Raw genomic sequence first — 57,440 nt, forward strand, 5'->3', positions numbered from 1 at the left:
CATATTACCATCGATGATAGCAGAAAGTGAATTCTTTGTACCACGCTCGAGAGCACCGTCAAGAGTTCTGCCCTGCTTTAATTCTTCCTTAATACGCTCTGCTGTAATTACGTTACAGTCAACGCCCATACCGATTGAAAGAATAAGACCTGCAATACCAGGAAGTGTCATTGTGAATGACGAAATAGTTGTAAAGTAACCTGATACAGCCGCAATTGCAAGACCCATCTGACCTGCAAGAGAAATAACTGCGATAACACCTGTAAGTCTGTACATTGCAATCATAATAACAGCAATAACCACAAATGCAATAACACCTGCATAAGCCATAGCTGTAAGTGAATTCTCACCGAGTGTCGGGCTGATGTTGCTTGAACTTACAGTTTCAAGTTTAAACGGAAGAGCACCTGCGTTAATCTTGTTTGCAAGAGCAGTTGCAGATTCAGCGTCAAAGTCACCTGTAATCTGCGCTTTGCCGTCTGTGATTGCCGCATTTACAGTAGGTGCGGAAATCATAACATCATCCATCCAAATTGAGATTGTCTTATTAAGATACTTAGTTGTAATATCGCCAAAAAGCTGTTTACCTTCATCGTTAAACTCAATGCTTACAGCGTATGAGTTATCTTCCTGATTTACAACTGCCTGCGCCGACTTTATGTAAGAGCCGTTCATAAGAATTTCAGTTGTATCGTCTTTAGGAGTTTTGTAAACAGGGTTGCCGTCCGAACCTACTTCGGTAGTTTCATAGCTTTTACCCGGTCTGAAAGTAAGCTCTGCTGTTGATGATATTTCTTCAATAGCAGTTGCAGGGTCGAAATCTTTTTCGTCAGATTTCCACGGGAAACGAACAATAATTCTGTCGTTTGAAGAGTCAGCGTAAAGTTCATAGTCGGTAATACCGTCAGATACCATACGAAGCTCAATGATTGCTTTAGCAGATTCTAACTGCTCATCAGTAGCGTCAACATCGCCGGCAGGCTTAAATGTTGCTTCAACACCGCCCCTGATGTCTATTCCCCATCGTATATCGCTAATGCCTTTAACGACAGTGTTTTTGTTGTCACCTGTATAGTAGGATACTCCGAAAACTGCTGTAAATGTAAAAGCAAGCACCAGCAAGGCTACAATGAAGAATACAGGCTTTGGTATTCTTTTCATGCCTTAGGAACCTCCATTTTTTAATTGACTGTAGTTGCTTTCATAAAAATAACTCTGTTACGAAAGACACACATACAGACATAACAGAGTTATTATATAATTTTTTTGATAAAAAGTCAACGGATAAGGGAATTTTTGATAAAAAAATTCTTTTTAGTTGGAAATTTTACATTGCATTTAGATAAATAAGCAAATTAATGTTTAATATATTGCTTATTTGTTAAGAATTTTTGCACAAGCTGCAAGTTTAGCGCAAATGCAGAATACATCCATTGCTTCCTTAAGTTCATCGTTTGGCGGGAACGAAGGGGCAATTCTGATGTTGCTGTCCTTAGGGTCGTTGCCGTAAGGATAAGTAGCGCCTGCACCTGTAAGTACAACGCCTGCTTCTTTACAAAGACGAACAACCTCTTTTGCTGTACCCTCAAGTACATCTACACTTACAAAATAACCGCCGTTTGGATTTGTCCAATCAGCTGTACCTGTTTCCTTAAGCTGTGACTCAAGAGCATTCAAAACAATTTCAAATTTTGGCTTAAGAACAGCTTTATGCAGTTTCATATGCTCTTTAACACCGTTAAGGTCACCAAAGAAACGAGCGTGACGGAGCATATTCATCTTATCATAACTGATAACCTGATACTGGTATCTGTTCTTAATTACTTTCATATTGTTATCGGAAGCAGCCATTGCAGCTACACCTGAACCCGGGAAAGTAATCTTTGATGTTGATGTAAACATGATAGGAAGATCAACATTACCTGTTTTTCTGCATTCAGCCATAAGACTCAAAAGTTCATCGGGAGTATCTGTTACATCGTGAACACAGTAAGCGTTATCCCACATAATTCTGAAATCCTTTGCGGCAGGCTTTAAAGCGGCAAAACGCTTAACTGTTTCATCGCTGAAAGTAATGCCGAGCGGATTTGAATACTTAGGAACACACCAAATACCCTTGATTGAATCGTCATTCTCAACAAGTTTTTCAACAACATCCATATCAGGGCCATTCTCTGTCATCGGAACAGGAATCAGATCAAAATCAAAATATTCGGTAATAGCAAAGTGACGGTCATAACCCGGTGACGGGCAAAGGAATTTTCTGTTCTTTACCTCATACCAAGGCTTACAGCCCTCAACAACAGGCTTTGTCATAAAACCTGCAATTGTATCAAACATCATATTAAGGCTTGAGTTACCGCCAACCATTACATCTGACGGATCTACATCAAAAATCTCCGCAAAAAAGTTTTTGCACTCATCAATGCCTGCAAGCTCACCGTAGTTACGGCAATCTGCACCGTGTGCTGTAATACAGTCAGTGCTGCTGTTGATTACATCAAGCAACGGTCTTGAAAGGTTAAGCTGATCTTCACCCGGCTTACCTCTTGCCATATTAAGTTTTAAACCCTTACCTTTTACCTCTTCATATTCAGCAACAAGTGCCGCATATTCTTTTTCGAGGTCTTCTTTGTTACAATTCACATAATTCATTTTGCTTTCTCCTTAAATTCAAATTGCAAAAAATACAAAATATTACTGTTATATTGTAATCCAAAAGGAAGAAAAATGCAAGTGTTTTTTAAAAATCTTGCATTTTATTTTAAAAATCTAAATTTTATACCATAAAACAGCAGCTTACGAAAAACAATTGATATATTTTCGTAAGCTGTAAAATAATTAATAATAATTGTAATAGTATTTGTAGTAATACTTGCCTTTTCTTCTCTCGTTCTGCGAACAGCCTACCTTGACTATACCAAGGACTCTTGAATCGGCAAGCTTAATGCTTTCCGTAAGATTTCGTAAATCGCCGTGAGTTGTGGCTCTTTCTCTTACTACAACAATAAAGCCTGCAATTAATTCTTTTAGAAGAAGTGCATCGGCAACCACTCCGATAGGCGGAGTATCGAATATGATATAATCATACTCTTCCTTTAACTGCTCAACCAAAGAAATAAATGTTGAGGAACACATAAGTTCCGACGGGTTTGGCGGAATAGTACCCGAAACGAGAATATCAAGTCCGGGAAGAACATTTTTCTGAACCGCCTGATCAAAATTAATCATCTTACCGATTACATCCGCAAGACCTTTGGTATTATCAATTTTAAAAATATTATGAACATTAGGTCGGCGAAGGTCACAGTCAACAAGCAATACTTTACTTTCCATTTTTGAAAAAGAAATTGCAAGGTTAGACGCAACTGTACTTTTACCCTCACCCTTTGAATAACTTGTTACCGCAAAGGCTTTCTTTTCAGACGCAGAAAGAGAAAACATAATATTGGTTCTTGCAATTTTGTAAGACTCAACAATTGCAAATTTATTTTTATTGTTGACAGTTACTTGTGACTTGCTTTTTTTACTTAAATCCTTTTTAAAAGGTAATCTTAACTTCATACGCTATCCCTCCTTAATTACCAAAATCAGGTATTTCCGCAAATATAGGAATATCGTACATTTCCTGTAAATCGTCATCAGGCTTAACAGTAAGGTCAATAAGTTCAAGTAAAATTGAAATAAGCACAGATGCAACAAGACCGATTACCAAACCAATCAATGCGTTTTTAAGATTGTTTGGTTCATACGGTGCATTGGGAACTTGCGCAGATCTTACAATACCAATCTGTCCGTATGCAAAGCGATCGGCAAAAACATCGCCTGCAGTCTCGCAAATCTGATTTGCTACATTCGCACAAGTTTGCGGGTCTGAACCCGAAACCGTAACCGTAATAAAGAAAGAATCGTTTGTTATTGAAACATCGCAGTCGTTAAAAAGCGAAGTAATGCTGTCCGAATTATTAAGAAAAACTATGTATGCCTCGGCAAGAGAAGCAGAACCTGAAATATCGGAGCTAAAGATTTTTCCGTTTTCCTGATTGCTCTGGCTTTTAGCATTATAGTTCTGCACATAAAGCATAGCAGATGTACTGTACATAGGAGTTATAAAAAACTTAGAATAAAGAAAAAACGAAAGCATACATACAAGTGTCAAAAGAATAATAAATTTTATTCTCTGTAAAACAATGACTAAAATTCTCTGAATTGTTATATTAGTTGGCATTACTCGACCTCCCAAAATCAGCATAAAAATACAATAAAAATACAATAAAAATACAATACTATATATTATAATTCATTAAATGCACTAATTAATTCTAATAATGAATTATTAACAATAAAATTAAAGGAAGCCATAACGACTTCCTTTATTGAAATTATATATATTTGTTTTTAGCCAACTACATTGAGCAATACACCTGCTGCAACTGCTGAACCGATAACACCGGCAACATTAGGACCCATAGCGTGCATAAGGAGGAAGTTACCTGGATTCTCCTGCTGACCAACCTTCTGTGATACACGAGCAGCCATTGGAACGGCAGATACACCTGCTGAACCGATAAGTGGGTTTACCTTACCGCCTGTTGCAACATACATAATCTTACCAAAGAGTACACCGAATGCAGTACCCATACAGAATGCGATAAGACCAAGAACAATAATCTTGATTGTATCAATAGTAAGGAATGTCTGTCCCGATGCAGTTGCACCGACAGTAGTACCAAGGAAGATTGTAATAATGTTCATAAGTTCATTCTGAGCTGTCTTGTTAATTCTTTCAACAACGCCTGATTCCTTAAAGAGGTTACCAAGCATAAGCATACCAACGAGCGGAGCAGCGTCAGGAAGGAAGATTGCAATGATAATTACAACAATTACAGGGAACATAATCTTCTCAAGTTTAGATACAGGACGAAGCTGTTCCATAACTACAGCACGCTCTTTCTTTGTTGTAAGAGCTTTCATAATAGGCGGCTGAATAATAGGAACGAGCGCCATATATGAATATGCGGCAATCGCAATTGAACCTAAAAGGTGAGGTGCGAGCTTTGTTGTAACGAAAATAGCGGTAGGACCGTCTGCACCACCGATAATACCGATAGCGCCAGCCTCTTTAGCTGTAAAGCCGAGGAAGATAGCACCTGTAAATGTTACGAAAATACCAATCTGAGCGGCAGCACCGAGGATAAGGCTCTTTGGGTTTGAAATAAGCGGACCAAAGTCTGTCATACAACCAATACCAAGGAAGATAAGCGGTGGGTAAATACCAAGCTTAACGCCCTGATATAAATAATAAAGCAATCCGCCGTATGTTGGGTTTTCATAATAAGTTACGCCGTCAATAACCTGTGTGGCGTGACCCGATGTTGCAATATCTCGTGCCGCACACTGAGCCTCTGTAAGAAGTTCAGTTGACTGAGGAGCCATAATGCTCGGATAAAGGTTTACAAGAAGCATACCAAAAGCGATAGGAAGAAGCAAGAGCGGCTCATATTGCTTTTTGATAGCAAGATAAAGCAAAACGATTGAAACACCAATCATAACATAGTTCTGCCAGTTAAGAGTTGTAAGGCCTGAACTGTTAAAGATACCTACAACGGCATCTACAAAGCCTTGTAAAATTTCCATTAGATAACATCCTTTCCCTTAAAATATGCCTTAAAATGGGCGGGTATTATCAAGTACACCGGCTTTTGCCCAAGCTGAACGACCACCGTCAGATGACTTTTTAATACTCTTGATTCGTGCTTTTTCAGATGAACCGTACATTGTTGCCACGGCAGCTGAAATAACAGCTACAACTTCGTCTGAAATTCCGTCTGTTGCTGCGCTTGTGGTAACAACAGAAGCAGGTGCCGCAGCCGGCTTTTCAGCAGGTTTTTCATCTTTATTTTTCTTGCCTTTTTTGCTGTTGCTGCCGGCACTTTGAGCCTTCTGAACAATAGCACTGTAGATTTTAATAATAAAAATCAACAGAATAAGCATGGCAAATACAACAACAAAGCCTGTGAGAACAACCTTTGCGGATGTTATGCCTTTTTCAGCAAGCGTAAGACTTTCTTTCTGGGCTGTCTGAGCTGCTAAAGCTACATCGGAAAGATTCATAAAATAACCCCCATATTTATTATTTTCATACAGGATTATTATACTTTATTCCTGTAAAATTTTCAATAATAAATACGGGGGGGAATAATTTTTGGCGGTTTACCTAATCATATTAAATGTTTTAAAATATAATTTGTTTAATTTTAAAGCATTATATTTCAATTACAGAATTATACATATAAGACCGTTGCAACCGTCATTTATAATTTTTTCAATGGTTTCACCTATTTTTGCTCTTGCGTCGGACGGCATTCTGTACAATTTATTGTGCAGTCCCTCGTTGACAAGTTCATGCACGGATTTGCCGAAGATATTGCTTTCCCAAATTTTTTCCGGATTTTCCTCAAATTCTTTCAAAAGATAAGATACAAGCTCCTCGGACTGCTGTTCCGAGCCTACAATCGGAGTTACCTCTGTCTTTGTATAAATCTTCATCATATGAATACTCGGTGCGCTTGCTTTGAGCCTTATGCCGTACTTTCCGCTCTGTTTAATAATTTCAGGCTCTTCAAGCGATAACTCTTCAATAGTCGGCATAACAATTCCGTAACCGTTTTCCTGCACCTGTTCATAAGCCTGCGCAAGTTTATCAAAGTCTTTCTGCTTTTTGGAAAGTTCTTTTACACAACTGAACAGCGCACATTCGTCGGTAATGTCAATACCCGATTCTTCGGAAAGTACCTTATAAAACAATTTACTGTCAATATTAATTCCGATAGTCGCAAAGCCTCTGCCCAAATCAAGACTTTTTATTTCGGTAGAATTAATATATTCGCAGTTGTCAAGTTCCTGCATTATATCCTGAACCTGACGGATTTTTTCGATTTTTCCCGCACTCTTTTTGATTGCGTCAAAGATATTGGTTTTGAGCCAGTGATCTTTATCAAGCATTACGAGCCATTTAGGAATATCTACTTTGATTTCTTTTATGTGAAACTCAAACAAAAGCTGGGCAAGAATGCGCTTAATTTCAAATTCGTCAAGTTCCATACAGCTTACGGGAATTACAGGCACATTGTAAATTGACGCCATTTGAGCAGCGAGATTTTTTGCTCTTTCGCTTTCGGGTTCGGTTGAGTTGAGCAAAACAATAAAAGGTTTGTTAATCTCTTTCAGTTCGTTAATAACCCGCTGTTCGCTCTCAATGTAGTCTTCCCTGTCAATATCACTGATTGTACCGTCAGTTGTTATTACCAAGCCGATTGTCGAATGATCTGTAATAACCTTTTTTGTGCCGATTTCGGCAGCGTCATCAAAAGGAATTTCCTTATCGAACCAAGGCGTTTTAACCATTCTCGGCTGTTCGTCTTCACTGTAGCCAATTGCACTGTCAACTATATAACCTACGCAATCAATCATTCTTACCCTGAAAGAAGTGTTGTTTCCCAGATCAACTTCAACTGATTCTTCCGGTATGAATTTAGGTTCGGTTGTCATTATGGTTCTTCCCGACGCCGACTGCGGAAGTTCATCGAGAGTTCTGCGATATACCGCCTCATCCGTTATATTCGGCAATACCAGAGAGTCCATAAATTTTTTTATAAAAGTTGACTTACCTGTTCGCACAGGACCCACAACACCGATATACACATCTCCGTCTGTTCGGCGTGAAATGTCACGATACACATTTCTTTCTTCCATTTTTGTACCTCCTAAACTCTCGGAATAAGCAGCATTCGAGGAATATCCTCATTTTGTGCCGCTGCCGAATTTTCTTCAATCAGTTTATCAAGTGCCGTATTATGCGATTTGGCAATACTCCACAGACTCTCCCCCGCTTGCGCAAAGTACAAAGTCAGAGCACACTCTTCGGGCTTTACTGGTTTATCTTCAAATATCTCTACATCGGAAACCGCCCTTATATTTTCTTTTGCGGCAGCCGAAACGGCAAATTTAATTTCACACCTGATTTCAACTGTGCTGTCATCGGCAAGTCGATAGCTTATACTTGCTACACGAGGTTCAACATACAATGCACAGTTATACTCACTGCTTGATGTCATAAGATGAGAATAGTCTATATTGCGTTCAATAAACACAGGTATTTTATCTTCGTTTTCGGCAAGAATACAAATATTTACCTTACCCGAAACAGTTATACCCTTATCGTCGCAAGAATAATCAGCAGTAATTTGGTTTGATGATATGTTTATTACTTTGCTGATTTTTCCGTTATCGACAGCAACCGAAGATTTTTCAATATGAGAATCATTAAGTTTTGCAAGATCACTTACTATATTCAATTGTGTAAAAGCGGGTTGAGTTGCACATTTAACAGAATATGCGTCTGTAACTACATTTTCGTCAGCTATTACATAGCCTTCTTCTGTAAGACAAAGTTTTAAATCAAGCAGTAAAAGAGGTTTATCTGACATAACATCATTCTTAAGTCTGATGTCATAAGACATAATATCGCAGGAAACACAGTTAATTGTATTTTCGTCGATACCCTCGCAATCTATAATTTGATTAAAGGGCAATAAGTAATCAAGTTTTCCTGTTTCGCCGCTCTCAACATCAGTTATATATAATAGTTTTAAGTTGATTTCGCCGTTCGCCATAAGTTTACCTGTAACTGCTTTGGTATCGGTAATATTCACACTTATATCGGTACTCAAGATTGATTCAATTACAGGCTTATCTCCCACAGAAACTTCTTCTACCACGCTGAACTGTTCTTGGCAAAGAGAAGTCAGGCTTGCACATTTTATATTCATCAGCTGTGCTTCAAGACAATTTTCGGCAGGCGGTGAATAGATACTTGTTTTTGCCGAGGAAAGCACCTTTGCATATAACGAAAATGCACCGTGCATTACAAGTCTGCGAGGGCTTAATGCCCTACAGTTTATGTACTCGGGCTTTGTTCTTGTTAATATAACAGGATTATCAGGCGCTTCTTTAACAGAAAAGCTTTGAGAAAAATTAACCGACTGCTCACAGCAACGAATACTTTTTTTGATACTGTCAACATACAGCACATTAACAACACAGTTACCGTCAATTTGCAGTTGTCCGCCCGATAAGGTTCTTGTCTGAATTTTAGGGATAAGAGTACATTTCAAAATTTTTTCGATATCCGGACAATAATCGGGTAAAGTTAAATCGACATCAGCAAGCTGTTCGGCAACCGTGTCAAGCACCGCAACAGTTGTGCAAAACGATCGGTTATCCTGATTAAACTCCATATTTTATCTCTCCTTTTATATTTATACTCAAAATATATTAGAAGGGTAATGAAAATATTACAATAAAAAAGCATCGGACTGAAATTAATCAATCCGATGCTGTAAAAGCTGTTAAATTATATCAGGTATCAACCGAGGTTTGGAATATTACCAGCAACATAAAGCTGAATTTCTGTACAATCGAGAATGTCAATAATGCCATCTCTGTTTACATCAGCTTTGAGTTGAGCGTTAGCGTCAAGTGACTTGTCACCGGCAACGTAAAGCTGGAGTAGTGTTACGTCGTCTACAGTAACATTACCGTCAATAGTGATAATCTTCTGAATACCTACCTTGCCGTTAGGGTTTGTGGCATACTTACTGCAAAGCTGACCGCCTGTTGAGGCATTAGCTGTAAGTGCAGTAACTGTACAACCAACAAGCATCATTGAAGAAAGAAGGATGCTTGCGCTTTTCTTGATTAGTTTCATGTGTTAATTCAAAACTTCCATAATAAAATTTCAGTCCTATTATAATATTTTTTCCAAAAGAACTCAATAATAAATTAAGATGTGCATATCTTTTTGTTGATATGCACATCTTTTGTTTAATTATGTTATTAATAATTACCAATAAAATTTTATTTTACATATAAGAAAGTTTTATTGCGGATTTATTACCTTTTTAATTCCGTAAATCTTCCGTAAAATTGCCGATAAGAATTTTGGCCGTTCAATAAGTACAACTTTCATTGCAAATCTCCTCTCATATTATCTTCGTATGCAAGTCAGACTGACCACAATAAGTGCTGCAGCTGCAACCACAAGCACACATTCGGAAGGCAGTAAACTTGCAGTCAGAAGTCCAAGCCCGAAAAATACAGCCGACCTTAGCCTGTGTGAGTAGCAATTCACTTTATCACCCTGTATCAGTTTACACAGCTTTTTAAAAAGTGTGAAAAATCGGTTGAAAAAAATTTTATAATAATATAAAATTAAATTGATTAAGGTTAAGGAGAAAGCAATGAGAACTATTGATATAAAGAAAAACGATGCAAACCAAAGACTTGACAAGTTTCTTTCAAAAAGATTCAAAACTATGCCAAAGTCGCTTATGTATAAATATATCCGTACAAAGTACATTAAACTAAACGGCAAAAAGTGCGATATAAAAGATATGCTCAAAGAGGGCGATGTGCTTACTCTGTACATAAAAGATGAATTTTTTGAGGAAAGCGAGCAGGAAAACTACGAATTTTTAAAAGCGCCCGACAAACTTGATATAGTATATGAGGATGAGAACATAATTCTGATTGACAAAAAGCCCGGTATTATCGTACATCAGGACAAGAGTTACCATTTTGATTCGCTTGTGGCAAGAGTTCAGCACTATCTTTATAATAAGGGCGAATACAACCCAAAAGAAGAAAAAGCATTCGCTCCCGCTCTTGCAAACAGAATTGACAGAAACACGGGCGGTATAGTAATTGCGGCAAAAAATGCCGAAAGTTTGCGGGTTCTCAATGCCAAAATCAAAACAAGAGAACTTGAAAAATACTATCTTTGCCTGCTGCACGGCAAACCTAAAAAAGATTGCGATATTCTTCACGATTATCTTATTAAAAACGAAGCGCAAAATAAAGTTAAAGTTTTCAGTAAACAGGTTGACGGCTCAAAAGAAATTATAACAAAATATGAAATTCTTGATTTCAACGGCAAATACAGTCTTGCGGAAGTTGAACTTCTGACAGGCAGAACGCATCAGATAAGAGCGCATATGGCATATATCGGTCATCCGCTTGTGGGCGATACTAAATACGGAAAAAACAGAAAAGCACCTGATAACATTAAGTATCAGGCACTTTACAGCTATAAACTTAAATTTTCATTTGACACCGACGCAGGTATTCTTAATTATCTTAACGGCAAAGAATTTTCTGTAAAAGAAGTATGGTTTGCAAAGAATAAGCATATTTCTATTTAAGAATTATTTTATACACATAAACGCACACATTGTGCCTCTATGCCCTTTGGTTGCCCTGTGACTCCACAACAAATCGCTGTTACAGTTTGTACATACATCAGAAACCGTGATATTCTCTGGCTTTACACCTGCTGCCGTAAGAATTTGTCTGTTGGTTTCAAGCAAGTCAACCATATACTTGCCGTTTTCTTTAGGATGAACAAAATCTGACGGATTTACATTTTTAAGTGCAAGAAAATGGTCGGCACAAGGTTTGTCAACCTCATAACAGCACACGGAAATAGCAGGGCCAATCGCACATTTTAAATCAGACGGGTTTGTTCCGTAAAGCTCGGTCATTTTTTGCACAACCTTTTCGCCTATTCTGCCGACAGTACCTCTCCAGCCTGCGTGAGCAAGTCCTATTGCTTTTTTGTTTGTGTCAACAAAGAAAAGCGGTGTACAATCGGCATAATAAGTGACCAAAGTTACACCTTTCTGATTTGTTATCAAAGCGTCAACGCTTTCAATATCTCTCGGCTTATAAATACCTGTTCCAATATTTTCTGTTGTAACCGCACGAACATAAGTATTATGGTCTTGAGCAGAAGCCGTAAGCGTATTATAATCAAATCCCGCACTTTTGCAAAAGCGTTTATAGTTTTCAGTAACACTGTCGGGATTATCTCCCCTGTTAAACGCAAAGTTCATAGATGTAAACTCACCCGTCGACACACCGCCGAGTTTTGTGGAAAAAGCATGATTTATAAAATCAATTTCCGATAAAGAATTATATGTTAAATACGGCATACTGTCCGCATTATGGATAGTCATAGTTTTTGAATTAAATTTCATTATACTTCTCCTTATGCGTAGTTTCGCTTGAAAATGACAACTGTTAATGTTATAATAATTAAAGAATGAGGTGATATTATGTTGAAGAAAAAGCTTTTCGGCAAAAACATAAAACCAAGCTGTACATACTGCTTAAATTCGGTTTATGAAAACGATACCTGTCATTGCATAAAAAACAAAACAATTATTGATGACAAATGCAAAAGCTTTAAATATGACCCGCTTATGCGTGTTCCGCAGTCAGCGCCGACTCTTCACGAGTACACCTTAGATGACTTCAAACTATAATTATTTTAATATTTTTATAAAAAAATATCAAGGCTTTCTTAAAAACTCAAGAAAGCCTTTTGTTATGCATTAATATTTTTAGATATTCGGATCGTCTAAATCAAGCTTGTCAGCCTCGGTAATTTTTCTGATAGGTTTGCAAGGATTGCCAACCGCTACAACGCCTGACGGAATGTCTTTTACAACAACCGAGCCTGCACCGATTACAACATTATTTCCGATAGTAACACCGGGAAGTACGGTTACGCCGCCGCCAAACCAAACATCACTGCCGACTTTTATCGGTTTTGCAAGTTCAATTCCTGTATTCCTCTGATGAGCATCAATAGGATGAATTGCAGTATAAAATCCGCAGTTAGGACCAACAAAAACATTGTCGCCAAAAGTAACCTCTGCACAATCAAGTATAACAAGGTTATGGTTTGAATAGAAATTCTTACCCACTTTTACATTAAATCCGTAGTCACACCAAAACGGAGGAGTAAAAACACAATATCCATCGTTATGCTCTTCTTGTAAAAGTTCATCAATAATAACCTTACGAGCGGCAACATTTGAAAAATCAAGATTATTGTATTGACGGCAAAGCGACTTAGATTTATTCAAAGCAGCAACAAGCTCGCTGTCTTGAGAATTATATACCTTGCCGGCAATCATTTTTTCTTTTTCTGTCACTTTATACCTCTGTTTATGCCATCTGGAAATCTTTAATGTAGCTGTCGATTGACTTTTTAATAATATCCTTAGCCATCTCAACACCGTTGGTTTCAGTTACAGATGTAACCTTACCGCTTTCAAGGCTCTTATATACCTGGAAAAAGTGCTGAATTTCGTCAAAATAGTGACGAGGAAGGTCAGCAATGTCATTGTAACCGCAATAGTTAGGGTCATTAACAGGCACAGCAATGATTTTTTCGTCACAGCTGTCATTATCAATCATATTGAGTACACCGATAGGCTTGCACTCAACAAGTGTCATTGGCTGTATTGTTTCGGAACAAAGAACAAGCACATCAAGCGGATCTCCGTCATCTGCATAAGTTCTCGGAATAAAACCGTAGTTTGCGGGATAATGAGTTGAAGTAAAAAGCACACGGTCAAGTTTTAACATACCTGTTTCTTTATCAAGCTCATATTTATTTTTACCGCCCTTTGAAATCTCAATAACAGCGTAAAATTTTTCTGATGTAATCCTTTTTGGTGATATATCGTGCCAAATATTCATAATAAAGCCACCTCACAAATTTATTTAACTTAATTATAAATAAACCGCAGTTAGTTGTCAAGAATTTTAATAATATTTTAACAACAATACTGCGGTTTATAAAATTTATTTTATTAAAAGAGATATATCTTTGCTTGAGTTTGGCTGATTTTGCTTTTATTTACTTTTTTTGATGTTTTCAGCAATTACCTTAGCAATCTGAATAATTACAGTCGGAATAAAAGCAAGCAGAGCAATAAATCCGATTTGTGCGCCTGTAAGTTCCGCAATCTTAAACAGCGGATGCATAAACGGTACAAAAATTACAAAAGCAAGAAGTCCTACACCTGCCGCAAAAGCAAGCAGGCTATATACATTAGAGGTAAGACCGATTTTAAAAATCGAATGCTTACTACGACAGTTAAAGCCGTGGAACAAACGAGCAAGGGTAAGTGTTGCAAAAGCCATTGTACTTGCAGTTGCGGCATTAACCTGCAAACCTATATAGAAAGCAGTCATTACAACAACGGCAATCAGTGCACCCTGCAAAAGCATTAGTGCGGAAAATTCTTTAGTCAAAATACCCTGTTTAGGATCTCTCGGTTTTTGCGAGAGTAAATCTTTTTCGGGCTTCTCCATACCGATAGCAATAGCCGGAAGCGAGTCGGTTAAAAGATTTATAAAGAGAAGATGAACTGCCTCAAAAGGCACAGGCAAAGCAAGAAGTGATGCGTAAACTACCGCAAATATAGCTGCCATATTGCCCGAAAGCAGGAACAGAATTGCATTTTTAATATTCCTGTAAACATTTCTGCCGTTTGCAACAGCTTTAATAATTGTTGCAAAGTTATCATCCTGAAGTACCATAGACGCTGCATCCTTAGATACCTCTGTACCTGTAATGCCCATTGCAACACCGATGTCGGCTTTTTTGAGTGCAGGTGCGTCATTTACGCCGTCACCTGTCATAGAAACGATGTTGCCCTTTCTCTGCCAAGCCTCAACAATTCTGATTTTATTTTCGGGTGAAACACGAGCATAGACAGATATTTTTTCAATCTTTTGGTCAAGTTCACTGTCGCTCATTGCGTCAAGCTCCATACCTGTTACGGCAATATCTCCCTCTCTGAAAATACCAATCTGTCTTGCAATGGCAGTGGCGGTAATCTTATGGTCACCTGTTATCATAACAGGCTTAATACCTGCTCTGACAGCATCTGCAACCGCTGCTTTTGACTCCTCACGAGGCGGGTCAATCATAGAAACAAGTCCTAAGAAAGTATATCCGTACTCCGTATTTACATTGAGTTCTTCATCAGACTCCTTGTAAGCAAAAGTAAGCACACGCAAGCCGTTTTCGGAATACTCTGTATTCTGCTTGAGTATATCTGCCTTGTCGGCTTGAGTAATCGGACGAACACCGTCCTTTGCCGCAATACTGTCACATCTGTCAAGAATAGCGTCAATAGCACCTTTAGTCAATATATGATTCACACCGTGAAGTTTATACTTTGTGCTCATCATCTTACGGTCGGAATCAAACGGCACTTCCTCAAGTCTTTTAAGTCCCGAACGCAAATCATCTTCGTTGTATCCGAGTTTTCTTAGAGTTTCAAGCAACGCATACTCTGTAGGGTCGCCTATTCCCTTTCCGTCAACAATGCTTGAATCGTTATTAAGCACCATATCGTAAAGTAAATAGCGGTGGCTTTGATTATTAAGGTCAAGTTCTTCTTCAAAAATACTTTCACCGTTGATATATATTTTCTGAACAGTCATTTTATTTTGAGTAAGCGTACCTGTTTTGTCGGAACAAATTACAGATACACAACCGAGGCTTTCAACCGCTTTCAAATCTTTGATAACTGCATTTTCCTTAGCCATTTTTTGAGTACCAATTGCCTGTACAATAGTAACAATTGAACCCAAAGCCTCAGGAATAGCGGCAACGGCAAGGGCAACAGCAAACATAAGCGCATCAAGAATTGCCATATGATTTAAAAGGCTTAAACCGAATACGAGCGCAGAAATAATAAGAATAATAATCGCAAGTTTGCTTGAGAATTTATCAAGGCTCTCCTGCAAAGGAGTTTTCTTTTCTTTTGCCGCATTCATAAGGCTTGCAATCTTGCCTATTTCGGTATTCATACCTGTGCCTGTAACAGCTACAATAGCTCTGCCGTAGGTTACCAAACTGCCCGAATATACCATATTTGTTCTGTCTGCGAGCGGGACTTCCGCAGTAATGTTATCATCGTTTTTATCAACATTAGTTGATTCGCCCGTAAGTGAGCTTTCATTTACCTGTAAAGAATAATTATTTATAATTCTGCCGTCAGCTACTACAAGGTCACCCGCCTCAAGCACAACCATATCACCCTCAACCACTTCTTTTGACGGAATTTCAATTTTCTGTCCGTCACGAATTACTTTTGCATTCGGAGATGAAAGTGACTTTAAACTGTCAAGTGATTTTTCCGCATTAATATGCTGGACTGTACCGAGAATGGCATTAAGTGTAATTACCGCAAAAATTACTATAGTGCTTTCAATATTACCCGAAAACATTGAAATAATTGCAGCAATAATAAGAATAATTACAAGCAAATCCGCAAACTGACTGAGAAACACTTGCAAAGCGGTTTTTCGCTTTCCCTCCTGCAAAACATTTTCGCCGTTTTTTTGCAATAATTCTTCGGCTTTTTTTGAGCTCAGTCCGTCCTTTGTAACACCGAGCTTTTCAAGCACTTGTTCTTTGGTCAACTGATACCAGTTCATCATAATTCCTCCATATTTTTTCTTAATAAAAGAAAGTAAGCAAACAAAAAGACTTTTATTGTAAAATATTGCAAACGCAATTATCATACAATAAAAGTCTCGTTTTTTAAGATACAACCGATACCATAAGGTATGAGATTGACGAATTGTACCACAGATTATCTGCAAACTACTCCCCTTTACAGTGGTTTTATTCTATCAGATTATTCGGTTTTTGTCAACTGTTTTTCTTTATTTTCATCTTTTAACTTTACTTTCTTAGGTTTGCTTAACATTCCGAGAATTATTCCTACGGTTGCAAGCAAAACTCCGCTTGCGGAAGTGATTGCCGACCATTTTTCGCTGTCAAAAGCATAGGCAATAATAATTGATGCTAATATAAGCAATACGCATATTATAAGTAAAATAAACGCAATTTTAAAAAGAACATTCATTTTTTGCTTTTTCATTACATCATCTCCTGCAAATTGTTTGTAATATTCGCAAAGTCATCAAGAGTCAGCTTTTCCGCTCTTGCGTTTGTTTCTACTCCCGAATTAATCAAAAGCTCATTTATCTTGCCTTTTTCAACAGAAAGTCCCGAACTAAGCGAATTTGCAAGAGTTTTTCTTCTCTGTGAAAAAGCCGCTTTTATTACATTGAATAACAGTTTTTCACTCTCAACCTTTACAGGCGGCTCTTTTCTTACATTAAGTCTTATTACTGCCGAATCGACTTTCGGGGCAGGCATAAAAGAACCTGCGCTTACGCCAAACAGCATTTCAGGCTCGGCATAATAATTTACAGACACAGTAACCGCACCGCTCTGTCTTGTACCGACTTCCGCACAAATCCTCTGTGCCGCCTCTTTCTGAACCATTACGGTTATTGCCTCTATCGGCAGTCTGTCCTCAAGCAGTTTCATAATAACGGGAGATGTTATGTAATAAGGTAAGTTAGCACAGACAACAACCTTCATTCCCGCAAATTCTTCCGCAATCAGCTTGTGTAAATCAAGTTTAAGTACATCTTCGTTTACTACTTTTAAGTTATCGTATTCGCCAAGGGTTTCTTCAAGAACAGGCAGAAGTCTTTTATCAAGTTCTACTGCCACTACCTTATCGGCAAGCTGACAAAGCTCATTTGTAAGTACACCGATACCCGGACCGACTTCAATTACACCTACACCCTCGCCTGCACCGCTGTACTCTGCCATTCTCGGGCATACAGACGGATTAATCAGAAAGTTCTGACCAAGTGATTTTGAAAATGTAAAGCCGTGTTTTGAAAGTATCTCTTTAATTTTTCCTATATCAGATAAGTTATTCATTATAAAAGTCTAAGTCCTTTCGGATATTTATTTTTTAGTCTGCCATTTGAGCATTTGCCAAATCCCACAGTAATTCCGTTTACGCAGACAGCAGTGTATCCTTTAATATTATTGTCAACGGCAACTTCTTCACCGTGAAGAAACGCTTTAATTTCCGCAGAATTTACATCAAAATCCACTTTTGAAACACACTCATCTGCCTTTGCCGCCATAAATGCCGAATGATGCGGTTCGATTCTGTTTTTAACTATTTGTCCCAAAATTATTCCGCTGCGTAAAACGGGCAGCTTTTCATACGATACATATTCCTGCGGCAAAACAATAATTTTATCGCCTATCACTTCAATATTTTCACCAAACGGTCTGCCTATAAACAGGCTGTCGTAAAAATCAAAAATTTTACTGTCAATTTTCTTTTTACTGTTTTCCGTAAAAGAATTTTTATATAATTCGCCCGATTTTTTCAATCTTGCGGCAAAATGTCCCTCACCGCCGTCCATCGGAAAAATTCTTCGTGCATATTCAAGCGTCGGTCTGCCAAAATTTACATTTGCGTCTTCAAGTTTAAAATCAGGATTTTCCTCTAAAAACCTGCCGATAACACCCTCATTTTCTTCAACTGAAAAGGTACAGGTGGAATACACCATAACTCCGCCGTCTTTAAGCGCATTCTTAGCACTGTTCAAAATTTTTAACTGTCTCTCCGCACAGCTTTTTACATGCTCGTCACTCCACTCGCTTTCGGCAGTTGAGTCTTTTCTGAACATTCCCTCACCGCTGCAAGGAGCGTCAACAAGCACTTTGTCAAAACAGCCGGCAAGCCTGTCACAAAGCACCTCGGGATACGCATTTGAAACCGTGGCATTTCTTATACCCATTCTTTCAATATTAGAAAGCAGAATATTAGCTCTGTTTTTGACAATTTCATTGCTCCATAAAAAGCCTTTTGAATTGAGCTTAGCGGCAATTTGCGTACTCTTGCCGCCCGGTGCTGCGCAAAGGTCAAGTACATAGTCGCCCTCCTGCACATCAAGCATTGTTACTGCCGAAGAAGCAGACGGCTCTTGTATATAAAAAGCGCCTGCATGATGCAAAGGGTTATTACCGAGCGAAGTAATTTCATTCGGAATATAAAAGCTTTCACTGCAAAAAGGAGCGGATTTTAAATCAAAATTAAGTAATTTTTCAAGTTTTTCCACAGAACATTTCAGAGTATTTACTCTTAAGCCTCTGTAATGTTCTCCGCTTGAATTATAAAATTTTAAAAAATCGTCAAACTCGTCACCGAGCAGAGCTTTCATTTTATCTAAAAAAATATTCATTGTATAAATTCCTTAGAAACGATAATAATAAGCATATCGGAGGGAGGTGCTAATATGAACTTCAACCAGAATCAGAATAACAATCAGAACCAGAACAATAACCAGAATCAGAACAAAAATCAGAATAACAACCAGAATAAAAACCAGAAGAACAGCCAGAACAAGAATCAGAATAACAACTTTCACTAATCGGGTTCATAACTGTGCGGCAAGCCATATTTTTAGAAACAAAGGTATGGCTTGCCTTAAACAGTACATATTTTTTAAAATCAATAATTCACAAAAACAATTAATGGAATAATTCTATTGTTATTTAATTAAATTTTAATATATCAATATCCGTATTTTTCACCTATAATTATTACCTTAATTCTGTCCTTATGTCTTTGTTGAGCGCAAACTACATAGTTACAGCAAATTCTTCTGTCACTTTTGCAGCCCGAACAAAGTTCTGCGCCCTCTTTGTCTGCTGTAATACATTTACCTGTTTTGCCGCATGGAGTTTCAATATTTAATCTTATTGTATTGCTCGGTGCGGCAATTCTCTTTACTCTGTCAATTGCCTCATCAATGTTTTTTACAATTTTATTATAACCGCAAACAAGTATAACACTCTTAGGACCATATAAAATTGCCGCAACACGGTTAGAATTGCCGTCAACATTATACAGTTCTCCGTTTTCTGTAATCGCATTACTGCTCGCAAAGTAAACATCGGAAGAAAAAGTCTTATAATAAACCTCTTCCACCTCTTCGGGAGTAATTCCCTCTGCCGCTCTGTCAAGATACTTATAATCGGAAGAAGTAATAATATCATACACTCCTGTTTCTTTAAGAGTAACAGAACCGCCGCTTGATATTACATCGCCCTTTTTAATCAGAGTTTTTACAAGATTGCAGGCGTCTTCTTTGTTATCACAATAATAAGCATCCATCTTGTTTGCTTTCAAATTTTTTATTGTTTTTTCAATTTTAAGTTTAGTTTCGTTGCTCAAAGCGTTCATACTTACACTTCCGTTAGCTTTTTGTTAAATTATACACTATATAGCCGTCTATTTCAAGCCTCTACAAACGGTACTCCAAAATACTCCGCAATCGACTGTGCAAGATTTTTTCCGATTGCTCCGACATTTTCTCTTATCCACTGTGCCTCTTCGGGATTATCGTGGTACGCTACTTCTATCAATGCCGACGGTGCTTTTGTTCTGCGGACTTCCGCAAGGCTTGTGGTCGGAATAATATCTACATCATCAGGATACGGATAGATGTTTTCATAATTTCGTTGTAAGATTTCAGCGAACCTTTTTCCGTTAAGGCTTGACGGATAATAATATATATCAGCACCGGTATATCTGCCTGCCGAGCCCTCCGGTGCAGCATTACTGTGTACTGCAAGATGTAAATCATTTGCCGAATTATTAGAGTCCTTTATCGCCTGTGACAAAGTCATTTCGGGACTGTTTCTGTCAAATTCTATTCCGCTTGCAAGCAAATACGGCTCAATAGCGTTGGCAACAAGATTCATATAATATTCTTCATTTCCGCCGTCAACATAAGGATTATACTCCTGAAGTGACGGACTTAAATATACCTTTGGCATAATAATTCTCCTTTTATAAAAATAATGCTCACGCACCATACAATATATTATTCCGCAATTTATTTTTTGCTTATTTTTTCCATAAGTTGTACGGTTGATTCCGCATTATCTCTGCGAAATCTTCCGAGTTCATAAAGACTTTCGGGATTTTTAGTTACATAATTAAGTTTTTCGGTACAATTTAAAGTAGACAAAAAGCCTGCCTCTTTAAGAATTTCAAGACTTGAGCCGCTTTCTTCACCGAAGGGATAAATAAATGCGGTAGGTGCGTTGCCCGTAATAGATTTTATATATTCCTGAGCCTTATTTATATCATTTGTAATTGCAGTTTTATATTCATCATCACTTTCCTTATATTTTTTACCTATTCCCTTTCTTGGCGTCAAAGTGTGCATATTGTATGAATGATTCTGAAATTCCACAAGCCCGGAATCATACATTTCTTTAATATTCTTTTTCAAAAGATGACCGTAGTTTGCATTTTCTTCACCTGTTGCCGTAAAGTTCTCACTGAACTTTGCAACGGGTGAAATTACAGCTTTTGCGTTGTATTTTTTTAACAACGGAAAAACATATTTATAGTTATTGTAGTATCCGTCATCAAATGTCAGCATCACACATTTGTCAGGTAAGGCTTTATCGGAATAAACATAGTCAATTAAATCATTTACCGTTACGGTTGTATAACCGTTTTCCTGAAAATATTTTAAATCGCTTTCAAATAAATCAGGTGAAATCACATAATCATTTTGGCTTGATTTATCCTTTAATACCGAATGATACATTATAATCGGCATTTTTATAGCATTTTCCGAAATTTCGCTTGCACCGCTAAGAGATGCAAGTATAAAAATTGACAGAATTACTGTGGTAAGACACATTAAAAGCAGTTTTAATCTGTTTTTGTATATTTTACCCATAAATACCTCCAAAATTTTTTATAAAAATAATTCTTATTATTCTTTTATGTAAATATAATAATTTAAAGTTATGATAATATATTTGCAATCAGTAATCATTATCAATTTTTTGGAGAAAATGTTGCAATGAAAAGAAATTTCAGCTCAAAAAGAAACGCTATATACAACACAATTCTCAGTACAACGACACACCCAAGTGCCCGTTGGATATACGAACAGCTTAAGCCCGATTATCCGGACCTCAGCCTTGGCACAGTTTACCGTAACATTTCATTATTTAAAAATGAAGGCAAGGTAAGCGTTGTGTGTAATGTAAACGGTGAAGAACGCATTGACGGTAACACTTCCCCACATACACATTTTGTGTGCAATTGTTGCGGTAGGGTAATTGATGTAGCAGATGACGGCAGCAAATCGTCGGAAAGCCTTGCACTTTTAAATAAAGGCTTTACTATTGATAGCAAACTTGTTATCTACTACGGCAAATGTTCAGATTGCTGTAATAACTAATACCGAACAGCGGTATTTAATTAACAATATATATTTATTATAAAGGAGAAAAAATTATGAAATGGTATTGTACAGTATGCGGATATGTTTATGAAGGACCTACAGCTCCGGAGTTTTGCCCACAGTGTAAAGCTCCTGCAAGCAAATTCAAAGAGGTTGTAGAGGGCGCGTCTTTTGCAACAGTTCACGAGGTTGGCGTAGCTCAGGGCGTTAGCGAAGATATTTTAAAGGATCTCAGAGCTAACTTTGAGGGTGAATGTTCAGAAGTAGGTATGTACCTTGCAATGGCAAGAGTTGCTGACAGAGAAGGTTATCCTGAAATTTCAGCCGCTTTTACTAAGTATGCTTTTGAAGAGGCAGAGCACGCTGCAAAGTTTGCAGAACTCCTCGGTGAAGTAATTACAGACAGCACAAAGAAGAACCTCCAAATGCGTGCAGAGGCAGAAGCAGGCGCTTGCGAAGGCAAATTTGATCTTGCTAAGAGAGCAAAAGCTCAAAATCTTGATGCTATCCACGATACAGTTCACGAGATGGCTAAAGACGAGGCAAGACACGGTGCAGGCTTTGCAGGTCTTTTAAAGAGATATTTTGCTGACTGATTTTAATTTTATTTTAAGCACAAAGGACATCGCTATTAAATGCGGTGTCCTTTTTTGTATATAATAAATTATAGAAAAAGGGAGCGGTTCTATCTCCGCCCCCTTAACTAACTTACAAACCAAGTAACTGCTTTTTCTTTGCGTCAAATTCTTCCTGCGTAATCGTGCCATTTTCTAAAAGTTCTTTGTATTTCTTAATTTCATCTGCATTAGTGAAATTAACAGCTTGCGTTTCAGTTCTTTCTTTATTATCTTTTTGTCTTTCTAACAAAATATTACTAATTACAGAATGAATTTCATCTCGATTTTTTATTAGTTTAAAATTTATTTTTCCTGAGGATGTTCCAACTCCAACTCCCTTTAATATACCTGTTGAAATAGCTGTTACCGAATCAACGGGCAAATCAACTCGCCTTCCGAAAGTAGCCTTACCGTATACTCTTTTATCTGTAACAATCAATTCACTCCGCAGCCAAACAAACGCGAATATACTGATTAAAATTGAAACACCAAATGGTATCAATGTATACATAGTTACATCAAAAAGCGCATTCCAAGCATAATCAATAAGATATAATAATTTAATAGGGTGGGCTTTGATCATTTTGGCAATCATAGCAGTCATCATAGGAGTGTGTCGTATGATAACCGGAGTTTTGATGTTCTAAATAAGTTTCATGCCATTCATCATACAATTTTGCGTTGCTTGACACGGCATCAATGTTTGCAAACAAAATACAAGATGTCAAAGCACCTATTATTATAATAATTATTAAAAATACTTTTAGGTTATACCTTTTACTTTTAATTATAAGTTTTTCTTCCATTTTCATTCTCCTTGTATTCTTTTTTCTTTTTCTTTTTGACACAAACAGCAAGGTCTAATTCTTCGACCTGCGTAGTTATAAGCCTCCTCTTCTGTGTTAAAGGATTTGTGATTTGACAGTATGCTTTTACTGTGACAGCAAAAACCTTTAATATGCAAAACACCTGTCCCTGTATTTAATACATATTTTTTTGACATTCTACCACTCCTTTTTGTATAATATAGGAACTTTTCTTCCTGAATTATACTACTATTCTTCCTTTTTGTCAAGCAAAGCAGGAAGTAAAATGTCTATATATACATATTTAGGAGGAATTATTATGTTTATTACTAATTTGCATATTATAGGCAATAAATTACTTTTTTACAGAAAGCAAAAGGGTCTTACTCAAGCCGAAGTGGCAGAGCGTGCCGATATTTCAGACAGAACATATGCCGATATTGAAAGAGGCAGTACAAATATGCGTACAGAAACCCTTGTAAATATTTGTAAGGCTTTAAACATAACGCCAAACGAACTTCTTGTTGAAGAAGAAAATCAAAATTCTTCTATTGATGAAGAATTAATTATCAAAAGACTGCATTTGTGCAGTAGTAAAGAAAAAGCAACAGCACTTGAGCTTTTATCAGTTTATTTTAGGTCTTTAGACTAAATTCAAAGAATAGTAGCCAAATTACATTTCTGATAAACTCAAAGGACATCGGCTGTTCATATACCGATGTCCTTTTTATTATTATTCTATAAAAAATCAGCTGTAATTTGATTGTTTTATAACATTTTATTTACTTTTACTTATCATTATGATAACATTGTATTGAGGTGTTAAAAATGGATAATGAAAATATTAATTACAGTGATTATAAATACGATTTTGAATCAAAAATTGTGATGAACGAACAAGATTATTTAGACTTTAACAATGTAAGCTATAAAAGATTGGCAATAATATTTATAATTGAATTTATCATAACGGGTTTTATAACAACACGAATATTAATACTAAAATCTTTTAATTATTATTTTCAAAGTGAAACTACAGATGATATGCAATTATATCTGATATTATCCGCAGTAATAGTTTTGCTTATGGGAGTAATATATTTTAAAACACAGAGAAATATCAAAAACAGCTATAAAAGAGCTTTGTTTACTACCGGCGAAAAGTATATTACTCACACTACTTACTTTGGCGAAAAAATTATTACCGCAACAAAGAATATATCAAGAGAATTTGATTATTCAAGCATTACGGGCGTTTACGAAACCGAAAAATACATTCTTTTAAAATTACAGTTTAATTTGTTTTTGATTATAGGTAAAGATATTAAAAGCAACATCAATAATGTAGATTTTATTTCTTACATATTCAGCAAATCTCCTAATATTAAAAAGAAAGTTGTTATTAATGTTACTAATCAAAAAAAGGTCGCCTTTGTTTTTATGTGCCTTACAATCGCTCTGTTTGTAATTAATTTGATAATTGCTGTCTTATAGAAATCGGTTCTATTCTAAAAATCGGGGTAACATTAATAAATTATAGTTTGACTTAATACAACTGCAAATCAATTACAAAAGTTTGGTCGACTTTTTCAAAGGTCGTGGGGGTGTAGGAAAAGCCACAAACACTTTACTCTTACACAATTTCTTGATAGCCGAACAGCTCTCTGTTTGAGCCTGATACATTGTTATATTGGAATATATTAGGGGCACTGCCCAAAGCCAATCCAAATTTTTAATTATTTTGCTAAAGCTGTGCGACAATCAATAATTCACCCAACAAACATTTGATAAAGTACCTAAAAATACTTATATTGCTTTATTTCCAAATGCAAAAAATCCCACTCAAAAAATTTGAGTGGGATTAATTATGCAATATTATAATTAAATATTAAATTATTTAACCATGCTTGCAACTTCAGCTGCGAAATCGTCCTGACGCTTCTCAATGCCTTCGCCCTTCTCAAAACGAACGAACTTAGCAATCTCAATGCTGCCGCCGAGAGCCTTAGCTGTGTTGTTAGTGTACTGCTTAATTGTCTGCTTGTTGTCCTTAACGAACTCCTGATCTACAAGGCAGTTCTCCTTATAGAATTTGCCGATCTTACCCATAACGATCTTATCAGCAATTGCCTCAGGCTTACCCTCGTTAATAACCTGCTGACGCATAACTTCTTTCTCATGCTCAATAACTTCAGCCGGAACATCAGCCTCTGTAAGGTATGGAGTGTTGAGAGCTGCAATCTGCATAGCTACATCCTTACCGTAAGCAATGAACTCATCGTTTACAGCAATGTCAGTTGTGAAGTTTACAAGAACGCCAATTTTACCGCCTGCATGAACATAAGCTACGCAAGCACCTTCCATACGCTCAAAACGACGGATCTTGATGTTCTCGCCGATTGTCTGAATCTTCTCCTGGAGAAGTTCAGCAACTGTCTGCTCTGAGCCTGCTGCCTTAAGTATAAGAAGCTCATCAACATCAGCAGGATTCTGCTCGATAACTGTCTGAGCACAAGCCTTAACAAAATCCATAAATGAATCGTTCTTAGCAACGAAGTCTGTTTCAGCGTTTACTTCGATAACTACGCCAACAGAAGCGTCCGCATTAGTTGTTGCATAAGCAACACCTTCAGCAGCAATTCTGCTTGCCTTTTTAGCTGCTTTTGCAAGGCCCTGCTCTCTTAAGAAGTCAATAGCCTTGTCCATATCACCATCGGCATTTGTGAGAGCCTTTTTGCAATCCATCATGCCGCAACCTGTTTTTTCTCTTAATGTTTTAACATCCTGAGCTGTAAATGCTGCCATTTATATTACATCCTTTCGATTGATATAATTATAAGATAAATAAAATTATTCAGCTGCCTCTTCTGCTGTTTCTTCTTCAACAGCAGCTGCACCCATCTGACCTTCTTTACCCTCAATGATAGCGTCAGCCATAGCACCTGCAATAAGCTTTACTGCACGGATAGCGTCATCGTTACCTGGGATAACATAGTCGATTTCATCAGGGTCACAGTTTGTATCAACAATAGCAACAATCGGAATGTTGAGTTTCTTAGCTTCAGCAACGGCGATTCTCTCTTTTCTTGGGTCAACAATAAAGAGTGCGCCCGGCATTGAAGTCATATCCTTAATACCGCCCATAAACTTCTCAAGCTTTTCGATCTCAAGGTTAAGCTTGATAACTTCCTTCTTAGGAAGAAGATCAAATGTACCGTCCTCCTGCATTGTGCGGAGCTGCTTTAAACGAGCAATTCTTCTGCGGATTGTAGCAAAGTTTGTGAGCATACCGCCGAGCCATCTTGCGTTTACATAGTAAGCGCCTGCACGGAGAGCCTCTTCTTTAACTGAATCCTGAGCCTGCTTCTTTGTACCTACAAAGAGTACGCTCTTGCCTTCTGCTGAAAGCTCACGAACAAAGTTGTAAGCCTCTTCGAGCTTCTTAACGCTCTTCTGAAGGTCAATAATGTAAATACCGTTACGCTCTGTGAAGATGTATTCAGCCATCTTAGGGTTCCATCTTCTTGTCTGGTGACCAAAGTGTACACCTGCTTCTAAGAGCTGTTTCATTGAAACTACTGCCATTTTAAATATCCTCCTTAGGTTAAAACCTCCGCCGGGCCTTGATTTTTATCGGGTTAAGAGCAATTTGCCACCGTTCCGACAAGCCCAACGTGCGAAATGCTATATTATTATACCATAAAATGCAAAAAAATCAAGTGTTTTTTTGAAATAACACTTGATTTTTTGCATATTGTATGTATCAGACTGCCAGATCAAAAAATCTTACATTACCGCAGCTGATAATGAAATTCTGTGTTTCGTGCCATTTACTTTCACCTGTGTAAAAACAGATGATTCTGTGCTGAACAGCCGAACCGTTGTTGTCAAAAATATAAGAAACCGCTGCTTTAACATCTGAGTTTGGCTCAATGTTTGTCGGGGCATAGTACTTATATTCATCTATAATGTAATCAATAGATGTATTACCGGAAAGGTTCATAGCATCTCTGATTGATTGAGCAACGAGAGCACATCCCTCATAACCCATAGTACCTGCCTCACCCATTACAAGGCGCTCGAGTTTTGCTCTGTCATAATCAGAAAGAGTTACCCTGCTCGGAGAATAAGATGTGTCAGGATTATCAATACTTACAAGATAAGTCTGTACACTCTCTGTAGGCTGTGTTTCTTCTTCTTTTTCTTCAACAGGCTTAGTAGTTGCCTTAGTTTCTGTTTTGTTCTCCTTTGCGGGAGCTGTTGTAGGCTTGGTAGCCTTTTCTGTCGTTTTGGTTGCCGCTGTGGTTTCCTCTGCTTTTTTGTCAGCAGTTTCCGTAGGTACTGTTTCCGCACAATTTTCAGCAATTGACTGTGAGAAAGTATCAATACCGCCAACGGAGTATGCAGCCGCTCTGCTGTCAGCATAAGCATCAACACTTGGCGCAAGTGTTGTGGTAGGAATAAGCAGGCAAGCAGATGCCAGTATTATAGCACTTATAAAAGAAATAGGTTTAAGTGCTCTGCTTGTCTTTTTTGCAGTAACCTGTTTTTTGCCATTTTCTGTATGTTTATTATTTGTTCTCAAAAATTTATCCTCCCTGTGATTAGCATAATTCAAAACCAATATTCGGCTGTGTTTTATGCGACTTCCTTTAGTCGTTAAAATTTTATCAAACACACAATTCGTTGTTATTAAACCACATTTTTTTGAAAAATGCAAATTTTCAGCCCTGTTATTTTTTGTTACTTTTGTTATATTGTTGTAACAATCAAATTTTAATTTTCTCATAAACATAAATAATTGTTTAATTTGCATAAATTAGCGAATACTTCTTAGTGGATTGTGCAAAATAGGTAGAAAATCAATTTTTTTAAAATTTCTCTTTAAATCTTGGCTTTTTGCACCTTTTTACGGGATTCGGCATGGAACAGGATATGATAATTGTATCTTCTCCTATAAGTTCAATTTTCTCCCACGGAATTATATAATCCTCACATTTACCTATAAAACCCAGAAAACTGCTCCTGCCGAATATAACAAGCGACACTATTTTTGCACACTTGGTATCTACTATAACATCATCCACAAAACCTATTCTGCAGCCGTCACACGCACTTATTACTTCCTTATGTCTTATATCTGTAAGTCTGCAATTCATAAAAAAAGCCTCCATTCATTGACTTTTATATATATATTTGATAGAATAAACTTATATGACAAATGTACACTACAAAGGAGATGTTTTTATGGATTATATTTTTATGACCGATTCCTCCTGTGACCTTTCTGCTGAAATTGCCAAGGAGATTAATGTTGAAATTCTGCCAATGGAATTTACTATGGAGGACAAGTCTTACCTCCACTATGCAGATGCAAGAATGATGAGTCTTGATGACTTTTATTCTAAACTCAAAAGCGGTATTGACTCAAAAACCACCCAAATTAACTACAATAATTTTATAAATTATTTTGAACCGTATTTAAAAGCCGGAAAGGATATACTTTATACAGGTATCTGTACAGGTCTTAGCGGAACTTATAACACTTGTCTTATGGCTGTAAAAGATTTGCAGGAAAAATATTCTGACAGAAAAATTGTTATTATTGATTCTATGTGCGACTCTGTCGGACTTGGCCTGCTTATTTACCTTGCAGGTCAGAAGTACACAGAAGGTGTTTCAATCGAAGAGCTTGAACAGTATATCAATGATATTAAACTCAAGGTTTGTCACTGGTTCATTGTTGAAGACCTCGACCATCTTAAGAGAGGCGGCAGAATTTCCGCCGTTGCGGCTACATTCGGTAAGGCTTTGCAGATTAAACCTCTTATAAGTGTAGATGAAGGAGGTCATCTTATTAATGTAGGTAAAGTAAGAGGCGCAAGCAATGTGTATAATTCTCTTGTTTCGCATTTTGAGCGTGACGCTGAAAACCCGAAAGAGCAGACTGTATTTATCGGTCATGCAGACAACAAAGAAGGTGCTCTTGAACTTCAAAAAAGAATCAAGGGTATGTGCAAAAAATCAATTATCTGCGATATAGGTCCGGTTATCGGTTCTCATGTAGGTTCAGGCATGCTTGCTATTCTTTTCCTCGGCACAAGAAATTTAAAATCTTAATATTCAGGCAAAATATACGGCTGAGTTTTCAAAGCGAAGACTCAGCCGTTTTTATTTTCTTCAATTATGATAATACAGCAGACACATTATGCTTACTCCGATAATGCCTCCTATAAATACACCTATAATTATACCGACAATCATATTTTACCTCCTATACACAATTTGACATTTATTATTTTGAATGTATGTAATAATAGTAAAGGGGCTTTTTATGAATAATATTTACATTGATGTTCTAATCACGGTAAACATATTTATAGATTATTTTTTACTGATGCTGACAAAGAAAATCATCGGTTCAAATATAAAATATTTCAGAGTAATAATAGGAAGTATTGTCGGCGGACTTTTCAGCCTCACCGCTCTGCTCCCTGTACTGCCGTTCGGATTAAATATTCTCACCGATTTAGCGGTCGCTATGTTAATAATTTTTATTACCTTTGGAAAATGCAAAATTAAAACATACATAAAGCGGGTACTTATTTTCTTTGCACTTTCATTTTCTTTTGGCGGACTTATGATTTTTATATACCTCGCTTTTAAACCAAAAGGTATGGGAATATACAATGATGTAATTTACTTTGACATCTCCCCTGTTTTGCTGATAATTCTTACCCTCGTATGCTATTATATTCTTTTACTTATAAAAAAACTGACGAAAATCGTTTACAAGTCAGATATTCATAATATAGAAATAAAAATAAATGACAAGTGCTATATATTTAACGCAAAACTTGATACAGGCTGCAATGTAAAAGAGCCGTTTTCGGGCAAGAGCGTGATAGTAGCCGAAAAAGAGGTGTTTAATGATTTTGTTCCCGACAAAACAAAGGTCAGATTAATTCCGTTCACAAGCCTTGGCGGCAGCGGAATATTGCAAGGCTTTTGTGCCGACAACATTATTATTGACGGAAAGGAAGCGGATAATTCGGTTTATATAGGAATTTGCGAAAACATCTTTAAAGATGATATAAAGGCAATAATACCAAGTGAACTTATCAATAACTGACAGGAGAAATTGCAATGAACATTATGCAGATTCTAAGAAAAATAAGATTATTTTTTAATTTTGACGATGAAGTATTTTATATTAACGGAAGTGAAACTCTGCCTCCGCCTCTTACAAAATCAGAAGAAGCCGAAATAATGCAAAGAATAACAGACGGTGACAACAGTGCCAGAGAAGAATTGATTACCCATAACTTAAGACTTGTTGTATATATTGCCAAGAAATACGATTCGCCGAGCGCAAGCGCAGAGGATTTAATTTCAATAGGAACTATAGGGCTTATAAAAGCGGTAAAAACATTTTCACCCGAAAAAAACATAAAACTTGCTACATATGCTTCACGCTGTATTGAAAATGAAATACTGATGTTCCTGCGAAAATCCTCTCAATTGAAAAACGAAGTATCTATTGATGAACCGTTAAATACAGATTGGGACGGCAACGAACTGTTATTATGTGATATTTTAGGAAGTGACCCTGACCTTGTAAATAAAGATATTGAAAATGAACTTGAAAAAAGGCTTGTACTGCAAGCGGTGTCAAAACTTAATCAAAGAGAATGTTTGATTATGGAATTGCGATTCGGTCTTAACGGCAGAAAAGAACATACACAAAAACAGGTTGCCGACAAACTCGGTATATCACAATCCTATATTTCTCGATTAGAAAAAAAGATTATTCGCAGGCTTAAGCATGAACTTGAAAAAGCTGTATAATGACTGTATAACTTAACCTAAATTTTTAATTCTTAATTAAGCTATACACTAAACTATAATTCTTCATTTTTCAATAAATAATCCATAAGATGAAACGGGCGCTTAAAAACGCCCGTTTTTCATTAAAAAATCGCATCATCAGCAAGTGTAGAGCCGTTTTCCATTCTGCCCTCTACATAATCTTCAACACCGTCTGTTAAACCGTCGTCACGATTTTCGTATTCTTCATTTCCGATAATTCCGTCACCGTCACGAACTCTGCCGTTACGCTCGGCATCATCTGTCATAGAATCGGCTTTACTCTCGACTTTGTTTTTATCGTCTGATTTAGAGTCTTCGTTTTTGGAATTCTCGGAAGTTGCGGAACTATGTGCAGAAGTTTCGTTTTTAGAATTATTCTTATTACCGCCGCAACCTGTAAGTGCCGTAGCAAATGCAATGGTTGCAAGCAATGCAGCAATTATTTTTTTCATAAAACCATCCTTAATAAACAAAAATAGTGCCCTCAAATGAAGGCACTATTATTTTTAGCAATAGTTTTGATTTTATGAATTTTTATTCTTTAACAAGCTGAATATGCGGATACGGAATTGTTACTCCGTTCTTTTTAAATTCTTTTAGTACATTTTCCTGCATCATATAATAAACACCGTAATAATCATCGGGTTCTACCCACACCCAAGCAACAATTTGAATACCGCTGTCAAGATATTTATCAACATATACCTTTGGTTCGGGATCTTTTAAAACCCTTTCATCTGACTTTGCAAGGTCAAGAATTATCTTACGAACAAGGTCAATGTCATCATCATAGCCTACAGTATATGACAAATTAATTCTGCGGTTTGTCTGACCTGTACAGTTTGTTACATTGTTTGCGGTAAGTCTTGAATTTGGAATATTTACAATTTTATTGTCAAAAGTATGAATTTGAGTTGAAAAAACACGAATACTTCTAACATATCCTTTTATGCCCTCAAATTCAAGAATATCTCCTGCAACAAAAGGTTTACTTATAAGAATTACCACGCCACTCGCCACATTTCCCAGTGATTCCTGCAATGCAAGACCGGCAGTAATTGCCGCAGCGGCAAATGTAGTTATGATTGAAGAAACATTAACTCCGATTGTAGAGAGTGCTGTCATAACAACAATCAAATATAAAACTATTTTTAATATAGAAAAGAAAAATGTAATAACAGTACGCTCAATCTTACTTTTATCAATAATTTTTCTGATTAGCTTTAACAGTAATTTTACAATTAAACTGCCTACAACAAATACAAGCAGAAAAATAAGAATTTTCGGCAAATATTTTTCATTAAAAGAATTTAGTGCAGAAATAAAATCAAAATCATCCATTTTATCACCATTCAATAATATGTTCTGAAATTTTCTTTCCGTTTTCCCATATTGAAATATAGAAATTGCCATTCTCGTCTAAAGAAATGCATTTTCCGTTTTTAACTCCGTTTGCATAATCGGCAACATCAATAAATGTACCGTCTTTATTAAACCTTGCGCCGTAGTTTGTCGGAGAATTATTCTCCCATTTACCTATATGCATTGTTCCGTCAGAAGTTCTGTATCCTACACCTGCGCCGCTGCGTTGATTCTCTTTCCAATCGCCGACATAGTTAATATCACCGTTTTTATAGTAAAATACACCAAAGCCGTCACGCTTGCCTTGTGCATATTCACCGTCATACGCTGTAATTCCGCTTGGAGATACGGTTCTTCCTCTGCCTGTACGCAAACCGTTTTCATCAACCGCACCAAAATACTCATAATTGCCCGAAGTAGTGCTTACCACTGCGTCAGATTTTCTTTCTTCTTCTGCAGTTATAACATCACCTTCCTCAACAACGGTATTTTGTAAATTATTATCGTCTTTACTTTCCGTTTCGTCGGATTTTTCAAACTTTTCAGCCTGTTCGATAACTTCATCATCGTGATTTTCGGTAACTTTTTCTTCAACGCTTTCATCGGTTTGTGCTAGAACATCGGTTTCTTCATCTGCTACTTCGACACCCGAATGTTCAATAACCTGACCGAACAGATTTTTATTTTTCTTATGTGCCTCCTCAAGAATTTTCTCAATTCTGTCATAAGCCGTAACCTGTGACTTTGGTTCTGTAAATGTATCGTCAAGATATTCAAGCAATGATAAATCTATAGGATTTTCAGGCTTGTAATCAAACAAAAATTTATCTGCATCAAGCATAAGTTTAGCGTGTTTCGTCTTATAATTTGCATTGACTTTATTCAAAGAAGCGGGAGCAAACGCACTGTCATACCAAATCATTCCGTTATTTGAATACACAAGTGCGGCGCTGTTATTCTCGGGATTTTTGTCTGACGGAAAAAGAGTAACACCGGCGACCATATGGTTATTGCTGAAAAGTATTTTTTCAATTGCGATAACACCGTCAATTTTTTTAGGAGAAACAGTACAAAGTCTTTCTCCCTCTATGCTTTTGTCAAAATATTCCGTCCTTATCCATAAATGCGAACTGTCAAAAAATTGCTTTTTATAGACTGTTGCATTTTCTGTATAATATCTCACACAGTAAATTCCGCCTGTTTCACGCTTTACAGATTGATATGGGCGGAGGTTTTTCGTTACTTTCCAAGATAAAGGCTGATTTTTACTCATTTTGTAAGAGAGCTTGTACGAAACATCGTCCAAAGAAATATCCGTATCATCTGCTTGCGGACGATGATTTGAATTAAAATAATTTGCACGAACTCCTGCAAGTGCGTCATTTTTAAAGTCAAGTTTTTCAAAATCCGACACACAAACAGAATAAAAAATCAAATCCCTTGTCAATTCCTGTTGAGAGGTTATCATAAGGCGAAAATCCTTTCAAATAAATAAGAATACAAAGTCAGGGCGAACATAGTCCGCCCCGACATTTTAAATACCGATTAAATTAATCCGAATAAATTATCAGATAGAAATTGTCATAGCAATCTTGTAAAGATCTTCATCAAATACACGCTGCATATCAAGAGCCTCATTGATGTCGAGATCAATGATTTTGCCGTCTTTCATTGCTACTACACGGTTACCGAGATTCTTCTCAAGCAACTCTACTGCTCTGAATCCCATCTCACTTGCAACAACTCTGTCACGAAGTGTAGGTGAACCGCCACGCTGAACATGACCGAGAATTGTGGCACGAGTTTCAATACCGAGTCTGTTTTCTATATAATTAGCAAGCTCAGCAACCTTACCTACACCCTCGGCAACAACAATGATAAAGTGTTTCTTACCTGTTTTCTGAGTGTTGACAATTCTCTGAATAACATCTCTTTCAATGTTGTAAGGAATTTCAGGAACAAGAATAGCCGTAGCACCTGTTGCGATACCTGTCTGCAAAGCAATATCACCGCAGCGTCTGCCCATAACCTCTACGATTGAACAACGGTCATGTGACTGTGCTGTATCACGAATACGGTCTACCATCTGAAGTGCTGTATTCATTGCTGTGTCAAAGCCTACTGTATATTCCGAACAAGCAATATCATTATCAATAGTACCAGGAATACCGATACAGTTAATACCTGCATTGGTAAGAGCACGAGCACCCTTGAAAGAACCGTCACCGCCGATTACAACAACGCCCGATACATCAATGCTTCTGCAAAAATCCGCTGCTTTCTTAATACCTGCAGGAGTAGCAAACTCTTCACTTCTTGCTGTGTAAAGCATTGTACCGCCAAAACCGATTATATCAGATACACTGCGAAGATTCATTTCCTGAACATCGCCGTTAAGTAATCCGTTGTATCCACGGTAAACACCGTAAACTCTCATTCCTTTATTTATACCTGCACGAACTACTGCTCTTACAGCGGCATTCATACCGGGAGCGTCACCGCCACTTGTTAATACTGCTATTGATTTCTGAGCCATTTGATTATACCTCCATAAGGTTTTTTACTTCTTAATTATAATACAATATTTCACCCTTTACAAGACTAAATTTACTATTTTATTAAAATTTTCTTTTTTGCGGCATTTTTACATCAGTAAAGATACATTTTCTTGGTTTTGTGCGTTATTGACTTTAAATTATATAAGTTATATAATAGTATTATTAATTTGATGGATAATTCTTCATATTATTTATTTTTGGAGGCATATCATATATGACAAAATTATATCTTGCCATTCCCTGCTACAACGAAGAAGAAGTACTAAGAGATTCGGCGCAAAAGCTCTCTGACAAGTTCAGTAAAATGATGCTTGAAGGCAAAATTACCGATGACAGTAAAATTGTATTTATAGATGACGGCTCAAAAGACAAAACCTGGAGTATTATCAGCGACCTTCACAAAGAAAATCCTGTATTTCAGGGAATCAAACTCACACGCAACAGAGGACATCAAAATGCTCTGCTCTGCGGTCTTATTACATTAAAAGACAAGGCAGACGCTGTTATTTCAATTGACGCAGACTTACAGGATGACATCAACACATTTGACGAAATGGTTGAAAAATACGAAAACGGCTGCGATGTTGTTTACGGTGTGCGTTCAAAGCGTGAAACCGACACATTTTTCAAGAGATTTACAGCCGAGGCGTTTTACAAAATCCTTAATAAAATGGGTGCAAAAGTTATTTTTAACCATGCCGATTTCAGACTTATGAGCAAAAGAGCTCTGAACGCTTTTGCAGAATATAAAGAAACAAACATCTTTTTAAGAGGTATGGTACCGCTTATCGGCTATAAGTCGGATATAGTTACATACGAGCGTTTTGAAAGACTTGCGGGTGAAAGCAAATATCCACTTAAAAAAATGCTTGCTCTTGCTTGGGAGGGCATTACTTCTCTAAGTATTCAGCCAATAAGAATGATAACGGGTCTTGGCACAATTGTATTTGCCATAAGCATTATTATGATTATTTACAGCCTTGTAAGCTACTTTATGGGCTTTGCGGTTAGCGGCTGGGCAAGTATTTTGTGTTCTATCTGGGCTATCGGCGGACTTCAAATTCTTGCAATCGGTATTATCGGCGAGTATATCGGAAAAATTTATTTAGAAGTCAAAAGGCGTCCGAGATTTATCGTTGAGGAATTTCTTGAGGACTAAACTAAAACTTATATTAAATTTACAGTCAATGTCTTTCGTAATTTGCGAAAGGCATTTAATGAGAGGGTAGCAATGAATCTTGAAAAATTAAAAGTAAGAAATCCTAATATGGATATTCTTAGAATTATAGCAGTGCTTTGTGTAATCGGTATTCATTTCTTTTACCATTCGGGCTACTATTACACAACAAACGATAATGCGGTAATGTATTTTGCAACTGTTCTGCGCACATTGTGTTCTGTTTGCGTACCGCTGTTTATGATTTTGTCGGGTTTCCTTTTGTGCAACAAAACGCTGAAAAAGGGTTACTATTCGGGCATAAGAAAAACCATAATAGTCTACATTCTTGTGGCGATTGCCTGTATGATTTATAAATCCATTGTCGGAAGTTACACACTTACTCCGCTTACCTTTTTTACAGGTATTTTAGATTTTACAGGCGCTAACTACTCGTGGTACATAGAAATGTATATAGGCTTGTTTTTGCTTGTTCCGTTTCTTAATATTATTTACAAAAATCTTGACAGCCGCAAGCAAAAGAATATTTTGCTTATCACATTAATTGCTATTACCATTTTGCCGTCACTTTTCAATGAGTTTAGATTTGACTCCTTGGAGTGGTGGGCAAATCCTGCATCAAATACAGAAACACAAAAGCTGATACCGAGCTGGTGGGTTGGCATTTATCCTATCACCTACTATTTTACAGGATGCTACATTCGTGAGTACGGCACAAAAATTAAAAACATTTACCTTATAATTGCTCTTGTGGTTGCCGTTTTCGGATTTGGCACTTTCAATTTTTACAGATGCTACGGCATGCCGTTTTCAACTTCAAACTATGTGTATTGGTACGGTATTGAACCGTATGTAATGTCTGTTCTGATTTTCTTGATAATAAGCAAGCTCAAACTCGAAAATATTAATGTAAAAACAAAATTTGTACTTTGGAAAATTTCGGATTTGGTGCTCGGCACTTACCTGCTGTCGTTTATTTTCGATGCAATTTACTACTATGAATTTTTAAATAAAAACACAACCGATTTTTATGCGAGATTTCCGTTTATGCCGCTTATGATTTTATGCGTGTTTGTCAGCGCTTTGATAAGCTCAGGCATAATAAATCTGATAGCCGCAGGCATAGAATTCTGTTACAAAAAAATATGCAATTTATGCAAGGAAAAATTTAGCAAAAAGCATATTGACGAGCCAAAGCAGTTTAAACATTAATCGACAAATTTTTGCAGATTTTCTCAATTAATTTTTATCAGCAAATAAATTTTTAACAATTAATGCCCGACTTTTCAAAAAATAGTCGGGCATTAATAATATACTTGAATTTCCATTGCAATTATGCTATACTAAATAGTGAAAATTTTTAAAATAAATAAATTTATACCATTTTTACACACAATATTTGTGCTGTGAAAGTATATCTCGGGGGTTATTTATGGATTTTATGAAACTTTACAACGAATGGTTAGAAAGCGCTACCGAAGACGCTGACCTTATTGCTGAGCTTGAGAGCATAAAGGGCAACGAGGACGAGATCTATGATCGCTTTTACAAGGCTCTCACCTTTGGTACAGCAGGTCTTAGAGGTGTAATCGGTGCAGGTACTAACAGAATGAACATCTATGTTGTTCGTCAGGCTACACAGGGACTTGCAAACTACATTATCCAGAAGTACGGTAAGGGTTCTGTTGCAATTTCTCATGACAGCAGAATCAAGGCCGACCTCTTTATGCTTGAGGCTGCAAGAGTTCTTGCAGGCAACGGCATTAAGGTTTACATCACATCTGAATTACAGCCTACACCTGTACTTTCATACCTTGTTCGTTACTTCAAGTGTCAGGCAGGTATTATGGTTACAGCAAGCCACAACCCTGCTAAGTACAACGGTTACAAGGCATACGGCGAAGACGGTTGTCAGATGACAGATGTTGCCGCAGGTATTGTATATGACGAAATCTGCAAACTTGATATGTTTAAAGATGTAAAGATTGCTGACCTTGACGAGGCTGTTAAGAGCGGTCTTATTGAATATGTTTCCGATGATGTTTATGACAGCTACCTTGAAAAAGTTATGGAACAGCAGATAAACCCGGGCGTTTGCGAGGGTGCAGGCTTAAAGGTAGTTTATACCCCACTCAACGGCACAGGCAACAAGCTTGTAAGAAAAGTTCTTAAGGAAATCGGCGTTGAGGAAATTACAGTAGTCCCAGAGCAGGAGCTCCCGGACGGTAACTTTACAACTTGCCCATACCCGAACCCTGAAATCAAAGAGGCTCTCCAAAAAGGTATTGAACTTTGCGAAAAAGTACAGCCTGACCTTCTTCTTGCAACAGACCCTGACGCAGACCGTGTAGGTATTGCGGTTAAAGATTACGACGGCAGCTACCGCCTTATTTCAGGTAATGAAGACGGCATTATGCTTACAGACTATATTCTTTCTTCACGCAAGGCAAACGGCACACTTCCCGAAAAACCTGTTTTGGTTAAGACAATCGTTACAACAAAACTTATCAACAAGCTTTGTGAAAAGTACGGCTGTGAACTTAAAAATGTTCTTACAGGTTTTAAGTACATCGGTGAAGTTATCCTCAACCTTGAAAAGAAAGGCGAAGAGGACAGATATGTGTTCGGCTTTGAAGAGAGCTACGGCTACCTTGCAGGTACTTATGTTCGTGATAAGGACGCAGTAGTTGCATCAATGCTTGTTTGTGAAATGGCTGCTTTCTATAAGAAACATGGCAAGTCACTTGCACAGGTTATTGACTCACTTTATGAGGAGTACGGCTACTACCTCAACCATACATCTGCATTTGAATTTGACGGTGCGGCAGGTATGGAAAAAATGAACAACATTATGGCTGAAATCAGAGAGAATATTCCTACTGAAATTGACGGCAAAAAGGTTGTTAAGGTTTCCGACTATCTCCTTAAGTATGAGCTTGACACAGTAACAGGTGAAAAGACTGCTATTGACCTCCCGACTTCAAATGTAATTTCATTTAGTCTTGAGGGCGACAACGGCGTTATTATCCGTCCGAGCGGTACAGAGCCAAAGATTAAGGCTTATATCACAGCAGTCGGAAAAGACTTCAACGATGCAGAAAGCATTAAAGACAGTCTTGTAGACGCATCTAAAAAGCTCCTCGGTATTGAGTAATAATATAGCATAAAAATTCAGCGGTATCATTTTTCGATACCGCTTTTGCTGTTCATTTTAAGATTTTGGGATTATTGGTGCGACAGGTAAGATAATCAAGACTTGTTTTATAGAAATCGGCAAGCACAATAAGCAGGGACAACGGAATTTCACGCTCTCCCCTTTCGTATTTTGAATATAACGATTGGTCGCACATAAGTACATTTGCAATCTGCTTTTGCGTTAGGTCATGATCTTCACGCAAGTCCTTAATTCTTAGTTTCACTTTTATCACCGATTCAATTATAAAATAGGACATTATAACCTATTGACATTTAGGACAAATAGTCTTAAAATATAAATAAACAATTGACAGTTGTTACAATTATTTTTTCCATAAGGAGTGGTATAATTAATGAGAAAAACAAAGAAATTTGCAGCAATTCTGCTGTCGGCACTTATATTGTCAAGTTCATTTTCAATTTTGCCTGTAAGTGCGGCTACAGTCGGAAATGATACGGCTGTTGTGTCGGTAAATTCAACTTTAACAAGTGGCAATTATCAATATAAGGTGCTTGATGATAATACAATCTGCATTTCAAGATATATCGGTGAAGAAGAAAATATTACAATTCCGGCAAAAATTAACGGTCTGACTGTTACAACTATTGGTAAAGGTGCGTTTGTTCAAACAGGTATGGGAAGTTTAAATATTCCTGCAAGCATAACAGATATAAAACCCAACGCATTTAAACTTAGTGGCTTTAATAAAATAGAGGTTGACAAAAACAATTCAAATTATACCTCTATAAACGGAGTTTTATTCAGTAAAGATAAAACTGTACTTTTTGCTTATCCAAAAGAAAACTCCGCTACATCTTATATAATACCTGACGGTGTTAAAATTATTGAATCTACTGCTTTTATGGGAGCAAGTAATTTAAACAACATTGTTATACCTGACGGTGTAACGACCATAAAAGAAAATGCTTTCTATTTATGGAGTAACTTAAAAAATGTTTCAATACCAACAAGTGTAAAAAGTATTGGCAGAGATGCTTTTGATTTCTCTGTTTGTTCAAAGGTAAATAACGGATACTATATCAGTAATTGCTTAATTGGCGCCGATAATGAAATAAATGGTAATTTTACTATAAAAGATGGTACAAGACTTGTAGCCGACAGTGCTCTTCGTGGAATTGATAATTTGGGAAATATATCAATTCCTGCAAGTGTAGAGATAATAGGCGACTGCGCATTTTTAAACTTTTCTTCAGAAAGCTTAAAAAACATAACTGTCGCTAATGAAAATAAATATTTTAGTTCAGAGAACGGAGTATTATTTAATAAAAACAAAACAGAGTTGCTGTGCTATCCTTGTGGCAAAAAAGAAACTACATATACGGTTCCAAATACTGTAACAAAATTAGCAACAGTATCATTCAGCGGTTGTAAATTAAATAAACTAAATCTTCCTAACAATTTAAAATATATAGATGAAAGCGCATTTACAGAAACTTCATTAAAAACCTTATCAATTCCTGAAAGTGTTGAATATATTGGTAGATATGCATTTGATTTATCTGGTATCGAAACAATAAATATTCCAAAAGGAATAACAACTATTGAAGAAGGTACTTTTTACCGTTGTATGCAACTAAAAAGTGTATCCATAGACAATCATATAAAACATATCGGAGATTACGCTTTTTCTGCGTGTTATAATCTTTCAGACATTAACATTTCAAATAATGTTACATCAATAGGTAAAGGCGCTTTTCAATCAACAATAATTCAGAAAATCGAATTGCCTGCAAGTCTTGAAAGTATAGGAGAATACGCTTTCAACAACTGTCAAAATTTGCAGGAAGTAACTATCCCTAACAAAGAAATTAAAATTGAAAACAGAGCTTTTTATAATTGCCCTAAATTAAATACGGTTACTATACCTGCAAAAGTTAAAGAAATTGGTAAAAATGCATTCGGCTACCAAGGAAACATTTTTGATGAAGAAGATTATGAATACGGCGAAGAGAATTCAATACAAGATTTTAAAATAACAGGATATTCAAACACTGCCGCCGAAACATATGCAAAAGAAAACGGTTTTGAATTTATTTCGTTGGGCGAGCAAATTCTCACAGGTGACGCTAACCAAGACGGTACCGTAAATATTAAAGATGTTACATATCTGCAAATGCATATTGCCGGCAACAAGAATACTGACGGTTCACCGCTTATTGACGAAACAAACAAGCAATTGTTTGACAGTATTGATATGAACAATGACAGTAAGCTGACTGTTAATGATGTTACAGCGCTACAAACCTACCTTGCACAAAACAACTAAATAACCAAACTTTAACGGCTGTCACTTATTTTGACAGCCGTTTGCAAATTATTAAAGCCACCTTATCATACGATAAAGTGGCTTATTTGTTATGCTTAGAAGCGCATTGTAAGGCTGATTCTGTTCTTTTCGGGGTCAACGCTTATGATTTTTACATCTACCACATCGCCAACCTTGAGAACCTCCGACGGGTGCTTAATGTACTTATCGCAAATCTGCGAGATATGAACAAGTCCGTCCTGATGAACACCGATGTCGATAAATGCACCGAAGTCAATTACATTTCTGACAGTTCCTTTGAGCACCATATCAGGCTTTAAGTCTTTGATGTCGAGAATGTCAGAACGGAGCATTGGTGCAGGCAGTTCGTCACGGGGATCTCTGCCTGGCTTTGAAAGTTCCTTTACAATATCGTCAAGAGTAGGCAAACCGATTTTAAGTGTATCGGCAAGGCTTTTTGTTCCCTTTGCCGCAACACTGTTTGCCAAATCGGTAAATTTACCCTCTTTAATTTCATTATCCGAATAATCAAGAAGTGCAAGCAACTCTTTCGCACTCTTATAACTTTCAGGGTGAACACCTGTGTTGTCGAGTGGATTTTTGCTTTCAGGCACTCTTAAAAATCCTGCGCACTGCTCAAAAGCCTTTGGTCCGAGCTTTGGAACTTTCTTTAATTCGGCACGAGAAGTAAATGCACCGTTTTCCTCACGATAAGCAACAATATTATTGCAAACCGTACTGTTAAGACCTGAAATTCTTGAAAGCAATGCAGGAGATGCTGTGTTAAGGTCGGCGCCTACATAGTTTACGCAACCCTCAACCACACCGTCAAGTGTTTCGCCAAGTCTTTTCTGCGGCATATCGTGCTGATACTGTCCGACTCCGATTGCCTTTGGTTCAATTTTTACAAGCTCTGCGAGCGGGTCTTGTAATCTTCTTGCAATGGAAACCGCACTTCTGAGTGTAAGGTCAAGCTGCGGTAATTCCTTTGCCGCAAGTTTTGATGCCGAATAAACCGAAGCGCCTGCCTCGCTGACTACCATATAATAAACGGGGTGGTCAGCCTCTTTGATTGCATCTGCCGCAAACATTTCGGTTTCCTTACTGGCTGTGCCGTTGCCGATTGAAATAATATCTACATTGTGCTTTTTAATAAGCTGCAAAAGTTTTTGCTTTGATTCTCTGACCTTTGCCTCTGAATGTGTAGGATAAATTACCGCTGTGTCGAGTACCTTTCCCGTGCCGTCAACAACCGCTACTTTACAGCCTGTACGGTAGCCCGGGTCAAGTCCGAGTACAGTTTTGCCCTTAACAGGCGGCTGCATAAGCAGCTGACGAAGATTTACACCAAAAACTTTCATTGAATTTTCGCAGGCATTTTCCGTTAAATCATTTCTGATTTCTCGCTCAATAGACGGGAAAATAAGTCTTGTGTATGCATCCTCGCAAGCGGTTTTTACAATGTCTGCACACGCACAGGCAGGATTGGTAATCATAACCTTTGCAATGGAATTAAGCGGTCTTTCGGTATCCATTTCAACGCTGACTTTTAAAAAGCCCTCTTTCTCGCCCCTGTTTACAGCAAGCAAACGGTGGTCGGCAATCTTTTTAACAGGCTCTTTGTAGTCGTAATACTGTCTGTAAACGCTGTCCTTTTCTGCATCTACGGCAACGGAAGAAATTACACCGTTCACATTCGCAAGGTTTCTTATGCGCTTTCTGATTTCCGCATTATCCGAAACCGTTTCCGCAATAATATCCATTGCGCCTTGCAATGCGTCTTCAACATTTGCAACGCCTTTTTCCTCATCAACATACTCCTCTGCCACAGCAACAGGGTCACATTTGCTCTCCTGCTTAAGGATAATTTCGGCAAGCGGCTCAAGTCCTTTTTCCTTAGCCACAGAGGCTCTTGTCTTTCTCTTTGGTCGATAAGGTCTGTAAATATCTTCAAGCTCGCTTAGAGTTTCAGCCTTGTCAAGCGCAAGACTTATTTCGTCGGTAAGTTTTTCCTGACCGTCAATAAGGGTGCGAATTTCCTCTCTCCTTTTATCAAGAGAACGCAGATACTCAAGTTTTTCGCTGAATTCACGAATAAGCTGGTCGTCCATTGAGCCGTGCATTTCTTTACGATAGCGGGCAATAAACGGAATTGTATTGCCGTCATCAAGCAAAGAAATTATGTTATTTGCATACTCTTCTTTAATTTGAAACTGTTGTGATAATACTTTTGAATAGTCCATATTTTCTCCATTATACTTTTGATTTCATTTCTTTATTATTCTTAATTAGCAATATAAAACTTATAACCGCAACAACTGCCTCGGTAATCGGAATTGCAAACCATATTGCAAAACCACCGAAAAGCATAGGCAATGTAATAAGCAAAACCGAACTTATAATAATATTTCTAAGCATTGACACCGCAAGCGAATAACCGCCTTTCATCAATGACTGGAAATAGTAGGTTGAAAGCACATTTACACCCATTGCAAGGAACGCAATAAAGTAAATCGGCATTGCGGTTTTAGTTACCTCTCGTGTTGCATCTGTAAGGTCGATAAAGCACGATGCAACAAATTCAGGGAAAAGTATTCCCGATAATGCAAAAACAACGCCCATTATAAGCACTGTTGAGTAGGCATATTTACGCAATTTTGCTATTCTGCCGTTCTGCCCTGCACCAAAGTTGAATGCCGAAACAGGCTGTACAGCCTGACCTACACCCACAAACAAAGCATTGAAAAGTATTGCACAGTTTGCAAGAACACCATACACGGCAAGCTCCGCATTTGAGCAATAATTTAACAATTGTAAATTAAATACAAATATAATAATCGCATTTGAAAGTTCGGTAATAAATCCTGACAAACCGCCTTTTAGAATTTGAAAAGTATTTTTTAATACCTTAATCGGTTTAGATATTCTGATTGTATTTTTCTTTGAAAGAAAATGAGTAAGACAAACCAACAACTGCACCGTAATACCCGATACCGACGCAATAGCCGCACCTGCCATTCCCATCTGCGCAGGATAAACAAGAACAATGTCGAACACTACATTGACAATTCCGCCGGCTGTAACAGCAATCATGGCACGGTTAGGGTCTTTATCACTTCGTACAAAAGCAGAACAAAAATTGACCAACACACTCGGAATTGCAAAATAGTAATAAAACCGTACATAATCAAAAGCCAAATCAAAAAGTTCGTCTTTTGCACCCATAAGCGAAAGTATTTGCTTGTCAAAAATATTAAATAACACGCAAATAATTATCGCAGCCGTCAAAACACCGAGCAACGCTGTGGTAAAGCATTTATTTGCTTTTTCGTCATCACCCGTACCCTTATGTACACTGAATAACACCGAGCCGCCAATACCAAACAATATACCGATTGACAGCATAAAGCTGATTATCGGGGTTGTCATATTGAGCGCCGCAAGTGCGTTATCGCCAATTCCTTTGCCTATTACAACAGCGTCAGTCATCAAATATACAGACGCTACTACAGCACTGCCCATTGACGGAAAAAGATACCTGAAATATAAATTTTTTACACTGTCCTTTAATAAATCCACAATGACCTCCATACAAAAAACTTGCCAACAGTCAGATAAAAATCGGCTTTTGGCAAGTCAGAATCAATACATTTTCAATTATTAAAATCTGTTTAATAATTGGCATTATTCAAATTTCATATAGCCGTCATACTGAGCTTTAAAAAGCTCAAAAACCTTATTCAAAAGCTCTTCGTCCTCAATGCTGATAAATTCTTCGTTTTCATCATCAAGAGATTGAATCTTGAAAATAACAACCTCATCAGCATTTGCGCTGTTCTCAATCAAAACAGCAAATTCATCATTGTCATAATCAACAACGCCGAGAATTTCAAAAACAACTTCTTTGCCGTTTTCGTCTGTCAAAGCAATCAAAGCGCCGTCTTCGTTAAATTCGTTCTGAGCAGATTTATTCTTATCAGCCAAAAATATCACCCTGTCTTTTTTTCATTTAATAAAAGTATAGCCTAAAACGCCGATAAAATCAAGTAAAATATAAAAATCGCAGCTATGTTTTTAACAGTTATGTTTTTATCAATTATTCGGTTTTAAAGGGCCGTAGTAATAACTTGCGGTTGCTCCGCCGTCACACATAAAATCCGTTCCTGCATACAAATACTCCGTTCTGCACTGTACCTCTTGTTTGATTGTATTGTATGGACTATGAAGTTCTTTTGCTATTTTGTAAACCGACCGGTGGTCTATATTAAGCCTGATTGATATATAGTATCGTTCTTCTCTTATTAAATGGTGACCTTTCTTGTGTTGGTGTAAAATTAAGTGTATCCATAGTGACGATTCCTTTCGGATTTTTGTGTGGTAACTTAATTCTACAACGAAATCGTTTCTATGGATATTCTTTCATCTTCATTTTACAATTTGCGAATAATATACAGTTAAAAGCTTTGACATAAGTACCACCAATATGATAGATATAATATACTTTATTTTTACAATATTATATTACAACTTAAAGTCAACTTTAAATCAAGAGATTATTTTAAATGTATTATTTTTTTATAAAAAACAGGCGACAGCATGAGCCATCGCCTGAAATTTAATAAATTATTTTATTTAATCAGCAGATTAAGCAATATTCTCAAGAACCTTGCCTGCATTGCCTGTTCCGTCAAAACCGCCTGCAACATACTTCTGGATAGCAGTTACATCAAGAACATTGATTTTGCCATTGCCGTCAACATCAGCAACTGCCTCATTAACAGTTACATCAGCATATTTAGCAATAAACATCTGGAGAGTTGTGACGTCGTTAGCATCAATCTTGCCGTCGCCGTTTACATCGCCAATATATGTCTTAGGTACAGCATCTGTAACAGTAACAGTTGCAACTGCACCTGTCTTTGTAGCATAGTTGAAGTTTGAAAGGTCAATTCTGAGTGTTACATCAGCAAGCGCATATGGTACATTTACAGTGAGGTTCTGACCGTTGTATACAGCGTCAAATGCAACGCCGGATTCAGGTGTGAAGTTCTCTTCTGCACCGCCCCAGCTGTCAGCCCATGTGCCGTTAGCTGCGAACTTAACCTGGTAGTTGTCAAACTCAGGTACATTATGATATGTAATCTCATAAACCTTGTCTGCAACCTGCTCCATCTCATTAGCTGTTGGATCCCAAGCTATGCCGTTTAACCATGATTCATCATCAGGATCACCGTTACCAACAGCATGCATGCTTGTGATTTCAATATCTGTAACAAGCTTTACTGCATCACCTGTTACTGTAATTTCGCTTGTTGATGGGTTGTATGTAACAGTAACATCACATGTATCTGTTACATCAAATGTTATATTATTGCCTGTAGCATCGCCAATCCAGTTCTGCTCGCCGTTAGCTGTATTCTCAGCAACTTTAACCTGGAGCTTTTCAGCAGGAGCAACTCCGCTAAATACCTTTGTATATGTACCGTCAGCATTCTTTGTCATTACATTTTCAGGAGCTTCTTCCGGGCTACCCTTCCATAAAACACCGCAAATCTCTTCTGAACCTGCTACTACATATGTAGATTCAGCTTCAGGTGTAACGCCGAGGTATTCAGCAATTTTTTCAGCAGATGCTGTGTTAGGATATGTTTCAGGAGCAGCAAGCTCATCGGCATACTTAGATACATATAAATCGTAAACATCCTTAGGAGCTGCATTGATGAACTTGTTTGCACAAGTTTCCTGTACCTTTTCAGGAGTAAGGATAGAAGCATTCTTTACACCATATTCATGGAGGAACTGAGCTACCATTTCTTCAGCTGTGATACTTGTAGGAATGCTCTCGCCTACTACACGACCTGTTGATGTGATTTCGAGCTTAGGACCGTAAACAGCGGCATTAGCTTCGCTCTTCCAAACTGATCTATAGTCCTTTTTCTGTGAGTCTTGAGAGTTTTCGTATGTTTCGCCTGTAACAACGATTGTATCGCCGTAGCATGACTTGCCCATGGTTACATTACATGTCTGATAGCTCTTGTCGCCTACAATTGAGAAAATAGCTACATAATCCGCACCATCTTTAAGCGTTCTTTTATATTTTGCATCAATATCGTACGAATAGATGTTGCCACTGACATATTTACAAACCTCACCCTTTGTCTGCCATGACGTTTCCTTATAATCAGGGTCTCCGGCAACTGCATATGTATGAGCGTAAACCTTAAGTGCACTTACATCTGTTTTTACTAAAGCGTCTGCCCAAATCTCGGTTGGAACTTCAAAATAAATTTTTGTTTCGGTTACATCTTCAGCTGCTGATACTGAAAAAGCGGTTACGGCAGATGTAGAAAATGCCATAAGTCCTGCAACTGTAAGACTGAGAACCTTATTTGTTTTTCTCATTGGAAAATCCTCCTTTTATTTACTCAAATTTGTGAGTATAATTATTATACACTATTTTTTAAAGAAATGCAAGGCATTTTATATAAATTAATAAATTTTTTATCAAAATTTTAACAACTATTTTAACAACTAAATAAAAGTATATTACCACATTTTAATTGACATAAGCGGCAGTTTGTAGTATTATTTAATAGTATAATTTTATATATATGATTTTGTAAATATTTGAAATGAGGTTACAGATATGGACAATTCAAAAAAGACTATGGACAAAATTGTTGCTCTTTGTAAAGGCAGAGGCTTTGTATATCCGGGTTCGGAAATATACGGCGGACTTGCAAACACATGGGACTACGGCCCACTCGGTATGGCTCTCAAGAATAATATCAAGCAGGCTTGGCTTAAAAAGTTTGTTCAGGAAAACAAGTATAATGTAGGGCTTGACTCTGCAATTCTTATGAATCCGCAGACATGGGTAGCTTCGGGTCACCTCGGCGGTTTCTCTGACCCGCTTATGGATTGTAAGGAATGTAAAACCCGTCACCGTGCAGACAACCTTATCGAAGATTTTGACGGTACAAATGTAAGCGGCTGGTCAAACGAGAAAATGACTGAATATATTAAAGAAAAGCAAATTCCTTGCCCACAGTGCGGTAAGCACAACTTTACAGATATTCGTCAGTTCAACCTTATGTTTAAAACATTCCAGGGTGTTACAGAGGACAGCAAAAACGAAATTTATCTTCGTCCGGAAACTGCACAGGGTATTTTCGTAAACTTTGCAAACATTCAGAGAACAAGCCGTAAGAAAGTACCTTTCGGCGTTGCGCAGATCGGTAAGTCTTTCAGAAACGAGATTACACCGGGCAACTTTATTTTCCGTGTTCGTGAATTTGAGCAGATGGAACTTGAGTTCTTCTGCAAGCCAGGTACAGACCTTGAGTGGTTTGAATACTGGAGAGGTTTCTGCCGTGACTGGCTCTACTCACTTGGTATGAAAGCCGAAAACTTAAGACTTCGTGACCATGCAAAAGAAGAGCTTTGCTTCTATTCAAAAGCTACTACAGACTTTGAATACCTCTTCCCATTCGGTTGGGGCGAACTTTGGGGCGTTGCTGACAGAACCGACTATGACCTTACACAGCATATGAACACAAGCGGCAAGTCACTTGAATACTTTGACCCACAGACAAATGAAAAGTACATTCCATATGTAATTGAACCGTCACTCGGTGTTGAGCGTCTGTTCCTTGCAATTGTGGTTGAGGCTTACGACGAAGAAGTTATCGACGAGAAAGACACAAGAGTTGTTCTCCACCTCCACCCTGCACTTGCACCGTTCAAGGCAACTGTTCTTCCTCTTTCTAAAAAGCTCAACGATAAAGCACAGGAAGTTTATGATATGCTTGCCAAAGACTTTATGGTTGATTACGATGATGCAGGTTCAATCGGTAAGCGTTACAGAAGACAGGACGAAATCGGTACACCGTTCTGCATCACATATGACTTTGAATCAGTTGATGACGGCTGCGTAACAGTCCGTGATCGTGACACAATGGCTCAAGAAAGAGTTGCTATCGACAAACTTAACGAGTACATTGCAGAAAAAATTAAATTCTGATTTTCTTAGCAAATAAGATCAAATAAAAAACGACTGCATTTCTACCTTTCGGTTATAATGCAGTCGTTTTTTATTTAGGCTGTTTTTTACAGCTCCTTTAATTATTAACTATAAATAAATTTATTAAACCGACTCAAGTTTAATGCTTTCGCCGTCAGATGTAATATTAATTGCTGAAAGCGATGCCGAGCCTGCCTCTATCATTGCGTTGGCAATCTTTTCTTCTACTTCTCTTCTGATAGTATTTCTAAGATCTCTTGCACCACTGCTGCCGTTGCAAGATTTTTTTGCAAGGTACTCGCAAGCCTTTTCATCAAAGCTAAACTTGATGTGCTTTTCTTCCATTGTAGGAACATACTCTGAAAGCATAAGGTTGGCTATCTTTACAAAATCATCTTCCTTAAGGCTGTTAAATACAATGATTTCATCAACACGGGCAATAAACTCTGGGCGAAGAAACTCCGAAAGAGCCTTCATTACCTTTTCTTTAGACGCCTCTTCCGATGACTTACCGAAGCCGAGAGCATTCTCTTTATTTGCCGAACCTGCATTAGAAGTCATTACAATTACAGTATTCTCAAAGTTTACTGCTCTGCCGTGCGCGTCTGTAACTTTACCTTCATCGAGAATCTGAAGAAGAATGTTGAGTACATCAGGATGTGCTTTTTCGATTTCATCGAAAAGAAGTACAGAGTACGGTCTGCGTCTTACTTTTTCCGTAACCTGTCCTGCCTCGTCATAACCTACATATCCCGGAGGTGAACCGATAATCTTAGACACGGAGTGTTTCTCCATAAATTCCGACATATCAAGTCGTATGAGAGTTTCAGGAGTATCGAAAAGTTCCTGACTGAGTACCTTTACAAGTTCGGTTTTGCCGACGCCTGTAGGACCTACGAAAATAAACGATGCAGGTCTGCGTCTTGGAGAAATCTGCACTCTGCTGCGTTTAATTGCAGATGCGAGAACTTCCACCGCCTCGTCCTGACCGATAATTTTCTTTTTAAGAGCATCTTCAATACCTGCAAGTTTAGCAAGTTCGTTTTCTCTGATTCTTGATGCAGGGATACCTGTCCACAATTCGATTACTGTAGCAATATCTTCTTCTGTAACCTTAGAAACAAGGGTTTCAGGATCAATTTTTGAAAGTTCAGAATCAACTCTTGCAAGAGCGGTATTTACATTTGCAAGTTTTTCGTAGTCGATTTCATCAGCAGTGGAGATTGCCTCTTTCTGCAAATTAAGTTTTTGCTGTTCGTCAATAAGTTTGTCGTGTTTTTCCATATTTTTATTACGGAGAGCGGCACACGCACAACTTTCGTCAAGAAGGTCGATTGCTTTATCAGGTAAGAATCTGTCTGTAATGTATCTCTCTGAAAGCACAACAATCTTGCGTACAATTTCATTATCAACAGTAACATGGTGATGCTGTTCATAATATCCTTTTACGCCTGCAATAATGTCAACAGTCTGTGCAATAGTAGGCTCGCCTACCTTTACAGGCTGGAAACGCCTCTCAAGCGCAGAGTCTTTTTCAATATATTTTCTGTATTCGTTAAATGTGGTTGCGCCGATAACCTGAACCTCGCCTCTTGAAAGTGCGGGTTTAAGAATATTGGCAGCATTCATTGTTCCCTCATTATCACCTGTACCGACAAGTGTATGTACTTCATCAATGAAAAGAATAATATTTCCGTTTTCCTTAACCTCGGCAACAAGTCCTTTAATACGGCTTTCAAACTGTCCTCTGAACTGTGTTCCCGCAACGAGTGAAGCAAGGTCAAGAAGATGAATTTCTTTATTCTTAAGGCGCTGCGGAACATTGCCGTCTGCAATTCTTAAAGCAAGCCCCTCTGCAATCGCTGTTTTACCTACACCCGGCTCACCGATAAGGCAAGGGTTATTCTTTGTACGGCGTGAAAGAATCTGAATAACACGCTCAATTTCTTTATCTCTGCCGACAATATTGTCAATTTTGCCCTCTCTTGCCTTTCTGGTAAGATCCTCACAATAAAGGTTAAGGTGTTTTCTGTTTTTATCTTTTTTCTCTTTCTTTTTGCCGCCGCTCTTAGCGGAACCGTCGGTATTGTTTTCACCGTTTTTAGCACCGAAAATATTATTGAAGAAAGCCGGGAATGTCGGTGCGCCGTGTGAGAAATCATCGTCCTCACTGCCTCCGTCTTCGCCTAACTCGCCCATACTTTCAGCAAGGTTGTCTGCACCAAGCTGCTGCATAAGTTGAGAAAGGTCGCCGTTTTCACCCATATTCTCCATAAGGGAATCCATCTGATCCTGCACATTTTCAAGATCATCATCTGAAATTCCCATCTTATTTATTAAGTCCTCAACAGGCTTTATGCCAAGCTCTTTTGCGCAAGTAAGGCAATAACCCTTTGTGGCTTCATCCTGTGGATTGTTTGTTGAAACAAAAACGACAGCAGGTCGTTTTCCGCATCTGCTACAAAGCATAGTCTGCTCCTTTATACATAAATTATTTAAGCGATAAACAATACCGCAAGTTTAAACATCGTTAAAATTAAACACTATTTAAATCTGTTACCATATATAATATATCATAACAGAAAATTTTGCAATTCTTTTTTGTCGTTTTTTCTAAATTTTTTAGTAAAATGAGATTATTGTTTGCTTTTTTCTTTCTTTTTTGCCTTGTCCTCTTTTATAAGTGCCATAAAAATTTTAGCATATCTGTAAAGTGCGTAAAGCATAACAACAGCTGTAATCGAAAGTAAAATATCGTCTATTAACAAATTTTCGTAATTTATAACCGCCTTTAAAAAGACTATTATACATACAGCAAAATAAAAAACTATTGTTGCAAGTTTACCAAACCATTCGGCGGCTGGAGGAGTTATTTTCCTTTTTAAAAGAGAAACACCGCCAATCAGCATTGCCACATCTTTTGCTATTAAGACTACAAGAATCGGTATTACATTAGGCGCATAAAAAGCCATACAAAACATAACCGAAATTAAAGTAATTTTATCCGCAATAGGATCAAGCAACTTTCCGAGTTGAGTTACCTGATTTAATTTTCTTGCAAAAAATCCGTCAAGACAATCCGAAATACCCGACAAACCAATACATATTGCTGACTCCAAATATTTTTCATTTAAAAACAAAATAACAAACGGTACGACAAGTGCAAATCTCAAATATGTAAGTATGTTCGGTACTGTCCATAAATCTGATTTTTGCTTAATTATCTTTTTATTTTCGTTGTCCATTTTCATTCCCCTTTATTATATTCAGCGTTTGAAAATTGAAAAAGCAACTCCGCTTATTCCCTCATTGAGCACAGCGGTTGAATTTGTAAAGTCCATTATTACCGCAAGCACTGCAAGGCATATTAAAGCAACAACTATACCCTCGGCAGCACCGAAAACACCGCCGAGCACTCTGTTAATCGGACTTATTACAGGTAATTCAAATAATTTATTTACAAGTTTAATAATCAATTTAAAAATAATTATCAAAAGTATAAATAATATTATTGCAATAAAAAATGAGAATATACCCGTTACAATCGGTTTTACAAAATTATCGGTAACCTGAACGGCTGTAAGTTTAGCTGTTGATGCCGTTCCCACAAAGCAATCTACAAGTCTTTTTTCATCAAAATTAAACAAGTTGCAGAAAAAAGAAACTACAGAAGACACCCATCCCGGCAAATCGCCGAGTGCACTGTTTACGGAAATTTCTGTATTTGTTACCGCATTGTTGAGGTTTGCTATTAAATCATTTCTGACGAAAGAATTAAAAATCCAGTCCGATATTACACCCGAAAGCAAATTTGAGAGTATAGCCGATGCTACAACCGCAGCTATATTCATAATTGCTCTTGCAAAACCTCTGATTGCTCCGCTGATAATAAAGATAATTATAACAGCAAGAAAAATTATGTCAAGTATCATAAATTCCCCTCTTTAGGCATTATCATCAGTCGCAACTTTCTCGGTTGCTTTCTGATTATTATTAAGTTCAATAAATCTTATCTGATTTACACTCAGCACATAAGCTGTAGTATCGGAAGAAAGAATTATATTTTTAGAACCTGCGCCCGTTTCGGTTGCGAATACTTTATCGCCCTTTGTATTGTAAACATTTGCGGTATTTCCGTCAAGCAAAGCGATTTTGTCCTTGTAAACCGAAATGGCGTCAGCTTTGCTGTCTGTATCGATTTTAGATTTTTGAGAGCCGTTTGAATCATATGTATAAACCGAGCAACTTCTGCCGTCGCCGCTTCTTGAGAGTGCAACCGCATATGTCAATGTATCCATATTAAAATAATAATTTGAAAGTGTCATTGACTCATAAGAATTTGTTACAAAATTCTCATCGCCTTTTTTTACAACATAAGACGCTGTATTGCCCACAAGTGTAACTCTGTTGTCGGTCAAATATTTTGATGCGATAATTACATCACCGTCAATTTTTATAACCTGTTCAGGCTCTTGCTTTGAAAAATCGAGCATATATACTGCGGAAATAACTTTACCGTTTTCAGTAGTTATACCCGTTGCGGCACAGCCTGTACCGTTACTGTTTAATGTAACCGAAGTAATATAATATTCCGAAAAAGAATATTTAAAAATTCTGTTATTATCTTTATTAAAAGCCAAAAGTGTAGAAAGATAACCGTTGCCCTCGGTAACAATTGCATATACACCGTTAGATGCAATATCGGCAGTGTAAATATCATCATCCGTATTTGATGCAAAAAGCTGCTTATCAAGCGAGTTTACTTCGTATCCTTTGCCGCCGAGGTCATATGTAAGGAACATATTTTTGTTGCTTACGAGAATCGGCTTTGAATACTTAAGCTGTGTACTGAATATATCACTTCCCGATGAATTTAAAGTGACAAAGGAAGTATCAGATGCATAAGCTATGTGTCCGTCAGAAAGCACAAAGTTATTTGTATTAACCTCTGTTCCCGTAATAGATACGGGATATCCGTTACCCGCATTGCCGAGTACATCGTATGTCCACCAGTTTGCAATACTTTCGGGCGAAAGTCTGTCTCTGTTGGCAAAAGCAAATACTACAAGTCCTGCCGCAAGTACCACACATACGGAAATAATTATTTTCTTGACTGCCGCAGGCGACATTTCTGTTTTTTCAAGTTCATAGTCCTCAAGCGGTACATCTTCGTAACTTATAACATCACGGTCAGTCTTTTTTGCTTTTGTTTCGGCAAAGCGATGACCTTTTGACTTTGGTTTTGATTTTGTTTTTGAATTATCTTTAGATTTCTCAAATTTACCGGAAAACATTTCTGTTCACTCCTTCAGGTAAATAACCCCTTAATCGTAATTAACCCTGTTAAGATACAGACCACAGGGCTGTGCTGTAGGGCCTGCAAATTTTCTGTCTTTTTTTTCGATTATACCCGCAATTCCGTCAACAGGTATCTTTCCCTGCTGAATCCTTAAAAGAGTACCGACCATAATTCTTACCATATTATAAAGGAATCCGTCAGCCTCTACTTTCATAGTTACAAGATTGCCCTCTCTTGTAACCGAAAAAGCTTTTACTGTTCGTGTCATATCTCCTTTTTCTCTGCTGTCGAGAGTGCAAAAAGAAGTAAAATCATGAGTACCCACATAAGCCTGCGCCGCACTGTTAAGCATATCTTCGTCAAGCTTATATCTGTAATGAAGAGCATAACCGTCAAGAAACGGATTTCGCACTTCGGTGTTCCATATTTTATAAATATATTCCTTGCTTGTGCAACTGTATCTTGCGTGAAAATCAATGTCTGCCTCTTCACAGTCAAGCACCGCAATACTAAGCGGCAACCATCGGTTTAATGCCGCTTTTAACCTTACATCGGCAATCGGATGTGAAGTTTTAAGGCTTATACAGTACATATTTGCGTGAACTCCGCTGTCCGTACGGCTGCACCCTTTTAAATCAAAATCATCACCGATAATTTTAGACAATGCAGTCTGAAAAGCCTCCTGCACAGTCATTGCGTTGTTCTGAATCTGCCAACCGTGGAACTGCCTGCCGTCATATGAAATTGTAAGTTTAAAATTCCTTAAAGTGCTGCCGGAATCAATATGTTGCATAAAACCACTCCGCAAATTACAAGTCCAACTGTTATCAAACCGATAACATCTCTTTTTGCCATATGAATACTCTTCATTCTTGTTCTGCCCTCGCCGCCGTGATAGCAACGACATTCCATAGCTGTTGCAAGGTCATACGCTCTTCTGAACGATGAAACAAACAACGGAACAAGAATAGGAATCAATGCTTTTATTCGTGCAATGACATTACCGCCCTCAAGGTCTGCTCCTCTTGCTTTCTGCGCCTGCATAATTTTATCGGTTTCTTCAAGCAAAGTAGGCACAAATCGCAGTGCAAGCGACATCATCATAGCAATTTCGTGTACAGGAAAATGTACTTTATTTAAAGGCTTCATCAATCTTTCGATTGCGTCCGTAAGCTCTGTCGGAGATGTTGTAAAAGTAAGAGCAGAGCTTGCAAGAATAAGACAAATAATTCTAACCGTTACAAACACGGAACGGTTAATTCCGTTTACCGTAATTTTAATTATTCCCCACTGCCATATCGGATCTCCCGTACCGTAAAACAGATTTAATATTGAAGTTACTATTACTATGAAAATAATAATTTTTAAACTTTTAAAATAAAACTTTACAGGCACTCCGCTCATAAGAACTATAGCGGCTGTGCATACTGCCACAACGGCAAGAGCGGCATAGTTAAATGTGCAGAACACAAGCACCAGAAAAGCAATAAGCATAATAATTTTTGCTCGTGGGTCAAGTTTGTGTATAAGGCTCTTTGCGGGGAAATACTGACCGAAAGCTACATCTCTTACCATTACCTTGCCTCCTTTTTTATATAAGGAAGAAGGTAATCAACCGCTGAATCAACAGTCAGTATGCCCTCAGGCACATCTACTCCCCTTTTTCTGAGCTGTGACATTATTTTTGTTATCTGCGGAATACGCAGACCTATTTTTTCAAGCTCGTCACCTCTCGCAAAAACCTTTTGAGTTTCGTCAAACATAACGAGCTTTGATTTATTCATAACCACAATTCTGTCTGCCACACGGGCAATGTCCTCCATACTGTGAGAAACAAGCAGAACCGTGTTCTGTCTTTCTTTGTGATAGCGTACTATCTGACTTAAAAGTACATCTCTGCCCATCGGGTCAAGCCCTGCCGTCGGTTCGTCAAGCACGAGTACATCAGGGTCCATTGCTATTACACCGGCAATAGCCGCTCTGCGCTTTTCTCCGCCCGACAAGTCAAAAGGTGATTTATACAAAAGTTCGTCCTTTATGCCCGTAAATTTTGCGGCTCTGCGAACCTCTTTATCAATTTCTTCTTGTGAAAGTCCTTTGTTGAAAGGGCCGAAAGAAATATCTTTGTATACGGTTTCTTCAAAGAGCTGATATTCGGGATACTGAAAAACCATACCCACTTTAAAGCGTATTTTACGAATTTCCTTTGGCTTGTCC

At 37.5% G+C, this 57,440-nt stretch carries 58 protein-coding genes (2 of these 58 cut by a window edge); 15 read left to right on the forward strand and 43 right to left on the reverse strand.

The annotated features are described in order from the left end of the window. The 10 genes from secD to spoVM form a co-directional block, all read right to left on the reverse strand. On the reverse strand, positions 1-1,161 hold the 5' portion of the coding sequence (gene secD, locus AAAY30_RS00315) for a protein translocase subunit SecD (protein WP_252559933.1). It extends 237 nt beyond the left edge of the window; only the first 1,161 of its 1,398 coding nucleotides appear in the window; its start codon is at positions 1,159-1,161; its stop codon lies beyond the left edge, outside the window. Positions 1,162-1,374: 213 nt separating this feature from the next. Next, the gene (locus AAAY30_RS00320; protein ID WP_337781678.1) at positions 1,375-2,655 is read right to left on the reverse strand and encodes an aspartate aminotransferase type Ic; all 1,281 of its coding nucleotides are present in this window, start codon (positions 2,653-2,655) and stop codon (positions 1,375-1,377) included. A gap of 186 nt (positions 2,656-2,841) precedes the next feature. Beyond that, positions 2,842-3,564, reverse strand: coding sequence for a CpsD/CapB family tyrosine-protein kinase (locus tag AAAY30_RS00325; RefSeq protein WP_022235417.1), 723 nt, complete (start codon positions 3,562-3,564; stop codon positions 2,842-2,844). Positions 3,565-3,577: 13 nt separating this feature from the next. After that, positions 3,578-4,228: a YveK family protein gene (locus tag AAAY30_RS00330; RefSeq protein ID WP_186934600.1), complete on the reverse strand. Its 651-nt coding sequence runs from the start codon at positions 4,226-4,228 to the stop codon at positions 3,578-3,580. A gap of 170 nt (positions 4,229-4,398) precedes the next feature. Then, positions 4,399-5,637, reverse strand: a complete 1,239-nt coding sequence (locus tag AAAY30_RS00335) for a sodium ion-translocating decarboxylase subunit beta (RefSeq protein ID WP_195410083.1) — start codon at positions 5,635-5,637, stop codon at positions 4,399-4,401. Positions 5,638-5,667: 30 nt separating this feature from the next. Continuing rightward, complete coding sequence (locus AAAY30_RS00340; RefSeq protein ID WP_337781680.1) at positions 5,668-6,114, reverse strand: OadG family transporter subunit; 447 nt, start codon at positions 6,112-6,114, stop codon at positions 5,668-5,670. 162 nt (positions 6,115-6,276) lie between these two features. Beyond that, positions 6,277-7,755, reverse strand: a complete 1,479-nt coding sequence (spoIVA, locus tag AAAY30_RS00345; RefSeq protein ID WP_186934598.1) for a stage IV sporulation protein A — start codon at positions 7,753-7,755, stop codon at positions 6,277-6,279. An 11-nt stretch (positions 7,756-7,766) separates the two neighbouring features. Beyond that, a complete protein-coding gene (locus AAAY30_RS00350; RefSeq protein WP_252559936.1) occupies positions 7,767-9,299 on the reverse strand; it encodes a DUF3794 and LysM peptidoglycan-binding domain-containing protein in 1,533 nt (510 codons plus the stop codon). A 128-nt stretch (positions 9,300-9,427) separates the two neighbouring features. Continuing rightward, positions 9,428-9,769 carry a dockerin type I repeat-containing protein gene (locus AAAY30_RS00355; RefSeq protein WP_337781681.1) on the reverse strand — a complete coding sequence of 114 codons (342 nt, stop codon included), beginning with the start codon at positions 9,767-9,769 and terminating at the stop codon, positions 9,428-9,430. A gap of 171 nt (positions 9,770-9,940) precedes the next feature. After that, positions 9,941-10,030 (reverse strand): stage V sporulation protein SpoVM, encoded by a 90-nt coding sequence (spoVM, locus tag AAAY30_RS00360; protein WP_186934596.1) that lies wholly within the window; start codon positions 10,028-10,030, stop codon positions 9,941-9,943. 271 nt (positions 10,031-10,301) lie between these two features. Here spoVM and AAAY30_RS00365 point away from each other — a divergent pair, with 271 nt between their 5' ends. Beyond that, positions 10,302-11,261 carry an RluA family pseudouridine synthase gene (locus AAAY30_RS00365; RefSeq protein ID WP_195410087.1) on the forward strand — a complete coding sequence of 320 codons (960 nt, stop codon included), beginning with the start codon at positions 10,302-10,304 and terminating at the stop codon, positions 11,259-11,261. Positions 11,262-11,264: 3 nt separating this feature from the next. Here the strand turns inward: AAAY30_RS00365 and pgeF are convergent, their stop codons facing one another. After that, positions 11,265-12,095: a peptidoglycan editing factor PgeF gene (gene pgeF / locus AAAY30_RS00370; protein WP_303248148.1), complete on the reverse strand. Its 831-nt coding sequence runs from the start codon at positions 12,093-12,095 to the stop codon at positions 11,265-11,267. Positions 12,096-12,173: 78 nt separating this feature from the next. Between pgeF and AAAY30_RS00375 the strand changes: the two genes are divergently transcribed. Next, positions 12,174-12,383 carry a hypothetical protein gene (locus AAAY30_RS00375; RefSeq protein WP_243237668.1) on the forward strand — a complete coding sequence of 70 codons (210 nt, stop codon included), beginning with the start codon at positions 12,174-12,176 and terminating at the stop codon, positions 12,381-12,383. Between the two features lie 78 nt (positions 12,384-12,461). On the opposite strand, the gene AAAY30_RS00380 is transcribed toward AAAY30_RS00375, so the two are convergent. From AAAY30_RS00380 to AAAY30_RS00405, 6 genes are all read right to left on the reverse strand, one after another. Further along, complete coding sequence (locus tag AAAY30_RS00380) at positions 12,462-13,058, reverse strand: sugar O-acetyltransferase (protein WP_249376144.1); 597 nt, start codon at positions 13,056-13,058, stop codon at positions 12,462-12,464. A gap of 13 nt (positions 13,059-13,071) precedes the next feature. Next, positions 13,072-13,608: an inorganic diphosphatase gene (locus AAAY30_RS00385; RefSeq protein WP_022235406.1), complete on the reverse strand. Its 537-nt coding sequence runs from the start codon at positions 13,606-13,608 to the stop codon at positions 13,072-13,074. Between the two features lie 156 nt (positions 13,609-13,764). Further along, complete coding sequence (locus tag AAAY30_RS00390; RefSeq protein ID WP_302196348.1) at positions 13,765-16,368, reverse strand: cation-translocating P-type ATPase; 2,604 nt, start codon at positions 16,366-16,368, stop codon at positions 13,765-13,767. Positions 16,369-16,568: 200 nt separating this feature from the next. Beyond that, positions 16,569-16,814, reverse strand: coding sequence for a TRADD-N-associated membrane domain-containing protein (locus AAAY30_RS00395; RefSeq protein ID WP_022235404.1), 246 nt, complete (start codon positions 16,812-16,814; stop codon positions 16,569-16,571). Then, positions 16,814-17,674 (reverse strand): 16S rRNA (adenine(1518)-N(6)/adenine(1519)-N(6))-dimethyltransferase RsmA, encoded by an 861-nt coding sequence (gene rsmA, locus AAAY30_RS00400; RefSeq protein WP_022235403.1) that lies wholly within the window; start codon positions 17,672-17,674, stop codon positions 16,814-16,816. The genes AAAY30_RS00395 and rsmA overlap by 1 nt, the downstream gene beginning before the upstream one ends. Then, entirely contained in the window at positions 17,674-18,996 is a 1,323-nt protein-coding gene (locus AAAY30_RS00405; RefSeq protein ID WP_249376147.1) for an RsmB/NOP family class I SAM-dependent RNA methyltransferase, read from the reverse strand. Before AAAY30_RS00405 ends, rsmA begins: the two co-directional genes overlap by 1 nt. Positions 18,997-19,050: 54 nt before the next feature. Between AAAY30_RS00405 and AAAY30_RS00410 the strand changes: the two genes are divergently transcribed. Beyond that, on the forward strand, positions 19,051-19,185 hold the full coding sequence (locus AAAY30_RS00410; protein ID WP_022235401.1) for a hypothetical protein: 135 nt from the start codon (positions 19,051-19,053) through the stop codon (positions 19,183-19,185). Positions 19,186-19,328: 143 nt separating this feature from the next. Here the strand turns inward: AAAY30_RS00410 and AAAY30_RS00415 are convergent, their stop codons facing one another. Genes AAAY30_RS00415 through AAAY30_RS00425 form a run of 3 tightly spaced genes read right to left on the reverse strand, consistent with a single transcriptional unit; the run spans position 19,329 to position 21,516 of the window. Beyond that, positions 19,329-20,000 (reverse strand): lactate utilization protein, encoded by a 672-nt coding sequence (locus AAAY30_RS00415; RefSeq protein ID WP_302196346.1) that lies wholly within the window; start codon positions 19,998-20,000, stop codon positions 19,329-19,331. 53 nt (positions 20,001-20,053) lie between these two features. Beyond that, positions 20,054-20,596 carry an N-acetylmuramoyl-L-alanine amidase family protein gene (locus AAAY30_RS00420; RefSeq protein ID WP_499215649.1) on the reverse strand — a complete coding sequence of 181 codons (543 nt, stop codon included), beginning with the start codon at positions 20,594-20,596 and terminating at the stop codon, positions 20,054-20,056. Between the two features lie 59 nt (positions 20,597-20,655). Next, positions 20,656-21,516: a polysaccharide deacetylase family protein gene (locus AAAY30_RS00425; RefSeq protein ID WP_249376150.1), complete on the reverse strand. Its 861-nt coding sequence runs from the start codon at positions 21,514-21,516 to the stop codon at positions 20,656-20,658. Between the two features lie 126 nt (positions 21,517-21,642). Between AAAY30_RS00425 and AAAY30_RS00430 the strand changes: the two genes are divergently transcribed. Continuing rightward, positions 21,643-22,026: a Fur family transcriptional regulator gene (locus AAAY30_RS00430; protein ID WP_186934586.1), complete on the forward strand. Its 384-nt coding sequence runs from the start codon at positions 21,643-21,645 to the stop codon at positions 22,024-22,026. A gap of 56 nt (positions 22,027-22,082) precedes the next feature. Continuing rightward, entirely contained in the window at positions 22,083-22,625 is a 543-nt protein-coding gene (locus AAAY30_RS00435) for an NADH peroxidase (RefSeq protein ID WP_022235396.1), read from the forward strand. Positions 22,626-22,737: 112 nt separating this feature from the next. Here AAAY30_RS00435 and AAAY30_RS00440 read toward each other — a convergent pair whose 3' ends face one another. From AAAY30_RS00440 to AAAY30_RS00450, 3 genes are read right to left on the reverse strand one after another with little or no spacing between them, the layout of a single operon-like run. Next, on the reverse strand, positions 22,738-23,241 hold the full coding sequence (locus AAAY30_RS00440; protein WP_499215648.1) for an SHOCT domain-containing protein: 504 nt from the start codon (positions 23,239-23,241) through the stop codon (positions 22,738-22,740). Next, a complete protein-coding gene (locus AAAY30_RS00445) occupies positions 23,207-23,452 on the reverse strand; it encodes a hypothetical protein (RefSeq protein WP_337781682.1) in 246 nt (81 codons plus the stop codon). The genes AAAY30_RS00440 and AAAY30_RS00445 overlap by 35 nt, the downstream gene beginning before the upstream one ends. Before the next feature lie 2 nt (positions 23,453-23,454). Beyond that, positions 23,455-23,649 (reverse strand): hypothetical protein, encoded by a 195-nt coding sequence (locus AAAY30_RS00450; protein WP_337781683.1) that lies wholly within the window; start codon positions 23,647-23,649, stop codon positions 23,455-23,457. Positions 23,650-23,771: 122 nt separating this feature from the next. Here AAAY30_RS00450 and AAAY30_RS00455 point away from each other — a divergent pair, with 122 nt between their 5' ends. After that, a complete protein-coding gene (locus AAAY30_RS00455; RefSeq protein WP_337781684.1) occupies positions 23,772-24,104 on the forward strand; it encodes a helix-turn-helix domain-containing protein in 333 nt (110 codons plus the stop codon). A 176-nt stretch (positions 24,105-24,280) separates the two neighbouring features. Then, on the forward strand, positions 24,281-24,946 hold the full coding sequence (locus AAAY30_RS00460; protein ID WP_337781685.1) for a YcxB family protein: 666 nt from the start codon (positions 24,281-24,283) through the stop codon (positions 24,944-24,946). Positions 24,947-25,345: 399 nt separating this feature from the next. Here AAAY30_RS00460 and tsf read toward each other — a convergent pair whose 3' ends face one another. The 4 genes from tsf to AAAY30_RS00480 form a co-directional block, all read right to left on the reverse strand. Then, complete coding sequence (tsf, locus tag AAAY30_RS00465; RefSeq protein WP_499222336.1) at positions 25,346-26,257, reverse strand: translation elongation factor Ts; 912 nt, start codon at positions 26,255-26,257, stop codon at positions 25,346-25,348. A gap of 45 nt (positions 26,258-26,302) precedes the next feature. Continuing rightward, positions 26,303-27,037, reverse strand: a complete 735-nt coding sequence (rpsB, locus tag AAAY30_RS00470) for a 30S ribosomal protein S2 (RefSeq protein WP_022235393.1) — start codon at positions 27,035-27,037, stop codon at positions 26,303-26,305. 178 nt (positions 27,038-27,215) lie between these two features. After that, the gene (locus AAAY30_RS00475) at positions 27,216-28,037 is read right to left on the reverse strand and encodes a hypothetical protein (protein WP_302186353.1); all 822 of its coding nucleotides are present in this window, start codon (positions 28,035-28,037) and stop codon (positions 27,216-27,218) included. A 286-nt stretch (positions 28,038-28,323) separates the two neighbouring features. Beyond that, entirely contained in the window at positions 28,324-28,611 is a 288-nt protein-coding gene (locus AAAY30_RS00480; RefSeq protein ID WP_022235391.1) for a PRC-barrel domain-containing protein, read from the reverse strand. An 88-nt stretch (positions 28,612-28,699) separates the two neighbouring features. On the opposite strand from AAAY30_RS00480, the gene AAAY30_RS00485 reads away from it, so the two are divergent. The 3 genes from AAAY30_RS00485 (at position 28,700) to sigE (ending at position 31,300) form a co-directional block, all read left to right on the forward strand. Further along, the gene (locus AAAY30_RS00485) at positions 28,700-29,572 is read left to right on the forward strand and encodes a DegV family protein (RefSeq protein WP_022235390.1); all 873 of its coding nucleotides are present in this window, start codon (positions 28,700-28,702) and stop codon (positions 29,570-29,572) included. A gap of 214 nt (positions 29,573-29,786) precedes the next feature. After that, positions 29,787-30,584 (forward strand): sigma-E processing peptidase SpoIIGA, encoded by a 798-nt coding sequence (locus tag AAAY30_RS00490; protein WP_337781686.1) that lies wholly within the window; start codon positions 29,787-29,789, stop codon positions 30,582-30,584. Positions 30,585-30,598: 14 nt separating this feature from the next. Next, on the forward strand, positions 30,599-31,300 hold the full coding sequence (gene sigE, locus AAAY30_RS00495) for an RNA polymerase sporulation sigma factor SigE (protein ID WP_022235388.1): 702 nt from the start codon (positions 30,599-30,601) through the stop codon (positions 31,298-31,300). A 122-nt stretch (positions 31,301-31,422) separates the two neighbouring features. On the opposite strand, the gene AAAY30_RS00500 is transcribed toward sigE, so the two are convergent. The 4 genes from AAAY30_RS00500 to pfkA all read right to left on the reverse strand — a co-directional run bounded on the left by AAAY30_RS00500 (position 31,423) and on the right by pfkA (position 35,219). After that, positions 31,423-31,773 carry a hypothetical protein gene (locus AAAY30_RS00500; protein WP_252559960.1) on the reverse strand — a complete coding sequence of 117 codons (351 nt, stop codon included), beginning with the start codon at positions 31,771-31,773 and terminating at the stop codon, positions 31,423-31,425. A gap of 82 nt (positions 31,774-31,855) precedes the next feature. After that, positions 31,856-32,662, reverse strand: coding sequence for a mechanosensitive ion channel family protein (locus tag AAAY30_RS00505; RefSeq protein WP_302190568.1), 807 nt, complete (start codon positions 32,660-32,662; stop codon positions 31,856-31,858). A 4-nt stretch (positions 32,663-32,666) separates the two neighbouring features. Beyond that, entirely contained in the window at positions 32,667-34,151 is a 1,485-nt protein-coding gene (locus AAAY30_RS00510; RefSeq protein ID WP_499215647.1) for an MORN repeat-containing protein, read from the reverse strand. A gap of 99 nt (positions 34,152-34,250) precedes the next feature. Then, positions 34,251-35,219 (reverse strand): 6-phosphofructokinase, encoded by a 969-nt coding sequence (gene pfkA, locus AAAY30_RS00515; protein WP_022235384.1) that lies wholly within the window; start codon positions 35,217-35,219, stop codon positions 34,251-34,253. 236 nt (positions 35,220-35,455) lie between these two features. Between pfkA and AAAY30_RS00520 the strand changes: the two genes are divergently transcribed. The 3 genes from AAAY30_RS00520 (at position 35,456) to AAAY30_RS00530 (ending at position 39,572) form a co-directional block, all read left to right on the forward strand. Then, on the forward strand, positions 35,456-36,400 hold the full coding sequence (locus AAAY30_RS00520) for a glycosyltransferase family 2 protein (protein WP_195410100.1): 945 nt from the start codon (positions 35,456-35,458) through the stop codon (positions 36,398-36,400). A gap of 72 nt (positions 36,401-36,472) precedes the next feature. Next, positions 36,473-37,630 carry an acyltransferase gene (locus AAAY30_RS00525; protein WP_195410101.1) on the forward strand — a complete coding sequence of 386 codons (1,158 nt, stop codon included), beginning with the start codon at positions 36,473-36,475 and terminating at the stop codon, positions 37,628-37,630. 220 nt (positions 37,631-37,850) lie between these two features. Further along, a complete protein-coding gene (locus tag AAAY30_RS00530) occupies positions 37,851-39,572 on the forward strand; it encodes a phospho-sugar mutase (protein ID WP_195410102.1) in 1,722 nt (573 codons plus the stop codon). A 52-nt stretch (positions 39,573-39,624) separates the two neighbouring features. On the opposite strand, the gene AAAY30_RS00535 is transcribed toward AAAY30_RS00530, so the two are convergent. Continuing rightward, complete coding sequence (locus AAAY30_RS00535; protein ID WP_186934574.1) at positions 39,625-39,837, reverse strand: helix-turn-helix domain-containing protein; 213 nt, start codon at positions 39,835-39,837, stop codon at positions 39,625-39,627. 129 nt (positions 39,838-39,966) lie between these two features. On the opposite strand from AAAY30_RS00535, the gene AAAY30_RS00540 reads away from it, so the two are divergent. Continuing rightward, positions 39,967-41,901, forward strand: a complete 1,935-nt coding sequence (locus AAAY30_RS00540; protein ID WP_499215646.1) for a leucine-rich repeat protein — start codon at positions 39,967-39,969, stop codon at positions 41,899-41,901. A gap of 95 nt (positions 41,902-41,996) precedes the next feature. Here the strand turns inward: AAAY30_RS00540 and AAAY30_RS00545 are convergent, their stop codons facing one another. From AAAY30_RS00545 to AAAY30_RS00560, 4 genes are all read right to left on the reverse strand, one after another. Continuing rightward, positions 41,997-44,144 carry a Tex family protein gene (locus AAAY30_RS00545; RefSeq protein ID WP_499215645.1) on the reverse strand — a complete coding sequence of 716 codons (2,148 nt, stop codon included), beginning with the start codon at positions 44,142-44,144 and terminating at the stop codon, positions 41,997-41,999. Positions 44,145-44,154: 10 nt separating this feature from the next. Next, complete coding sequence (locus AAAY30_RS00550) at positions 44,155-45,480, reverse strand: MATE family efflux transporter (protein WP_195410105.1); 1,326 nt, start codon at positions 45,478-45,480, stop codon at positions 44,155-44,157. Between the two features lie 105 nt (positions 45,481-45,585). Beyond that, on the reverse strand, positions 45,586-45,885 hold the full coding sequence (locus AAAY30_RS00555; RefSeq protein WP_302198869.1) for a DUF1292 domain-containing protein: 300 nt from the start codon (positions 45,883-45,885) through the stop codon (positions 45,586-45,588). Positions 45,886-46,545: 660 nt separating this feature from the next. Further along, positions 46,546-48,303: a dockerin type I domain-containing protein gene (locus tag AAAY30_RS00560; RefSeq protein WP_249376953.1), complete on the reverse strand. Its 1,758-nt coding sequence runs from the start codon at positions 48,301-48,303 to the stop codon at positions 46,546-46,548. A 244-nt stretch (positions 48,304-48,547) separates the two neighbouring features. Here AAAY30_RS00560 and AAAY30_RS00565 point away from each other — a divergent pair, with 244 nt between their 5' ends. Next, entirely contained in the window at positions 48,548-49,924 is a 1,377-nt protein-coding gene (locus tag AAAY30_RS00565; protein ID WP_195410107.1) for a glycine--tRNA ligase, read from the forward strand. Between the two features lie 123 nt (positions 49,925-50,047). Here the strand turns inward: AAAY30_RS00565 and AAAY30_RS00570 are convergent, their stop codons facing one another. The 7 genes from AAAY30_RS00570 to AAAY30_RS00600 form a co-directional block, all read right to left on the reverse strand. Next, positions 50,048-52,393 (reverse strand): ATP-dependent Clp protease ATP-binding subunit, encoded by a 2,346-nt coding sequence (locus tag AAAY30_RS00570; protein WP_295025987.1) that lies wholly within the window; start codon positions 52,391-52,393, stop codon positions 50,048-50,050. A gap of 167 nt (positions 52,394-52,560) precedes the next feature. After that, a complete protein-coding gene (locus AAAY30_RS00575; RefSeq protein WP_295025986.1) occupies positions 52,561-53,169 on the reverse strand; it encodes a CDP-alcohol phosphatidyltransferase family protein in 609 nt (202 codons plus the stop codon). A 21-nt stretch (positions 53,170-53,190) separates the two neighbouring features. Further along, on the reverse strand, positions 53,191-53,856 hold the full coding sequence (locus AAAY30_RS00580) for a CvpA family protein (RefSeq protein WP_295056463.1): 666 nt from the start codon (positions 53,854-53,856) through the stop codon (positions 53,191-53,193). 12 nt (positions 53,857-53,868) lie between these two features. Continuing rightward, entirely contained in the window at positions 53,869-55,218 is a 1,350-nt protein-coding gene (locus AAAY30_RS00585) for a DUF5711 family protein (RefSeq protein WP_302191281.1), read from the reverse strand. Positions 55,219-55,248: 30 nt separating this feature from the next. Then, positions 55,249-56,016: a tRNA pseudouridine(38-40) synthase TruA gene (truA, locus tag AAAY30_RS00590; protein ID WP_195410111.1), complete on the reverse strand. Its 768-nt coding sequence runs from the start codon at positions 56,014-56,016 to the stop codon at positions 55,249-55,251. Beyond that, complete coding sequence (locus tag AAAY30_RS00595) at positions 55,986-56,798, reverse strand: energy-coupling factor transporter transmembrane component T family protein (RefSeq protein WP_252559975.1); 813 nt, start codon at positions 56,796-56,798, stop codon at positions 55,986-55,988. The genes truA and AAAY30_RS00595 overlap by 31 nt, the downstream gene beginning before the upstream one ends. After that, positions 56,798-57,440, reverse strand: partial view of an energy-coupling factor transporter ATPase gene (locus AAAY30_RS00600; protein ID WP_295025984.1) — the 3' portion only. The gene runs 218 nt beyond the window's last position; the window shows 643 of its 861 coding nt (coding positions 219-861); the start codon falls outside the window, past its right edge; its stop codon occupies positions 56,798-56,800. Before AAAY30_RS00600 ends, AAAY30_RS00595 begins: the two co-directional genes overlap by 1 nt.

This window comes from Ruminococcoides bili, assembly GCF_040093295.1.
GTDB classification, from domain to species: domain Bacteria; phylum Bacillota; class Clostridia; order Oscillospirales; family Acutalibacteraceae; genus Ruminococcoides; species Ruminococcoides intestinale_A.

What these genes read in the sequence shown, in the direction of transcription:
- AAAY30_RS00320 (WP_337781678.1), bottom strand. Translation starts at nt 2,655, where the DNA reads ATGAATTATGTGAATTGTAACAAAGAAGACCTCGAAAAAGAATATGCG.
- AAAY30_RS00325 (WP_022235417.1), bottom strand. Translation starts at nt 3,564, where the DNA reads ATGAAGTTAAGATTACCTTTTAAAAAGGATTTAAGTAAAAAAAGCAAG.
- AAAY30_RS00330 (WP_186934600.1), bottom strand. Translation starts at nt 4,228, where the DNA reads ATGCCAACTAATATAACAATTCAGAGAATTTTAGTCATTGTTTTACAG.
- AAAY30_RS00335 (WP_195410083.1), bottom strand. Translation starts at nt 5,637, where the DNA reads ATGGAAATTTTACAAGGCTTTGTAGATGCCGTTGTAGGTATCTTTAAC.
- AAAY30_RS00340 (WP_337781680.1), bottom strand. Translation starts at nt 6,114, where the DNA reads ATGAATCTTTCCGATGTAGCTTTAGCAGCTCAGACAGCCCAGAAAGAA.
- spoIVA (WP_186934598.1), bottom strand. Translation starts at nt 7,755, where the DNA reads ATGGAAGAAAGAAATGTGTATCGTGACATTTCACGCCGAACAGACGGA.
- AAAY30_RS00350 (WP_252559936.1), bottom strand. Translation starts at nt 9,299, where the DNA reads ATGGAGTTTAATCAGGATAACCGATCGTTTTGCACAACTGTTGCGGTG.
- AAAY30_RS00355 (WP_337781681.1), bottom strand. Translation starts at nt 9,769, where the DNA reads ATGAAACTAATCAAGAAAAGCGCAAGCATCCTTCTTTCTTCAATGATG.
- spoVM (WP_186934596.1), bottom strand. Translation starts at nt 10,030, where the DNA reads ATGAAAGTTGTACTTATTGAACGGCCAAAATTCTTATCGGCAATTTTA.
- AAAY30_RS00365 (WP_195410087.1), top strand. Translation starts at nt 10,302, where the DNA reads ATGAGAACTATTGATATAAAGAAAAACGATGCAAACCAAAGACTTGAC.
- pgeF (WP_303248148.1), bottom strand. Translation starts at nt 12,095, where the DNA reads ATGAAATTTAATTCAAAAACTATGACTATCCATAATGCGGACAGTATG.
- AAAY30_RS00375 (WP_243237668.1), top strand. Translation starts at nt 12,174, where the DNA reads ATGTTGAAGAAAAAGCTTTTCGGCAAAAACATAAAACCAAGCTGTACA.
- AAAY30_RS00385 (WP_022235406.1), bottom strand. Translation starts at nt 13,608, where the DNA reads ATGAATATTTGGCACGATATATCACCAAAAAGGATTACATCAGAAAAA.
- AAAY30_RS00390 (WP_302196348.1), bottom strand. Translation starts at nt 16,368, where the DNA reads ATGATGAACTGGTATCAGTTGACCAAAGAACAAGTGCTTGAAAAGCTC.
- AAAY30_RS00395 (WP_022235404.1), bottom strand. Translation starts at nt 16,814, where the DNA reads ATGAAAAAGCAAAAAATGAATGTTCTTTTTAAAATTGCGTTTATTTTA.
- rsmA (WP_022235403.1), bottom strand. Translation starts at nt 17,674, where the DNA reads ATGAATAACTTATCTGATATAGGAAAAATTAAAGAGATACTTTCAAAA.
- AAAY30_RS00405 (WP_249376147.1), bottom strand. Translation starts at nt 18,996, where the DNA reads ATGAATATTTTTTTAGATAAAATGAAAGCTCTGCTCGGTGACGAGTTT.
- AAAY30_RS00410 (WP_022235401.1), top strand. Translation starts at nt 19,051, where the DNA reads ATGAACTTCAACCAGAATCAGAATAACAATCAGAACCAGAACAATAAC.
- AAAY30_RS00415 (WP_302196346.1), bottom strand. Translation starts at nt 20,000, where the DNA reads ATGAACGCTTTGAGCAACGAAACTAAACTTAAAATTGAAAAAACAATA.
- AAAY30_RS00420 (WP_499215649.1), bottom strand. Translation starts at nt 20,596, where the DNA reads ATGCCAAAGGTATATTTAAGTCCGTCACTTCAGGAGTATAATCCTTAT.
- AAAY30_RS00425 (WP_249376150.1), bottom strand. Translation starts at nt 21,516, where the DNA reads ATGGGTAAAATATACAAAAACAGATTAAAACTGCTTTTAATGTGTCTT.
- AAAY30_RS00430 (WP_186934586.1), top strand. Translation starts at nt 21,643, where the DNA reads ATGAAAAGAAATTTCAGCTCAAAAAGAAACGCTATATACAACACAATT.
- AAAY30_RS00435 (WP_022235396.1), top strand. Translation starts at nt 22,083, where the DNA reads ATGAAATGGTATTGTACAGTATGCGGATATGTTTATGAAGGACCTACA.
- AAAY30_RS00440 (WP_499215648.1), bottom strand. Translation starts at nt 23,241, where the DNA reads ATGATTGCCAAAATGATCAAAGCCCACCCTATTAAATTATTATATCTT.
- AAAY30_RS00445 (WP_337781682.1), bottom strand. Translation starts at nt 23,452, where the DNA reads ATGGAAGAAAAACTTATAATTAAAAGTAAAAGGTATAACCTAAAAGTA.
- AAAY30_RS00450 (WP_337781683.1), bottom strand. Translation starts at nt 23,649, where the DNA reads ATGTCAAAAAAATATGTATTAAATACAGGGACAGGTGTTTTGCATATT.
- AAAY30_RS00455 (WP_337781684.1), top strand. Translation starts at nt 23,772, where the DNA reads ATGTTTATTACTAATTTGCATATTATAGGCAATAAATTACTTTTTTAC.
- AAAY30_RS00460 (WP_337781685.1), top strand. Translation starts at nt 24,281, where the DNA reads ATGGATAATGAAAATATTAATTACAGTGATTATAAATACGATTTTGAA.
- tsf (WP_499222336.1), bottom strand. Translation starts at nt 26,257, where the DNA reads ATGGCAGCATTTACAGCTCAGGATGTTAAAACATTAAGAGAAAAAACA.
- rpsB (WP_022235393.1), bottom strand. Translation starts at nt 27,037, where the DNA reads ATGGCAGTAGTTTCAATGAAACAGCTCTTAGAAGCAGGTGTACACTTT.
- AAAY30_RS00480 (WP_022235391.1), bottom strand. Translation starts at nt 28,611, where the DNA reads ATGAATTGCAGACTTACAGATATAAGACATAAGGAAGTAATAAGTGCG.
- AAAY30_RS00485 (WP_022235390.1), top strand. Translation starts at nt 28,700, where the DNA reads ATGGATTATATTTTTATGACCGATTCCTCCTGTGACCTTTCTGCTGAA.
- AAAY30_RS00490 (WP_337781686.1), top strand. Translation starts at nt 29,787, where the DNA reads ATGAATAATATTTACATTGATGTTCTAATCACGGTAAACATATTTATA.
- sigE (WP_022235388.1), top strand. Translation starts at nt 30,599, where the DNA reads ATGAACATTATGCAGATTCTAAGAAAAATAAGATTATTTTTTAATTTT.
- AAAY30_RS00500 (WP_252559960.1), bottom strand. Translation starts at nt 31,773, where the DNA reads ATGAAAAAAATAATTGCTGCATTGCTTGCAACCATTGCATTTGCTACG.
- AAAY30_RS00505 (WP_302190568.1), bottom strand. Translation starts at nt 32,662, where the DNA reads ATGGATGATTTTGATTTTATTTCTGCACTAAATTCTTTTAATGAAAAA.
- AAAY30_RS00510 (WP_499215647.1), bottom strand. Translation starts at nt 34,151, where the DNA reads ATGATAACCTCTCAACAGGAATTGACAAGGGATTTGATTTTTTATTCT.
- pfkA (WP_022235384.1), bottom strand. Translation starts at nt 35,219, where the DNA reads ATGGCTCAGAAATCAATAGCAGTATTAACAAGTGGCGGTGACGCTCCC.
- AAAY30_RS00520 (WP_195410100.1), top strand. Translation starts at nt 35,456, where the DNA reads ATGACAAAATTATATCTTGCCATTCCCTGCTACAACGAAGAAGAAGTA.
- AAAY30_RS00525 (WP_195410101.1), top strand. Translation starts at nt 36,473, where the DNA reads ATGAATCTTGAAAAATTAAAAGTAAGAAATCCTAATATGGATATTCTT.
- AAAY30_RS00530 (WP_195410102.1), top strand. Translation starts at nt 37,851, where the DNA reads ATGGATTTTATGAAACTTTACAACGAATGGTTAGAAAGCGCTACCGAA.
- AAAY30_RS00540 (WP_499215646.1), top strand. Translation starts at nt 39,967, where the DNA reads ATGAGAAAAACAAAGAAATTTGCAGCAATTCTGCTGTCGGCACTTATA.
- AAAY30_RS00545 (WP_499215645.1), bottom strand. Translation starts at nt 44,144, where the DNA reads ATGGACTATTCAAAAGTATTATCACAACAGTTTCAAATTAAAGAAGAG.
- AAAY30_RS00560 (WP_249376953.1), bottom strand. Translation starts at nt 48,303, where the DNA reads ATGAGAAAAACAAATAAGGTTCTCAGTCTTACAGTTGCAGGACTTATG.
- AAAY30_RS00565 (WP_195410107.1), top strand. Translation starts at nt 48,548, where the DNA reads ATGGACAATTCAAAAAAGACTATGGACAAAATTGTTGCTCTTTGTAAA.
- AAAY30_RS00570 (WP_295025987.1), bottom strand. Translation starts at nt 52,393, where the DNA reads ATGCTTTGTAGCAGATGCGGAAAACGACCTGCTGTCGTTTTTGTTTCA.
- AAAY30_RS00575 (WP_295025986.1), bottom strand. Translation starts at nt 53,169, where the DNA reads ATGGACAACGAAAATAAAAAGATAATTAAGCAAAAATCAGATTTATGG.
- AAAY30_RS00580 (WP_295056463.1), bottom strand. Translation starts at nt 53,856, where the DNA reads ATGATACTTGACATAATTTTTCTTGCTGTTATAATTATCTTTATTATC.
- AAAY30_RS00585 (WP_302191281.1), bottom strand. Translation starts at nt 55,218, where the DNA reads ATGTTTTCCGGTAAATTTGAGAAATCTAAAGATAATTCAAAAACAAAA.
- truA (WP_195410111.1), bottom strand. Translation starts at nt 56,016, where the DNA reads ATGCAACATATTGATTCCGGCAGCACTTTAAGGAATTTTAAACTTACA.
- AAAY30_RS00595 (WP_252559975.1), bottom strand. Translation starts at nt 56,798, where the DNA reads ATGGTAAGAGATGTAGCTTTCGGTCAGTATTTCCCCGCAAAGAGCCTT.